This is a genomic window from Blastococcus sp. SYSU D00922, from assembly GCF_054050495.1.
This window is the reverse complement of record NZ_JBJGZL010000008.1, coordinates 1-55814: the sequence shown is the minus strand read 5'-3', so window position 1 is coordinate 55814 and position 55814 is coordinate 1. Positions and strand designations below refer to the sequence as shown.

Below are 55814 nucleotides of genomic sequence, written 5' to 3'. Positions count from 1 at the left end.
CACGGGCGGCGACTACTTCCCTTCGAGCGTCACCTATTGGCAGGCATGACAGGGGAGATTGGGAACGTCGTGGCGCAGCACCGCAGCAGCCAAGGGCCGGACAGTCAGTGGTACCCGGTCGTGGAGTCGGTGACGGACTCCTTCGGTAACGAGATTGTCGGTATGCGGAAGGTGGGTACCCGCCTCACCGTCGGGGCGATCGTTAGCTTTCGCTGTATCGGGCGGGACCCGCAGGATCGCCGCTTGATTTGGACGCTTAGGACCCTCCGCGAAGCCGCGGTGCTCGACGAAGCCGTCGGGGCAGACGTCGAGTTGACGTGGACAGTGCGATCGGCGGACGTGTCAGAGAGCACGACGCTCGGCATATGGATGCGTAGCGACGGCGAGTTCCACCGCCTGGGGGAAATCGACGAGACAGTGTTCTTCGATTACCCCGTTAGCCCGCCCGTCTAAATGCACGTCTACCGGGAAGCGCCGGACGCCGGGAGAGGTCAGGGAGCGTTGTAGTCCTCCGGTTCGCCGTCGCGCCACAAGAGATCCACGCGTGAGCTGTCCAGCCCCCGGCGGCCTCGCTGGCCCTTCCTGACGACAACCGCGTGCAGCGCCGAAGAGAGGAGGGCGCGGCGGGCCTGGACGTCTTCATCGGTGGCCCAGACCTCGGCGATCTTAAGGCCCGTGGGGACGTACTCCAGGCGAGGCGGGGCGGCGGCTTCGGCTCGAAGCTCGCGGACGCGGTCGCGGAGCGCGCGGCGCTGAACGAAGAGCGTCTCCTCCTCGTCGTCGAGGAGGTCCGGGTCACCGAGGCGGGCCGAAACCTCGGCGAGCGCCCGCTCGGCCTCCACAAGGGCCACGGCGGGGGCTTCGACCTCGACCGGCTCCAGAGCTTCCACGCGTCCGAACGTTCCGAGGAAGGCGTCCGCGACGAACTCCTCCAGACGCTCCGCCGTAACGCTCACGCCGCCGCAGGGGCGGCCGTTCGACTTCGCCGAACAGGCGTAGGTGCAAACGCCCGACCCGGTCGTCCGAACGTAGAGCGGGCCGTCGCAGTCGGCGCAAGTGGCGAGGCCCGAAAGGAGCCTTGAGCGAGCGCCTCGGCGGCGCTGACCCGCGGGCCGGCGGGCCTCGCTTCGCGCCTCCAGGGCCGCGCGCACGGAGTGCCAAAGGTCGAGCGGGAGGACTGGCTCCCAGACCTGGAGCGGCAGGCCGTCCTCTCCGCGAAGGACCTGGCCCGAGTGCCGGACACGGCCGACGATCGCCTCGCCTGTGAGGGCCTGCTGAAGGGCGGTGATGCTCCAGGTGGCCGCACGCCGAGGACGGAAGGAGGTCGAGTTCATCCAGGCCGTGACGGCGTAGACGGAGGCGCCCGTGACGATCCGCTCCGCCGCTTCTCTCAGAATTTCTGCCTCGGCGGGGTTCGGTACGAGGACCCGCCCCCGCCCTTCCGGGTTGGGCTCGGAGCGGTAGCCGCTGGGGACGTTGCCGCCGGAGTAGCGGCCGGAGCGGCGAAGCTCGGCGATAGAGGAACGGACCCGGAGTCGCGTGTTCTCCCGCTCCTGCCGAGCGACGCCCGCGAGGACTCCGGCGATGATCTCGAAAGAACTCTCGCCGGAGCGGAGACCGTCTTCCTTCGCGATGAACATGGCAGGGGCGGCGTTGCCGTTGCGCGCGGCCTCCGCGCGCTTGTCCAGGACTTCGAGGAGGCGGGCCACCGCGCCGAGGCCTTGGCGACTCCAGCGGTCGAACTTCCATACCGCCAGGACGTCGGCCTGCCCATCGGCGAGCATGGCGAGGGCGGCGTTCGCCTTGTCGCGTTCCTTCCCGCCTGATTGACCGTCGTCCTTCAGCACCTCGGCCACTTCCCAGCCCTCCCGGGCTGCCAGGGCGCGGAGGTCCTGCTCTTGACGCTGGATGCTGGTCGAGTCCTCCTTCGTGACGGAGAGGCGGCAATAGAGGACGGCCCGAAGTGGCATGCCATCAAGGTACGGCGTCATACGTCATTAGCTGATCCGGCCTGCCGGGCATGTGCACGCTGCACGCCAACGGCGCCCGCGAGGCCGTGGTGAAGATGTGCACCCTGCCCCTGCTCGCGGGAGAAAACATCGGCACGGCCTTCGTCGTCCCGACCGTGGCGGCCAGCATCGACCTCGTCGTGCACGTCGGCACCGACGCGGACGGCCGCCGGCGGGTCCGCGAGATCGTGGCGCTGCCCGGCCGGGCGGAGAACGGCGTCATCGAGACCGCCGACGTCTTCACCACGCGGGACGGGCGGCTCGTGCGGGCCGACGGCTACCCGCCGCACGCCGACCGGTTCGCCGCCGCCGGCTTCGACCTGCCGGCGCTGCTCGGGGACCGGGCGTGACGGAGTCCGGCGCGCTGCTGGGGCTCCTCCTCGGCGTCGGCCTCCTGCTGATCTGGCGCAGCGGTCCGCGGGCACCCCAGCCGAGGACGGCACCCCGGCGCCCCGGCCGCCGGCAGCTGCTGCTGGCCGAGGCGGGTCTGACCGGCATCAACGCGGCGCAGCTCCTGGCCCTGCAGGTCGGACTGGGGCTGCTCGTGCTGGTCGCCGTCCTGCTCACGACGAGCACGGTGACGGTCAGCCTGGTGTTCGGGCTGTTCGGTTTCGCTCTGCCCCACGCCCAGGTGCGCCGGCTCGCCGCCCGCCGGAAGTCCGACCTGCGCGAGGTCTGGCCGGAGGTCGTCGACAACCTGGCCTCCGCCGTGCGCGCGGGCATGTCGCTGCCCGAGGCGCTGGCGGCGCTGTCCAGCCGCGGGCCCGAGGTGCTGCGGCCACCGTTCGCCCGGTTCGCCGCCGAGTACCGGTCCACCGGCCGGTTCAGCGCCTGCCTCGACCGGCTCAAGGACGACCTGGCCGACCCGGTCGGCGACCGCATCGTGGAGACGCTCCGGGTCGCGCGCGAGGTCGGCGGCACCGACCTCGGCCGGGTCCTGCGCACCCTGGCCACGTTCCTGCGCGAGGACGCCCGCGCCCGCGCGGAGCTGGAGACCCGGCAGGGATGGGTGGTCTCCGCCGCCCGCCTCGCGGTGGCCGCCCCGTGGGTCGTCCTGCTCCTGCTCGCCACCCAGTCGACGACGCTCGCCGCCTACGACTCCACGCTCGGCACGGCGATCCTGCTGGTCGGCGGGGGCGTCTGCGTCGTCGCCTACCGGTTGATGCTGCGGATCGGGCGGCTGCCCGAGGACGTGCGGGTGCTGCAGTGAGCGCGGGTCTGACGGGGATGCTGCTCGGGCTGATGGCCGCGGTCGGGCTGGTGCTCGTGGTGAGCTTCGCGCCACCGTTCCGGTCGGTGCGGCTGGTCGACCGCCTCGCGCCCTACGTGCACGACACCCCGCCGCCGTCGCGACTGCTGGGCACCGCGACCGAGCCCGGGCTGCTCACCGCCGTCCGGCGGGTGTTCGGCCCGGTCGTGGGCGACGGCGCGCGGTTGGTGGACCGGCTGCTCGGGGGTCGGGTGGCGGTCCGCCGCCGGCTCGACGCGCTGGCTGCCGAGACGACGGTCGAGGACTTCCGCGTCGAGCAGGTCGTCTGGGGTGGGCTGGGGCTGCTGGGTGCGGCGGTCGTGGCCGCGGTCGGGTCGGTCGCCGCCGGTGGGCTCAACGTGCTGTCGGCCGGGCTGCTCTGCGTCGCCGGCCTGCTGTGCGGCGTCCTGGGTCGGGACTGGTGGCTGACCCAGCAGGTGCAGCGGCGCGAGGAGCTGCTGCTCGCCGAGTTCCCGGTCGTCGCGGAGCTGCTGGCCCTGGCCGTGACGGCGGGGGAGAGCCCGACCGCGGCCATCGCCCGGGTCACGCGCCTCTCGGGTGGCGAGCTGGCACGGGAACTCGATGCGGCACTGGGCCGCGCCCGGTCCGGCGTCCCGCTGGTCGACGCGCTGCAGGAGGTTGCCGACCGCACCTCGCTCGACCCGCTCGCCCGGTTCATCGACGGGCTGCTCGTCGCCATCGAGCGCGGCACCCCGCTGGCCGAGGTGCTGCGCGCCCAGGCCGCGGACGTCCGCGAGGCCGGCAAGCGCCGGCTGCTCGAGGCCGGTGGCCGGAAGGAGATCGCCATGATGGTGCCGGTCGTCTTCCTCGTGCTGCCGGTCACCGTTCTCTTCGCCCTGTTCCCGGGGCTGATCAGCATCGTCTCGCTGGCGCGGTGAGCCCGTGGGACACGAGGAAAGGACGACCATGCGCGTTCTCGCGTACCTGACCGCCGCCAGGGCGGCCTTCGCCGCGCGCGTGCGCGGCGACGATCCCGAGCGGGGCGACGTCCCCGGCTGGGTGATGATCACCGTGATGACGGCGGCCCTCGTGCTGGCCATCCTCATCCCGTTCCGCGAGGCCATCGTGGACGCGGTGACCAACGCCCTCACGTCCGTCACGAGCGGTGGCTAGCCGGCCGGTTCGCGCTGAGGACGACGGCGAGCGGGGCAGCGCCGTCGTCGACTTCGTCATGGTGTCGATGCTGATCGTCGCCCTGCTGCTTGCGGTGCTCCAGGTCGCCGTCTACGTGCACGTGCGCAACGTGGTGACGGCGAGCGCGCAGGCCGGCGCCCGCTATGCGGCGAACGCGGACGTGGACTCGGCAGCCGGCGCGCCCCGGACCGTCGAGGTGGTGGCGCGGGCGACCTCGGAGCAGACCGCCGAGGGGCTGGTGTGCACGTCGGGCGAGGAGACCGACGCCACCGGGCTGACGCTGGTGGTCGTGCGCTGCACCGGCCCGGTGCCTTCGCTGCTGTCGGCGCTGGGGAACCTGCTGCCGCTGGAGGTCACCGGACGCGCGGTCAAGGAGGCCGCGTGACCTGGCTGCGCCGCCGGCCGGCCGGCGACGAGGGCTCGGCGCTCGTGGAGTTCGTCTTCATCGCGCTGGTGGTCTTCGTGCCGCTCATCTACATCGTCGCCGGGTTCTCCGCGGTTCAACGCGGCGTCTTCGCCTCGACCGCGGCCGCGCGGGAGGCCGGGCGCGCGATCGCGACGGCACCGGACCCGGTCACCGGGCAGGAGCGCGCGCTGCGCGCGGCGCAGCTCGCGGTGGAGGACCAGTCGGTGGACGCCACCGACGTACGGCTGGCCTTCGCGCCGGCCGGCGCGGACTGCGCGGCAGCTGGGAGCTACTCGCCGACGCTGGCGCCGGGGGAGGAGTTCTCCGTCTGCGTCACCGTGACCGTGCGGATCCCGCTGCTGCCGGAGTTCGTCGACGCCAACACCGCCACCGGCCAATTCGTGGTCGAGCGCGACCGCTACGTCGACGGCTGAGCCGCCGTCCGGCTGCGAGAATGCGGCGATGGGGAGGTGGAGCACACGCCGCACCGGCGGTGCGCTGCTCGGCCTCCTGGTGCTCGCCGTCCTCGCGGTCGCGCTCGTCGTCGGGGAGCCGTCCGGCGGGGCGGCGGACCGACGGTCCGAGGCGGCCGACGTCGCCACCCGGGACGAGTCCGGCGCCCTGCCGGGCCTGCCGCAGATCGGGTCCACGGCGGAGGAAGAGCCCCCACCCGAGGTCGCCGCCGAATCGCCGTACGCGGGCGTCGGCACCTGGCTGTCCCGGTACCGGATCACGCGCGAGTTCGCCGGGGGTGTGCCACCCGTGACGCCTGCCGACGTCGACGCGATGGCCGACGCCGGCGTCGAGACCCTCTACCTCCAGCCGGCGGCCGACGACCCCCGCTACCCGGGGCTGCTGAGCGAGGACCTCCTCGCGGACTTCCTCCAGCGGGCGCACGCCCGGGACATGCGCGTGGTGGCCTGGTACCTGCCGCGCTTCGGCGACATCGAGGGCGACCTGCGGCGGCTGCAGCAGATCGCCGACTTCCGCGCCGGCGATCGCGGCTTCGACGCCGTCGCGATCGACATCGAGTTCACCGAGGCGGTCGAGCTCGCGCTCCGGAACAGCGCGCTGATCGAGCTGTCCCAGCGGCTCCGGGCTGCGCTGCCCGACGTCGAGCTCGGGGCCGTCGTCCTGCCGCCCGTCGTGACCGACGTGCTGAACACCGCCTACTGGCCCGACTTCCCGTGGCAGGAGCTGGAGGGCCTCTACGACGTCTGGCTGCCCATGGCCTACTGGTCGGACCGCTCGGAGGAGGGGTTCACCGACCCGTACGAGTACGTCAGCCAGAACATCGAGCGGGTGCGCGACCACCTCGGCGACCCGTGCGCGGTGGTCTCGGTGGCGGGCGGTTACGACGCGCAGGAGACGGCCGAGGACTACGCGGCGATGGTGCGCGCGGCGATCGAGCAGCGCGCGATCGGCGTCTCCGTGTGGGACTGGCCGACCACGCCGCCCAGCGTCTGGCCGGCTATGCAGGGGTACGACGTCGAGGGCTGCTGAACCAGCGCCGTTCCCGCTACCTTCGCCTCCTCACCGCCGAGCACGAAGGAGCTCGCCATGGCCTCTCGACTCAACCCCTACCTCGCCTTCGCGGGCAACGCCCGGCAGGCCATGGAGTTCTACCGCGACGTGTTCGGCGGCGAGCTGGCCGTCGACACCTACGGCGCCAGCGGGATGGCTGCGCCCGGAGACGAGGACAAGGTCATGCACGCCCAGCTCGAGACGGCCGCCGGCTACACGCTGATGGCCTCCGACGCCCCGGCCGGCATGGAGACCAGGGGTGGCAGCGACATCTCCGTCAGCCTCAGCGGGGACGACGCCGACCTGCGCGGCTACTTCGAGAAGCTCTCCACCGGTGGGTCGGTCACCATGCCGCTGGAGAAGCAGGTGTGGGGCGACGAGTTCGGCATGTGCGTCGACCCGTTCGGCATCCAGTGGATGGTCAACATCAGCGCGACCGCATGAACCCGGACGTCGCCGCGCTGGTCGCCGCCGGCGAGCCCGGCCCCGACAACCCGGTCACCGTCGCGGCGGTCTTCTGGACGGCGGTGACCGAGCCCGGCGGACCCGACCTCGAGATCCTCGGGCTCGTCGTCACGCCGGAGAGCTGGCGGTGGTGGGGCGCCTTCGACCGCGCGGCCGCGCTCCTCCCCGCGTGCGGCATGGCCCACGAGGTCCTGCCCGCGCTGGACGACCCCGAAGTCGCGTACCTCGGTTTCCGCTCCGAGTCGGACGACGTCGTGGCGACGCTGGTCCGCCGTCCCCGGCTCGGGGGCTGGCGGGTGCACGCGCTGGGAGAGCCGGTACGACCGGAGCACGTCCCGCACGACCGGTGAACGGTGGCCTGGCTCCGCGGCGGCACTTCGGGGCCGAGACGCCCAACGGGAGAGTGGTGGTCGGCGCGCAGGTGTCGGGTCACCTCCGACTCCCGCCTGGCAGCGTGTCCCGCGGAAACGGAAAACGTGGGGGGCAGTAACTACCGGTCATGACTCGACGGTTGCGTTCGCCCGGTCGGGTGACCCGCGTTGGGGGGGCCGTCGCGGCCCCTTACGTTGCGTCCGTGCTCCTCGGCCGGCTGCGCCTGGTGGGCCTGCTGGCGCTCCTGGCGGGTCCCGTGGTCGGCTGTACGGGGTCCTTGGACGAGGGGTCGACGGCTCAGCCGGCGAACGTGGCGGTCCCCTCGTACGAGCCGGCTGAGACCGCTCCCGAGTACTGCAGTTCCCTCGCCGACAGCAGCCACCTCACCGAGGTGCCGGTCGCCATGGGGGTGCTCGCCGGCGAGCGGGGAGACGTGGGGGCCGAGTTGGACCTCACCGGCGCGATCGACGAGCTGCGCACCGTTCAGGAACAGGTCCGGGACGCCGGTGGATCCCTCCGGCTCGAGGCGGCGATCGACGACCTGGTCGAGTCCCTCACCGCCGCCCGCGATCGAGGCGTGACGAGCGCCATGCGCGACGACGTCAGCACCGCGCTGGACGACCTGGGTCGGCTGGTCCAGCCCGCCTGCAGGTTCCCGTCGTGAGGCGGCTGCCGACGCTCGTGTGCGGCGTCCTGGTCCTGGGTGGCGTGTCCGCGTCTCCCGCCGCCGCCGGACCGGCGCCCGAGCTCTGCGCGCTCGACACCGCCCGTGGTGGGGTGCCCGACGAGTTCGTGGTCGACGCCTGTGCCGACGCCGGCGCTCTGACCGTGCGCAACGACCAGGACTTCCCGGTCGTCGCCACACGGAGCGGGGACCTCGGCGCGCCCGTCACCGTGCGCGCCGACGACTCGGCCGCGGCCGAGGTGCTCCGGCGGGTCGCCGGAACGGACACCCTGCTGATGCCGGGTGACGTGGTCCGCTGGCCGCTCGGCGCCGGACCCGCGGAACTCGTCGTCGGCCTGCTGCCGGATGGCGCCACGCCCGCCGTCGTGGAGGCTCTGGACACCTTCCTGGTTGCCGTGTCGAAGAGCGGTGCAGACGGGTCGGACACCGGTGACGACGGGTCGGACGACACCGCCGACGAGTCGGAGACGGACGCGTCGTACGCCGCTTACGCCGAGATTGCGAGCACCACGGCGGCCGGTGTGGGAGAGCGGGCGGACTGCATCGAGAGGAAGAACTTCCTCCGGGTCGCGGCCTGCGACGTCGTCACCTCGATGGCGATCAGCACCGCGGTCTTCTCGCGCCTCCCGCGCAGCACCGCAGCCGACGTCCTCCCGCTGCTCGACGACCCCCGTGACTGGGCCGACTGGCAGGCGGCCGCGAGCGCGGACGCCCAGGTTCTCGAGGGACGTGAGCTGCGGCTGACGCTGACGGCTTTCGGGGTGCCGGGCCCGAACCAGGTGTTCATCGCCCCCTCCGCCTTCTCGACCGGCGGAGGCACAGCGAGATCGCCCTGGTCGACGACGGCAGACGCGGCGGCGGGGCAGCAGGCGGTCCCGGCAGTCGCTCAGTCGGCTCCGGTCAGGGCCGGCTCGCCGGCGGCTCCCACGACCGTTGCGGTGTCGGCGCCGGCGAGGCCGGCTCCCGCGAGACCGGCGCCGGCCCCGCCCACACCCACCCCGGCTCCGGCGCAGCCCGCGCCGACCCCGGCCAAGCCGGCGCCGACTCCGGCGAAGCCCACGCCGACTCCGGCGAAGCCCACGCCGACCCCGGCCAGCCCCACGCCCGCCCCGCCGCGGGACGACGACCGGGGGTACGGGCACGGCGACAACGGCAACGGGCACGGGCACGGCGACAACGGCAACGGGCGCGGCGGCCGCGGGCACCGCTAGCGCGTCAGCTGCTGCCACTCCCGGGGCGAGAGGCCGTACGCGGCCCGGAACCGGCGCGCGAAGTGGCTCGGGTCGGAGAACCCGCATCCGCGTGCCGTGGTCGCGATCGGCCGGCGTCGTCCCGCGGCGGAGGCCAGCTCCGCTCGGGCCAGCTCCAGCCGCTCGGAGATCAGCCATTGCTCGAGGCTGATGCCGGCCTCGGCGCAGGCCTTGTACAGCTGCCGGACCGACACGTTGTGCACCGCGGCGATGCGCTCCGGCCCCAGATCGGTCTCGGTGAGGTGCTCGCGAGCCCAGGCGAGCGCGCGGGTGAGGAGCGTCTCCGCGCGCACCTCGCCGGCCAACCGTTCGTCGTCGGCCGCCGAGACGAGCAGTGCGCGGACCAGCTCGATCGTCGCGGTGCCCAGCGCGGTGGCGCCGGGATCGGTCGCCAGCCGGTCCGCGGCCGAAGCCAGCCGGACCAGGTGGTCCCTGACCAGGTGGTGCAGCGGGCTCGCGGCCAGCCGCGGCGCGGCCCTCCGGACGACGTCCTGGGGAAGCGCCAGGCGCCCGTACGGGATCTGGAAGGCGCGCGAGCCGCCGGTGTCCACCCACGAGAACTCGTACGGCGCGGTCAGGTCGCTGACCATGAGCGACCCCGCGGGGACCAGGGCCTCCGCGTCGAACTGGCGGAACCGGCCCACGCCGCTGGACTGGACGGCCAGCGCCACGACCGGAGGGCTCTCCATGCGCAGGTGCCGGGCGGTGCGCACCAGCCGGAAGCCCGAGGCGTCCGTGCTGAACAGGTTCGCCTGGCCGAAATGCCACAGGTGCATCCGGGAGCGCACGTGGGCGTCGGGTCCGAGGTGCTCGATGCGGCAGGGGACCGAGGCCTGGTCGAAGGCCGCGCGGAAGGCGGCCACGCGGTGCTCGGGCGCGACGGTCGCGGTGTCGAGCAGTTGCATCGGCATCTCCCGCGGAGGTCGTGGCTGCAGGCCCGGCTGAGGTGCGCACAGGGTGGCAGAGCGCGACGGCCCGGGGAACCGGCCGGCTCGTGCACATGTCGTGCACGCAGATACCGGAGGTGTGCGCGCACAGCCGATGCGCCGGCCGTGCGCGATGCCAGGGTCGGCGAATCGGATGGCCCGGCAACTAATCCAGGGTCACGGAGCTGACGAGAGGTACGAGATGACCGACATCCCCACCCCGCGGCCTGCCGACGCGCCCGCGCCCGGTGGACCGGACACGATCGTCCTGGTCCACGGCTTCTGGGTCACGCCCCGCAGCTGGGAGGAGTGGAAGGCCCACTACGAGGCGAAGGGCTACCGGGTCCTCGCGCCCGCCTACCCCGGCTTCGAGGTGGAGGTCGAGGCGCTCAACGCCGACCCGACGCCGATCGCCGAACTCACGCTGACGCCGATCGTCGACACCTACGCGGCGGTCATCGAGCAGCTGGACCAGCCGCCGATCATCATCGGCCACTCCGCCGGGGGCACGATCACGCAGCTCCTGCTCGACCGCGGGCTGGGTGCCGTCGGCGTCGCCCTGTGCTCCGCGCCGACGGAGGGGGTGCGCGTGCTCCCGCTCTCCCAGCTCAAGTCCACGTTCACGGCGTTCAAGAACCCGGCCAACCGGCACCGGGCCGTGCCGCTGAGCGAGGAGCAGTGGCACTACGCCTTCACGAACACGTGGAACGAGGAGGACTCCCGGCGGCTGTACCAGCGCTACCACGTGCCGGCGTCCGGCCGGATCCTGTGGAGCGGGGTGCTGGCCAACTTCATGCCGGGCCCCCAGGAGGCCCACGTGGACTACGCCAAGCCGGACCGCGCGCCGCTGCTGTTCGTCTCGGCCGGCGAGGACCACATCATGCCGCCGAGCGTGCAGAAGTCGAACGCCAAGCACTACACGACGGGCGTCGTCGAGCGGCTGGAGTACCCCGGGTACGCGCACCTCCTGCCCGCCCAGGAGGGCTGGCAGGAGATCGCCGACGTCGTCCTGCGCTGGGCGGTCGACCACGCCGCCGCGCCGCGGGAGGCGGCCGGTCGGCAGTGAAGGGAGTCCGCCTCACCCACGTCGGCGGCCCGACCGTGCTCGTCGAGGTCGGGGGCTGGCGGCTCCTGGTCGACCCCACGTTCGACGCCCCCGGCCGGAGGTACGCCTTCGGCTGGGGGACGTCGTCCCGCAAGGTGACCGGACCGGCGCTCCCAGCCGCCGACGTCCTCCCCGTCGACGTCGTCCTGCTCAGCCACGACCACCACGCCGACAACCTCGACGACGCCGGTCGCGCGCTCCTGCCGTCCGCGGGCGCGGTCGTGACCACCGCGGTCGGTGCCCGCCGGCTGGGCGGCGCGGCACGGGGGCTGCGGGCGTGGGGGACGACGGAGCTCTCCGCGCCGGGGAAGCCGACCATCGAGGTGACCGCCACCCCGGCCCGGCACGGTCCGCCGCTGAGCCGCCCGGTGGCCGGGGCCGTCGTCGGCTTCGCGCTGCGGTGGGACGGCCAGGACGACGGGGTGCTCTGGATCTCGGGGGACACCGTGCTGTTCGCCGGGCTCCGCGAGGTGGCCGAGCGGCTCGAGGTCGACACCGCGCTGCTGCACCTGGGCGGCGTGCGCTTCCCGGTCACCGGGCCGCTGCGCTACTCGATGACCGCGCGCCAGGCGGTCGAGGTGTGCCGGCTGGTCCGGCCGCGCACCGCGATCCCGGTCCACTACGAGGGCTGGTCGCACTTCCGGCAGGGCCGCGACGCGATCGAGCAGGAGTTCGCGCGTGCCCCGGCCGACGTCCGTGACCGGCTGCGCTGGCTGCCGCTGGGGGTCTCCGTGGAGCCGGCGACCTGAACAGGTGGGTGCGCCCGCCGGCGCACCCACCTGCCGTCGGTCAGGCGCCGCGCTCGATCTCGGCCTGCGTGACCCCGCGCAGGGCGGTCAGCAGCGCCTCGTCGGAGGTGTCCCCGCGGTCGAGCGCCTCGCGGGCCGGCGCGGGCAGGAGGTCGAGGTCGACGGTCTCGAGCCAGGCGACGTCCTCACCGTTGCGGCGGCCCACCTGCAGTCCGTCGCCGTCCTGGCGGATGACGTAGTGCTCGCTGTCGATCTGGATCGTCATGTCGTCGCTCATGCCGGGCCCCTACCCGCGCCGGCGGCGCTTGCACGCCCCGGTCCACCAGGATGACGACGTGGACGAGGAGTGCTGCGAGGTCGTGGTCACCGCGGCCGACGCCGAGTGGCTGGCCGGTTTCACCCGGACCCTGGTCGAGGAGCGGCTGGCCGCCTGCGGGCACGTGCTGGGTGCGATCCGGTCGGTGTACCGCTGGCAGGGCGCCGTCCACGACGAGCCGGAGGCCCGCGTCGCGCTGCACACGCGCCGGTCGCTCGTCGACGCCGTCGTCGCCCGGACGGCGGAGCTGCACCCCTACGACGTGCCGTGCGTCATCGCCCTGCCCCTGGTCGGGGGGAGCGCCGCCTACCTCGGCTGGGTGCTCGACCAGACGCGGGACGCCTGACCGCGTCCTCCCTCGAAGGGGGCGGTACGACCTCCCCGGGCTGTGGTCTGGGTCTCGCCTGCCGATGGGAAGAGGGAGAGGGACGCCGACGGGGGCGCCCCGCTGCGATGGGGGGTGACGTGCGCACGGACCACGAAGGCACCACGGACCCTGCCGGCACGCCCTCCGGACGGGACGCCGAGGTCGACGCCGTCCTCGTGCACGCGGTGCTCGACGCGCTGCCCTCGCCCACCGTCCTGCTGGACCCGGGCGGCCTCATCGTCATGACCAACGGCGAGTGGACGCGCGCCGGCAAGGAGCACGGGAACCACATCCTGCCGGGCGCCGACTACTACGCGGCCGCGACGGCCGTGCACGGCGACGCCGAGGGGCGGGCCCTCGTCACCTCGCTGCGCGCGCTGGCCCGCGGCGAGTGCGCTGCCGTGTCGGTGGACCGCCAGGTGCCCAGCCCCAGCGACCAGCGGCCGCGCTGGTACCACATCCAGGCATCCCGGGTGGGCGGCCGCGGTCACGTCGTCGTCACCCACACGGACGTGACGGCCCGCGTGCTGGCCGAGCGGACCTCGGCCTGGCGGGCGCGGCACGACCACCTGACCGACCTGCCCAACCGGGCGTACCTGCACGAGCTCATCGACGAGGAGCTGCAGCGGCCCGACGGTGCGCCGGTCTCGGTCCTGTTCCTCGACGTCGACGGCTTCAAGGACGTCAACGACTCCCTCGGCCACGACGTCGGCGACGACCTGCTGCGTCAGCTGGCGACGCGGCTGTCGGCGTGCTCGCGTACCGGCGACACGGTCGGGCGCCTCGGCGGCGACGAGTTCGTCGTCATCGGCCGGGACTGCGACGCCGACGGCGCCCAGGTGCTCGCCCAGCGGTTCCGGGACACGTTCGCCAGACCCTTCGAGCTCGCCGGCCGCACGGCGCGGCTGACCGCCAGCATCGGCGTCGCCACCGCCGCGGGCCCCGGCTCCGACGTGCGCTCGACCGACCTCGTCCGCGACGCCGACCTGGCGATGTACGCGGCCAAGGCGGCCGGCCGCAACCGCATCGAGGTCTTCACCACCGAGCTGCGCGAGGCGGCGGAGCATCGGGCGACCCTGGCTGCCGAGCTGGTGCGCGCCATCGAGCAGGACGAGCTCGTCCTGCACTACCAGCCCGTCATCTCGCTGCCGTCGCGGAAGTGCACCGGCGTGGAGGCGCTGGTCCGCTGGCAGCACCCCCGGCGCGGGCTGCTGTACCCGGGCGACTTCCTGCCGACGGCGCGGCAGCACGACCTGATGACGCCGCTCGCCCGCTGGGTCCTGGCGGAGGCGGCCCGGCAGAACGCGGCTTGGCGGGACGCCGGCCGGCAGCTCCTGGTCGGCGTGAACATCAACGCCACGCACTTCTCCTCCGGCACCCTCGTCGACGACGTCATGGGTGCCCTCGCCGAGGCGGGCCTGGACGCGGCCCAGCTGGTCGTCGAGCTGACCGAGACCTCCGTGGCCGACGACCCCGAGCGGGCGGCGGCGCAGTTCGCCGAGCTGCGCCTGCGCGGCGTCGAGGTCTCCATCGACGACTTCGGGAGCGGGTACTCGTCGCTCGGCCAGCTGGTCACCATCCCGTGCGGCATCCTCAAGATCGACCGCAGCCTGATCGCCTTCCCGGAGGGCCGCCGCCAGCAGACCGCCGCGGCCATCGCCGCCGTCGTCGCGCTGGGGCAGGCCTGCGGCATCCGCAGCCTCGCCGAGGGCGTGGAGACGGCGGAGCAGCTGGAGCTGGCCGTGGAACTCGGCTGCAGCTACGCGCAGGGCTACCACATCGCGCGACCCATGCCGGCCGCCGAGGTGCTGTCGTGGACGGCCGCATGGGAGGCCTCGCTCCACACGGCCGTCATCAGCGCCTGACCGGCGCCTCAGCCGGGTTCGCCGCGCGCCTTGCGCCGGAGGATCACCACGACGTCGACCACCGCGACGACGCCGAGGACGAGCAGCGCCACCCCCGGCCAGGCCGGCAGGTCCGTCGCCAGCCAGGCGAACCCGCCGCCGAAGCAGACCACGACCCCGAAGAGCGCCAGCACCAGCCGCAGGGTGAGGGCCGAGCGGGCAGGCGACGCCCCACCGATGCCCGCGGTGGGGTCGTGGTAGCCGGGCAGCCCCTGCTCGTACTCCGCCCGGCTGCGCTCGCGGCGTCGTCCCGTCATGCGGTCGGGGTACCCGTGGCGGGGGCGCACTACCCTGGCTAGACGTGGCTGCCGACTTCTCCGTCGTACTCGACGAGCTCAACACGACCCTGAAGTCGATCGAGGCCGTGCTGCGCGTCGACGACATGCGCAACGAGATCGCCGACCTGGAGCAGCAGGCCGCCGCGCCCGACCTCTGGAACGACGTCGAGGCCGCCCAGGCGCTGACCTCGCGCCTGTCCTTCCTGCAGGGCACGCTGCGCCGGGTCGAGGAGCTCCGCAGCCGGCTCGACGACGTCGCCGTCCTCCGGGAGCTGGCCGAGGAGGAGGGCGACGAGGGCACCGTCGCCGAGACCGAGCGCGAGCTCGCCAGCATCCGCACCGTGATCGACGAGCTCGAGGTCCGCACGCTGCTCAACGGCGAGTACGACTCCCGCGAGGCGTTGGTGACCATCCGCTCGGAGGCCGGTGGCGTCGACGCCGCGGACTTCGCCGAGATGCTCATGCGCATGTACCTGCGCTGGGCGGAGCGGCACAAGTACCCGACCGAGGTCTACGACGTCAGCTACGCGGAGGAGGCCGGCATCAAGTCGGCCACCTTCGCCGTCAAGGTCCCGTACGCCTACGGCACGTTGTCGGTGGAGCAGGGCACGCACCGGCTGGTCCGCATCTCGCCGTTCGACAACCAGGGCCGTCGCCAGACGTCGTTCGCCGGCGTCGAGGTGCTGCCGGTGGTCGAGCAGACCGACCACGTGGACATCCCCGAGAACGAGATCCGGGTCGACGTCTTCCGCTCGTCGGGCCCCGGCGGCCAGAGCGTCAACACCACCGACTCCGCCGTCCGGATGACCCACATCCCGACCGGCATCGTGGTGTCCTGCCAGAACGAGAAGAGCCAGATCCAGAACCGCGCCGCCGCCCTGCGGGTGCTCCAGGCCCGGCTCCTCGTCGTCCGCCAGCAGGAGCAGAAGGCGGAGATGGACGCGCTCAAGGGGGAGGGCAGCAGCTGGGGCAACCAGATGCGCTCCTACGTGCTGCACCCGTACCAGATGGTCAAGGACCTGCGGACCGAGCAGGAGACCGGGAACACCGCCTCCGTGCTCGACGGCGACATCGACGCCTTCATCGAGGCGGGCATCCGGTGGCGCCGTCAGCAGGAGACCGTCGACGCCGGCTAGGCCCGCGCGGGGCGGTCGAACGAGTCCCGCGAGTTCCGTGGCGAAGGAGGCATCCGCACAGCCGGGGCAGGTACCGTGGCGCCTCGTGATCGAATTGCAACACGTCACCAAGCTCTACCCGGCCAGCGGCCGGCCGGCCCTCGACGACGTGTCCACCGAGATCGACAAGGGCGAGTTCGTCTTCCTCATCGGGTCCTCCGGTTCGGGGAAGTCGACGTTCCTCCGGCTGCTGCTGAAGGAGGACACCCCGACCTCGGGCACGATCAGCGTGAACGGCAAGGTCCTGAACACGATGAGCAAGTGGCAGGTGCCGAAGCTGCGCCGGACCATGGGCTGCGTCTTCCAGGACTTCCGGCTGCTCCGCGACCGCACCGTGGCCCAGAACGTGGCCTTCGCGCTGGAGGTCATCAACAAGCCCCAGCGCACCATCAAGCGGGTCGTGCCCGAGGTGCTGGAGATGGTCGGCCTCGAGGGCAAGGCCAACCGGCTGCCCAGCGAGCTCTCCGGTGGTGAGCAGCAGCGGGTGGCCATCGCCCGCGCGTTCGTCAACCGGCCCCTGGTGCTGCTGGCCGACGAGCCGACCGGCAACCTCGACCCCGAGACCAGCGAGGGCATCATGCTGCTGCTCGAGCGGATCAACCGGACCGGCACCACGGTGATCATGGCGACGCACGACTACCACATCGTCGACTCGATGCGCCGCCGCGTCATCGAGCTCAACGGGGGAGTCCTGACCCGCGACCAGTCGCGCGGCGTGTACGGCGTCGGCCGCTAGCCCCGCGGCCGCCGAGTCCCGAACCGCCCGACTGCCGAACTCCACGACAGGGAATCCATGCGCGTCAACTTCGTCCTCTCCGAGGTGGCCACCGGGCTTCGTCGCAACCTGACCATGACGGTCGCGATGATCCTGACGACCGCCATCTCCCTCGGACTCATGGGCACCGGGCTGCTGATCGCCGGGATGATCTCCGACATGAAGGAGATCTACTACGACAAGGTGCAGGTCTCCATCTTCCTGGCCGACGACGTGACCGAGGAGCAGCGCGCGGCCATCGAGTCGGAGCTGGACTCCTCGCCCGAGGTGAAGAGCTTCATCTACGAGTCCAAGGAAGAGGCCTTCGAGCGCTTCCAGCAGCAGTTCAGCCAGCAGCCCGAGCTGGTGGAGAACACCCCGGCCGACGCGCTGCCGGAGAGCTTCCGCGTGGAGCTGGTGAACCCCGAGCGCTACTCGGTCATCGCCGCCGAGTTCCCCAGCGGCGAGAACGGGGTGGACCAGGTCCGCGACGAGGGCGACTTCCTCGACCGCCTGTTCAGCCTGCTCAACGGCGCCCGGAACGCGACGATCGCCGTGGCGGTGGTCCAGGCGCTGGCGGCGCTGCTGCTGATCTCGAACACCATCCAGCTGGCCGCGTTCAACCGCCGCAACGAGACCAACATCATGCGGCTGGTGGGCGCCTCGCGCTGGTACACCCAGCTGCCGTTCATCCTCGAGGCCGCGATCGCCGGGCTCATCGGTGGTCTGCTGGCGGCCGGCGGGCTGATCCTCACCAAGGTGCTGTTCGTCGACCGCACCCTGGCCGGGCCGATCAAGGCCGGGATCATCCCGCAGGTGGAGTGGAGCGCGATCATCTCCAACAGCCTGATCATCTCGGGGGTGGGCGTCGGTCTGGCCGCCGTCGCCGCCTACGTGACGCTGCGCCTGTACGTCCGGCTGTAGCCGAGCAGCACCCCTGACGAGATCTGCACACTGGCCCCCATCAGCCCGCTGATGGGGGCCGGTGTGCAGATCTCGCCGTTGCGGGAGAGTCTCCGGGGATAGGGCGGGCGCCGACGAGGGGAGAGCCGCCGTGGCCGCAGGGATGAGCGACATCCGCACCCAGATCCTGGCCGGCGCGGCCGACGTCGACGCCGGCCGCGCCGACGTCCGGCCCGTGCTCCGCGCCCTGGGCGTCACCGGGCTGCTGGCGGACGACGACGGCGAGGCGGACGGCGGCCTGCTCGCCGCGGTGCGCATGGTCCGCCGGATCGCCGCCGACAGCCTCGCCTCGGCATTCGCCGTCTGGTCGCAGCGGATGGTGCTCGAGTACCTCCGGTCCGCCCCACCCTCGGTGGACGTCCGGGCGCTCCAGGACGCGCTGCGGTCGGGCGAGGTCACGGGCGCGACCGCCCTTGCTCCCGCGATCGCCGACCTCGCCGGACGGGGCGAGCTGCCCGTCGTGGCCGAGTCCGACGGGGACGGCTGGCTGCTCTCCGGCACCATCTCCTGGGCCTCGAACCTCTTCGACGACGCCGTCGTGGTCACCCCCGCCCGGACGCCGCAGCAGGGCCGGGTGGTGGTGTCCTTCCGGCTCACCGACGCCGGGGTCGACCTCCGCCCCGCCCCGGAGCTCCTCGGGCTGAACGGGACGGGCACGCGCGGCCTCGAGCTGCACCGGGTCGCCGTCCCGCGCGGAGCCGTGCTCAGCGACGACCTGGCCGACTTCATGGCGCTGTGCCGCCCGCCGATGCTCCTGATGCAGGCGGCGCTGGCCGTCGGGCTGGCCGACGGCTCGCTGGACGCCTCGCGCGCGCACCTGACCGGGGTCGACGCGGTGCTCCGGAGCGACCACGAGGACCTCGGGCGACGACGGGACGACGTCGTCATCGCCCTCGAGGACCAGGCCGGCTCGCGGACCGGCACGGGGCGTGCCCACCTCGCGCGCACCCGCCTGGACGCGATCGCCGTCGCCACGGACGCGGTGGCCCTGGAGACGGCGGTCTGCGGCGGCGCCGGTTACCGGGCCGGCAGCCCGACCGCCCGGCGGGTGCGCGAGGCGGCGTTCCTGCCCGTGCAGGCCCCGACGCTCGGCCAGCTCCGGCACGACGCCGCCGGCTGACCGGATCGTGCGCCGCGGATGACCCCGCGGAGGGTCCCGCGGGTCCACGCTGCACGGCATGAACGGACATGGGGTGCGGCACCACCCGAGCACCGAGGTGGGGCTGCCCGAGGTGGTCGGGTTCGTGATCGGCGCCGGGGCCATGGCGACGGCGATGGCCGCCCTGGAGGCGAGCCTGTCGGGCAGCGACAGGGCGAGGCGGATCGCCCGGGACGGCATCCGCGCCGAGCTGTCCCGGATGGCGGCGGAGCGGGCGTCCACCTCGACGTCGGGGTCGCGGGCGGGCCCGACGGTAACCTGGAGGCATGCCGCGTGAGACCGGGCGCAAGCTCATCGCCCAGAACAAGAAGGCGCGGCACGACTACTCGATCCTCGACACCTACGAGGTCGGCCTCTCGCTGACCGGTACCGAGGTGAAGAGCCTCCGTGCCGGCCGTGCCTCGCTCGTCGACGGGTTCGCCTCGATCGACGACGGCGAGGTGTGGCTGCAGCACGTGCACATCCCGGAGTACGTGCAGGGCACGTGGACCAACCACGCCCCGCGCCGCAAGCGCAAGGTGCTGATGCACCGCGCCGAGATCGACAAGCTGATCGGCAAGATCAAGGAGGGCGGCCTGACCCTGGTGCCGCTCGACCTGTACTTCAAGGACGGCAAGGTCAAGGCCACCCTGGCGCTGGCCAAGGGCAAGAAGTCCTACGACAAGCGCCAGGACCTCGCCGAGCGCGACTCCCGCCGTGAGATGCAGAAGGCGTTCGGCCGGTACGTCAAGGGTCGCCGCTGACCGCACCGCGCAGCGGTCCGACCGCGCGCATACGGTGGCGGTCATGCGCGGCATGGCCTACGACCGGTTCGGCGACGACGACGTCCTGTCCCTCCGGGACGACCTCCCCGACCCGCCGGTGGGGCCCGACACCGTGCTCGTGCGGGTGCACGCCGCGGGCGTGAACCCGGTCGATCTCGGGATCCGCGCCGGCAACCTGCGCAGCTTCTACCCCCACCACTTCCCGATCGTGCCCGGCTGGGACGTCGCCGGCGTCGTCGAGGCGGTGGGCCCGGCCGTGGTCACCTTCTCCCCGGGTGACGAGGTGTTCGGCTCCGTCCGCCGGGACGAGGTCCAGTGGGGGACGGCGGCAGAGCTGGTGCCCGCACCGCAGCGCTGCCTCTGGCACAAGCCGAGCTCGCTGTCGTTCGCCGAGGCCGGTGCCCTGCCGCTGGCCGGGCTGACCGCGTACCAGGCGCTGACCGAGGCCCTCGACGTGAGCGAGGGCGACCGCGTCCTCGTGCACCGCGCGGCGGGCGGGGTCGGCTTCAACGCCGTGCAGATCGCCGTGGCGCTGGGGGCGCACGTCATCGGGACGGCGAGCCCGCGCAACCACGGCTTCCTGCGCGACGCCGGTGCCGCGGAGGTGCTCGACTACTCCGCCGGGCCGATCAGCGAGCAGCTGTCCGAGCCGGTGGACGCCGTCCTGGACCTGGTCGGCGGCGACACCCTGGCCGACGCCCCGAAGCAGGTCCGCGACGTCTCCCGCATCGTGTCCGTGGTCGACCCGTCCGTCAACGACATGGGTGGGCGCTACGTCTTCGTCCGGCCCGAGCAGCACGACCTGGAGGAGCTCGGCCGCATGGCCGACGCCGGCCAGCTGCGGGTGCCGATCGCGAAGGCGTTCCCGCTCGCGGACCTGGTCGCGGCGCACCGCATGGTCGGCGAGGGGCACGTGCGCGGCAAGGTCGTCATCACCCTCCGATGACGACTCCGCCGGTCGACGACGCCGACGTCCCGCGGTACTGGCGGGAGCTGGGTCTGCCGGGGCTGGTGGACGTGCACGTCCACTTCCTGCCCGACCGGGTGCAGGCCAAGGTGTGGGAGTACTTCGAGGCGGCAGGGACGCACTACGGCGCCGAGTGGCCGGTGGCCTACGCGTTGCCCGTGGAGGAGCGGCTGGCGATCCTCGACCGGCTGGGCGTGCGGGCCTTCCCGACCCTGCCGTACCCGCACAAGCCGGGGATGGCCGCCTGGCTGAACGAGTGGTCGGCCGGGTTCGCCGCCGGGCACCCGCAGGTGCTGCAGTCGGCGACCTTCTACCCGGAGCCGGAGGCGACGGCGTACGTCGACGACGCCCTCGGGGCCGGTGCGCGGGTGTTCAAGGTCCACGTGCAGGTGGGCTCGTTCGATCCGCGTGACCCCCTGCTGGACGGCGTGTGGCAGCGGCTGGAGGACACGGGCACGCCGGTGGTCATCCACTGCGGGTCGGGGCCGCTGGCCGGGGAGCACACCGGGCCGGAGCCGATGAGCGGGCTGCTCGAGCGGTTCCCGCGGCTCCGGCTGGTGATCGCGCACCTGGGCATGCCCGAGTACCGCGAGTTCCTCGACCTCGCCGAGCGCTACGAGCGGGTGCACCTGGACACCACGATGTTCGCCACCGACTTCACCGAGCGCCTGATGCCCTTCGACCCGGCCGACCGCCCGCGGCTGGCCGCGCTGCGCGACAAGGTGCTGCTCGGCAGCGACTTCCCGTCGATCCCGTACGCGTACGCGCACCAGCTCCAGGCGCTGCACCGGCTGGAGCTGGGGGAGGAGTGGCTGCGCGCCGTCCTCTGGCAGAACGGCGCCCGCCTGTTCGCCTTGGACGGGCGCTGACCCCTGCCCTCATCAGGTGCGGGCTCGGCGGATCTTCTTCTCGAGGGTCCGCTTCCTCCGGTGGAGCCGCCACCAGGTCCACGTGCCGGAGGCGTGCGTCCTGCCGAGCTGCTCGACGCTCGGCAGGCCCTCGGCAGCGAGTCGCCGGTCGATCTCCGCGGCGTCCTGCTCACGGTGGTCGTGCACCACCGCGCCGGCGGCGCGGATGCGGCGCGATGCCAACGGATGGGCGGAGATGCGCGCCTCGACCTCGCGGAGCTCCTCCTCGAGGTAGCTCACGTCCTTCTTCCGACCGATCACGGCGCCTCCCCGAGACTCTCGCGAGGCCGGCCTGCCTCGTGCGTCAAGGATGGCCGACCACCGCACCCACCCGCGGTGTCCGCGGTGCCGCGGACGGCCGGTCGCGGGTGACCGCGGGTGCGAGCAGGGCGAACGCGGCGACGAGGACCGCCACGCCGACCATCGCGCCGCGCAGGCCGACCACGTCGGCCAGCAGGCCGACGTACACCGGGCCGAGCACGAACCCCAGGTAGGAGGTGGTGGCCACGACGGAGGTCGCCCGGCCCCGCCGGTCCGCCGGGACGTCCCTCGTCGCCCGGCTCAGCAGCGTGGGGTAGAGCACCGACGTCCCGATCGCCGCCAGCGCGAGACCGGCGAGCGCGACCGGCACGGTACGGCCGGCGCTCACGAGCAACGTGCCCACGACCGCCGTCACCGCACCTCCGACGAGCAGCACCCCCGCCGGGACCCGGGTGGAGAAGCCCGCCGCGAACCGCGTGAGGGCCGCGAAGAGGGCGAAGGTGGCGGGGGCGATCGCCGTGATGCCGACCGCGGCGCCGAGCTCGTCGCCGAGGATGATCGCGCTCCAGCTCTGGTGGGCGTTCTCCGCCGCGAAGCCGAGCGCGCCGACCAGGCCGACCGCGACGAACGGCAGCGCCAGCCGGAGGCCGTCTCGCCGGGCGGTCGGAGCGGTGGGGGATGCGGGCCGGGGAGCGTCCCCCCGCACGTAGGCCACCACCCCGGCCACGGTGATCAGGGCGCCCGCCACGCAGAAGACGGTCACGACGTCGGCGCCCCCCGCGCGCAGCGCTCCGGTGCCCAGGCTGCCGATCACCACCGACGACGAGAACACCCCGTGGGCGACGGTGATGACCCGGCCACCGGTGCGCTGCTCGGCGAGACCGGCCAGCGCGTTGGCGGCGACGTCCGCGGCGCCGGAGGACGCTCCGACGAGGGCCATGCCCACGACGAGGCTCGGGAGGTCGCGGGTGAGCACGGCGATGAGCACCCCCGCGGCGGCCAGCGCCACGAGCAGCGGTCCGGCGATGCGGGCGCCGTGGCGGTCGACCGCCCGACCGGTGAGCAGCATGGCGGGGAGGCCGGCCAGGCCGACGAACAGCAGCGCGGTGCCGAGCGCGGCACCGTCGACGTCGGCGGCGTCCCGGAGCCCCGGGAGCGCGGCGCCCCACGTCCCCCAGAAGAGCCCGAAGGCGGCGAACGAGCTGTGGGCGGCGATCGTCGGTCGCATGTGTGTAACGGTACACAAACCCGCTAGGCTGTGCTTGTGAAGGAGCGCGTGACGATGCGCGACGTGGCGGCGGCGGCCGGCGTCGCCGTGATGACGGTCAGCTACACCTACACGCGCCCCGACCGCGTGGCCGCTGCCACCCGCGCCAAGGTGCACGAGGCCGCCGAGCGGCTGGGCTACCGGGGACCCGACCCCGTGGCCCGGTCATTGCGCAGCGGCTCGACCGGGAACCTCGGCGTGGTCCTCGGCGAGCACCTCACCTACGGGTTCGAGGACCCGCAGGCCACGCGGTTCCTGGCCGGCGTCTCGCGCGTGTGCGTCGAGAACCGGCTCGGCCTCGTGCTCATCCCGAGCACCGGGGACCCGGAGGACGTCGACCGCGTGCGCGAGGCGGCGGTCGACGGCTTCGTGCTCTGGACGACGGCGGACGACGACCCCGTGATCGGCGCCGTTGCCGCGACCGGTCGTCCGGCCGCGATCCAGGGCGGGCCGGCCGCGCCGGGCGTGCAGCTGGTCTCGGCGGACGACCGGGCAGCTGCCCGGGCGATGGCCCGCCACATGCTCACCGGGGCGAGCTCCCCGCTGGTGCTGTCCCAGCCCCTGGACCGCGAGCGGTGGTCGGGGCTGGTCCGGGGGCCCGATCCGGACGTCCTGTTCCCGGTGACCCGGACCCGCCTGGCCGGCTACCACGACGCCTTCGAGGACGCCGGGCGGTCGTGGGCGGACGTCCCGGTCGCCGTCGTGGCCCGGCACTCCCGGGCGGCGGGCCGAGAGGCGGTCGCCGCCGTGCTGGCCGACGTCCGCCCGGACGTCGTGATCGCGATGAGCGACCAGCTCGCGGCCGGTGCGCTCGACGCAGCGGGCGGCGCGCTCCGGGTGAGCGGCTGGGACGACAGCGACCTGGCGGCCGAGCTGGGCTTCCCGAGCGTGCGCCAGTCCCTCTTCGACCAGGGCGTCGCCTGCGCGCGCGTCGCCGCCGGCCTGACCGCCACCGTCGAGCCGGTGACCTGGGAGCTCGTTCTCCGCTGACCGAGCCGCCGGCCGGCTGGCGCCGCCGGGTGCTGCCGTCCACGATCGGCGGGTGATCATCCGGCTGACCGCTCCGGTGCTCGGCACCCCCGACCCCCGCGGTCTGGCCCGCTTCTACCGGCGGCTGCTGGGCTGGCCGATCCGCGACGACGAGCCCGAGTGGGCGACGCTGCGGCCGGCCGACGGCAGCACCGGGCTGTCGTTCCAGCTGGAGCGCGACCACGTGCCGCCGGTGTGGCCGCCACGACCGGGCACGCAGCAGATGCAGCAGCACCTCGACCTCGAGGTCGACGACCTCGACGCCGCGTCGGCACTGGCCGAGGACGCCGGTGCCCGGCTGCTGAACGCGTACACGGAGCCGCACGAGAGCGTGCGCACCTACGCGGACCCGGCCGGCCACCCCTTCTGCCTGTTCGTCCGCACCTGAGTGAGGAGCTCGTCGATGTCCCGCTTCACCCTCACCGGCACCGTGCTCGACACCCCCGACCCGAGGGGCCTGGCGCTCTTCTACCAGCGGCTGCTGGGCTGGCCGTTCGGCTCCGACGAGCCGGAGTGGGTGACCCTCCGGCCGGAGGACGGGAGCGCCGGTCTGTCGTTCCAGCTGGAGGAGGAGCACGTCCGGCCGGTCTGGCCGGCCGGGGACGGCGACCCCCGGATGCAGCTGCACCTCGACATCGAGGTCGACGACCTGGACGCCGCCGTCGACGCGGCCGTGGCGGCCGGTGCCACGGTGGCCGCCTTCCAACCGCAGGACGACGTCCGCGTGTGCCTGGATCCCGCCGGCCACCCGTTCTGCCTATGGGTGGACGCCTGAAATCGGTGGCTCGGATCGGCCGGGCTCCTTAGCCTTCGACGACGTGGCCGCTCTCCCCGTTCTCCCTGAAGGCCTGACCGTCCGCCCCCTCGCCGCCGACGACGTGGTGGCCGCCGCCGCGCTGCTCGAGGAGGCGGAGGAGCACGACGACACCGGCGAGCACTGGAGCCCCGACGACCTCACCGAGTGGTGGGTGAACGACCTCTTCGACCTCGAGCGCGACAGCCTCGCCGTCACGTCGCCGGACGGGGAGCTCGTCGCCTGGGCCACCGTCCTGGCCCTGCCGACGTTCCGCGACGCGTTCCGCATCACCCTCGAGGCCCGGGTGCACCCGGCCTGGCGGGAGCGCGGGATCGGCCGCGGGCTGCTGGCGTGGCAGCTCGAGCGGGGACGCGAGGTCCACGCCGAGCGGCACCCGGGCTCGCCGGCCGTCCTGGCGGTCGAGGTCTACACGTCGATGCCCGCACTGGAGAGCCTGGCGCGACGAGCCGGGCTCACCGAGGAGCGCTGGTACTTCGTCATGGAGCGACCGCTCACCGACCTGCCGGCCGTACCCGCGGTGGAGGGTGTCGAGCTCGTGTCGTTCACCTGGGACCGGGACGACGAGATCCGGCGGGCGCACAACGCGGCCTTCACCGAGCACCACGGGTCGGCCGAGCGCGACGAGACCACCTGGCAGACCCTGTTCACCGGCCAGCGGGGGTTCCGGCCGGAGCTGTCGTCGCTCGCCGTGGCCGACGGCGCCGTCGTCGCCTACTCCCTGGCCTACGTCTTCGAGGCCGACACGGCGGCCAAGGGCTACGAGACGGTCGACCTGGGGCAGATCGGCGTCCTGCCCTGGGCGCGCGGTCGCGGGCTGGCCAAGGCCACGATCGCCTCGGTGCTGCACGCCGCCGCGGATCGGGGCTTCCGCGCGGCCGCGCTCCAGGTCGACAGCGAGAACGTCACCGGGGCGCTGAAGCTCTACGAGGGTCTGGGCTTCACCAAGCGCCGGACGCAGATCCAGTGGGCGCTGGAACTGCCTCCGGTCGGGGCCGGCGCCGCTCAGTAGGGTGCGGCGCATGGTCAGCGCCGATCACTTCGACCCCGCCCTCGTCGGGCGCGCCCACCGCGCGGTCGACCCCCTGCACTCGCAGCTGTACTTCGCGCCCGAGCACGACGAGCACCTCAGCGCGATCGGGCTGCGGCCGGGGCGGATGTCGTACTTCGCCGGGCGGGCGGCGCCCATGGGGGCGGTCGGCGCGGGCGTGGTGGCGGCGACGTTCTTCAACTTCTCGCCGTCCCTGGTCGCGCACATGATCCCGCGCGCGTGGACGCTCGCGTCGCCCGAGCAGGTGCTCGCCGCCCGCCTCGACGCCGCCCGCGCATCGCTCACCCGCATGCTCGGGGACGCGGCCGGCTCCGACGAGGTGGCCGAGCTCGGCGGGCTGCTGCGCGAGGCCTGCGCCGGCCTCACCACCGAGGGGCGTCCGCTGTTCGCCGGGCACGCCGACCTCCCGTGGCCCGAGGAGCCGCTGCTGGCGCTGTGGCACGGCGCGACCCTGCTGCGCGAGCACCGCGGCGACGGGCACGTCGCCGTCCTGCTGCACGCCGGGCTCACCGGCCTGGAGGCGCTGATCACCCACTCGGCCACCGGCCGCGGCTTCACCGAGGCGGCCGCGAAGGCCACCCGCGGCTGGAAGGACGACGAGTGGGCCGCCGCCTGCGCGGCGCTGGCCGGCCGCGGGCTCCTGGACGACGCCGGGCTCACCGCCGACGGGGAGCAGCTGCGCGCGCACATCGAGGTGCAGACCGACGCCCTCGCCGCCGACCCGTGGTTGTCCCTGGGGCCGGAGAAGACCGCGCGGGTGGTGGAGCTGGGCAAGGGTCTGTCCCGGCGGCTGGTCGCGGCGGGTGCCTTCGGGCAGGGGATCTTCGGTCGCTGAGTCGCTGACCTGCGCCGACCTCCCTATCGTCGGGGTACATCCCGGCAGTGGGAGGCGTCATGACCGCGACGGAGCGGGCAGCAGGGGAGCAGGTCCAGCGCACGGACGTCGACGCCGCGTTCCGCGGTAGCGCGACCTACCGCAGCCTGGGGGAGCAGGAGCTCAGCCCGGCCGAGGAGCGCTTCGAGAAGGGCCGGCGCACCGTCGGGCTCTTCCTGGCCCCGGCGGTGACGATCGTCTTCGCGCTGCTGCCGATCGACCTGCCCCGCGACCAGCACCTGCTCGCGGCGATCCTGCTGGGCGTCATCGTCCTGTGGATCACCGAGCCGGTGCCGATCCCGGTCGGCGGCCTCATCGGGATCGGTGCCATCGTCGTCCTGGGCGTGGTGCCGGCCGACGACGCCCTGGCGCCGTTCGGGTCGACGACGGTCTTCACCTTCATCGGCGCGTTCATCCTCGCCATGGCGATGCTCAAGCACGGGCTGGCCCGGCGGTTCGCGATGTTCGTGCTGTCGCTGAAGTGGGTGGGGACCTCGACGTACCGCGTGGTGATCGCCTTCGGTGCCATCACCGCGCTGCTGTCGGCGTTCGTGTCGAACACCGCCACCGTCGCGATGCTCCTGCCGACCGCGCTGGGCATCATCTCGGTGATCGCCAAGCTGCTGCAGGACAAGGAGCTGGTGAAGCCCGACTTCGACCCGCTGCGGCTGCGGGTGGGCGTCGCGATCATGCTGATGCTCGCCTACGGCGCGAGCGTCGGCGGCCTGATCACCCCGGTCGGGACGCCGCCGAACCTGATCGGCCGCGGACTGATCGAGGAGGCCACCGGCGAGCGGATCGGCTTCCTCGACTGGATGCTCATGGCGCTGCCGATCTGCGCGCTGATGTTCGTGGCGCTGGCCGCCGTCCTGCTGCTCCTGAACAAGCCCGAGATCCGGCGGATCGAGGGCGTCAGCGAGTACGTGCAGGCCGAGCGGGCGGAGCTCGGGAAGTTCTCGCGCGCGGAGAAGAACACGCTGATCGCGTTCACCTTCACCGTGGCCGCCTGGATCTTCCCGGGCGTCATCGCGCTCACCGCCGGGACGGAGTCGGACCTCTACGCCACGATCAGCGATCGCATGGACGAGGGCATCATCGCCGTCCTCGGCGCCTCGCTGCTGTTCCTGCTGCCCACGGACTGGAAGTCGCGGGAGTTCACGCTGCGCTGGAGCGACGCGGCGAAGATCGACTGGGGCACGATCCTGCTCTTCGGCACCGGCATCATCTTCGGCTCGCTGCTGGCCAGCACCGGTCTGGCCGAGCGCATCGGCGAGGCGTCCGCCGACTCGCTCGGGCTCTCCAGCACGTTCGCGATCACGGTGTTCGCGGTGATCCTCGCGATCATCATCAGCGAGACGACCTCGAACACCGCGTCCGCGGCCGTGGTCGTGCCGATCATCATCCCGGTGGCCATGGCCGCGGGCATCAACCCGTTCGTCCCGGCCCTGGCCGCCACCTTCGCGGCGTCCTTCGGGTTCATGCTGCCGGTGTCCACGCCGCAGAACGCGATCGCCTACGGCTCGGGCGTCGTGCCGATCACCAAGATGATCCGCTCGGGCGCGTCCTTCGACGTGCTCGGCGCGATCCTCATCGTGCTGCTGCTGCCCTTGATGGTCGACCTGGTGCTCGGGTCGGTCGGCTGACCGCCGCCCGCTGTTCACCCGGAGGGGCGACGCGTCCTGGACAGGGCGTGTCACCATGGACGACGGCCTCCCGACGGGCGGAGGTGACCGCAGCGGAGGGAGACGGGCGCATGCGCAGCGAGCCTCCGAGTACCGGTCCCGAGGTCCTCCCCGCCTGAACGACGGCGCGCGAGGACCTCCCGGTGTCCTCCGCAGTCCCCGCCCTACCGGGAGTCCGTCATGACCGAGCGCCGTCTCGCGCCGTTGAGCGCACTCAGCACCCTGACCCGCCGCCCCACCCGCGTGGAGCCGCGTCCGCCGGTGACCCGGGTGGCGCAGCCCGCGCCGGCGGCCGGCCGGTCCCGCGTCGTCGACAACGCCGTCTACTCCGAGGGACGTCGGGTGGCGACGCCTGCCACCGCCGCGGAGAGCCGCGAGGAGCTGGCCGCGGGGGAGGACCGCCTCGCGTGGATGGGGCTGTACCGCCCCGAGCCGCAGGAGCTCGGCGAGCTGGCCGAGCTGTACGACCTGCCCGAGCTGGCGGTCGAGGACGCGATCAAGGCCCACCAGCGGCCGAAGTTCGAGCGCTATGGGGGCACGCTGTTCGTCGTCCTCAAGGCCGCCCGGTACCTGGACGCCGCCGAGGAGGTCGAGTTCGGCGAGCTGCACCTGTTCCTCGGTGCGGACTTCGCGATCACGGTGCGGCACAGCGAGTCGCCGGACCTCTCGCGGGTGCGTCGCCGGCTGGAGAGCGAGCCCGCGCTGCTGGCCAAGGGCAGCGAGGCGGTGCTGTACGCGACCCTCGACGCGGTCGTCGACGGCTACCGCCCGGTCGTCGACGGGCTGGCCAACGACATCGACGAGATCGAGACGCAGGTCTTCGGCGGTGACCCGAGGGTGTCGCGGCGCATCTACGAGCTCTCCCAGGAGGTGCTCGAGTTCCAGCGCGCCGCCGCGCCGCTGACCGGCATCCTCGCCGCCATCACCGCCGGCTTCGACAAGTACGGCGTCGACGAGGAGCTGCGCAGCTACCTGCGCGACGTCGCCGACCACGTCACCCAGGTCATCGAGCGGGTGGAGGCCTTCCGGCTGCAGCTGCGCGACATCCTCACCGTGAACGCGACCCTGGTCGCGCAGCGGCAGAACGAGGAGATCCGCGAGCTGACCGAGGCGTCGATCGCGCAGGGCGAGGAGGTCAAGAAGATCTCCGCGTGGGCGGCCATCCTCTTCGCGCCGACCCTCGTCGGCACCGTCTACGGCATGAACTTCGACTCCATGCCGGAGCTGCACTGGGCGTGGGGCTACCCGCTCGCGCTCCTGCTGATGGCCGGTGTGAGCCTGACGCTGTACGTCGTCTTCAAGCGCCGCGACTGGATCTGAGCCGCAGCGAGGGGCGGCACCCGCAGGTGCCGCCCCTCGATCCCGCGTCAGACCGCCATGGCGGCCTCGGCGGGCAGGTCGTCCCTGCGCGCCGAGATCAGCACCGCGCCGATGACCAGGGCGAGGGCCAGGAACCCGGCGCCCCACAGGAAGGCGACGTGGTAGCCGTGGACGAGGGCGGCGCCAGGTCCTGCCGCGGGGTCGTCGGCCAGCCGGCCGGTGACCGCCGAGGCGAAGAAGGTGTTGAGCAGCGCCAGCCCGAGCGACCCGCCGACCTGCTGGGCGGTGTTGAGCGTCGCCGAGGCGATACCGGCGTCGTGGGCCTCCACGCCTACCAGGGCGGTGCTGGAGGCGGGCACGAAGACCATCGCCATGCCGAAGCTGAGCGCGATCTCCGCCGGCAGGACGTCGGCGAGGTAGTCGCTGGTCTGGCCGATCTGCGTCAGCCACAGCATGCCGACGACGCCCAGCACCAGGCCGCCGACGATCAGCGGCCGCGGGCCGACCCGGGGCAGCAGCTGGGACACCACGCCGGCCCCCAGGATGATCCCGCCGCTGAACGGCAGGAAGGCGAAGCCCGACTCCAGCGGGGTGTACCCCAGCGTGTCCTGGAAGTAGAAGGTCAGGAACAGGAACATCGCGAACAGCCCCGCGCCCACCAGCAGGAACGTCAGGTACGACCCTCCGCGGTTGCGGTCGAGGACCACGCGCAGCGGAAGCAGCGGGGAGCTCGCCCGGCGCTCCCAAAGGACGAACCCGACCAGCAGGACGGCGGCCGCGGCGAGCAGCGTCAGCGTGATCGGGTCGCTCCAGCCGACCCCGGCCTCCGCGGCCTTGCTGAACCCGTAGACGAGGCTCACCAGGCCGGCGGTGGAGAGCAGCACGCCGGGGATGTCGTACCGGCGGTCGCCGGTGGCCCGGCTCTCGGAGATCAGCGCGACGGCGAACCCGGCGGCCACGACCGCGATCGGGACGTTGACGCCGAGGGTCCAGCGCCACGAGGCGTACTCGGTGAGGACGCCGCCGAGGATCAGACCGATCGCCGCGCCGCCGCCGGAGATGGCGCCGAAGACGCCGAACGCGCGGGCCCGCTCCTTCGGGTCGGTGAACGTCACGGCCAGCAGGGACAACGCGGCCGGCGCGAGCAGGGCCGCGAACCCGCCCTGCAGGGCGCGGGCGGCGAACAGCAGCTCCTGGTTGGGGGCCAGGCCACCGAGCGCGGAGGCGCCGGCGAAGCCGAGGAGGCCGACGATGAACGTGCGCTTGCGGCCCGTGAAGTCGGCGATGCGTCCGCCGAGGAGCAGCAGGCCGCCGAAGGCGAGGGTGTAGGCGGTGACGACCCACTGGATGTCGGCGGTGCTGATGCCGAGGTCGGCGCCTGCCTCGGGGATCGCGATGTTCACGATGGAGACGTCGAGCACGACCATCAGCTGGGCGACGGCGATGACCGCCAGGGCCATCCACCGCCTCGGGTCGGGCCCGGACGGAGGCGCTCCGGGTTCGACGTCGGGTGGGGTGGCCAGGCTGTTCGAGGGCATGGCGGAGCCGTCCTTCCTGCGCGGCGCGCAGTGGATGAGGGATTCAGGCGTGCGGGATCACGCGGCCGGCGTCGGTGCGCGGTCGCGGAGAGGTGCGGACGGTCGGCGGGTCAGTGCCGACGACGAGGAGCTGTCAGCTCACGGGATGGGCGAGTCCTGCGCCGGCCCAGCGCAGGCAGTCGCGGACGAGCTGCTGGAAGTGCTCGAAGGAGTCATCGGGGTCCCAGGCCTCGATGGCGGTGGTGAAGGCGGCGAAGGCGGTGTTGAGCACCAGCGCCGTCCGCAGGGGGTCGCCGTCCTGGGCGCGGCGGCTCACCCACTCCTGGAGATCGGGTCCGTAGCCGTCACAGGTGTCCCGCGACGAGTCGCAGAGCTCCGGTGACTGCTGGAACAGCCTCTTCTGCAGCGGCAGCCGCTCGGCGAGCAGCTGCGTGAGGGCGAGGGCGACGTCGGTCAACGCCTCCCACAGCGGCTGGCCGTCCCGGGGGTCGGCCAGGATCTCGCGCCACCGCTGCCGCTCCTCCGGGTCGAGGTCGAAGATCACGGCCTCTTTGCTGGCGAAGTAGCTGAAGAAGGTGGTGCGGGAGACGCCGGCTCCGGCGGCGATGTCCTCGACGCTCACGGCGTCGAAACCGCGCTCGCTGATCAGTCGCAGCGCGGTGGAGCGGATGGTGCGCCAGGCCTCGAGCTTCTTCCGCTCCCGGAGCCCCATGACCACGCCGACGGGACAGCTCGCGGTGCCCGCCGCCTTCGCCGACCTGATCACGTGATCACCGTAGACCCAAAGCTGAACGCAGTACAAGTTTTTACTCCGACAAGTTTTCCCGACGCGCGGCTGACCGCCGGCTGAACCAAGGAGCGGGCAGGATCGCCGCCGTGACGGGGCAGTGGACCGGTGCCGGGGTGGTGCGGCTGCCCGGTGGGGCACTCGTCCGCGGGCGCCGGCTGTCCGACCGCGTCTCGCCCGCCGGCTTCGCGCTGGTGCTGGCGGAGGGGCCGGCGCCGGAGTGGCCGCACCGGCGCATCCGGTGGCCCGACTTCTGGATCCCGCTCGACCGGGACGACGCCCTCGACGCCCTGCGGGAGGCGCATCGGCGGTCGCTGGCGGGGGAGCGGGTGGAGATCGCCTGCCGAGGTGGCGTCGGCCGGACCGGGACGGCGCTCGCCGCTCTCGCGGTGCTGGACGGGCTCGCACCGGACGACGCCGTCGCGTGGGTGCGGCGCGCGTACCACCCGCGCTCCGTCGAGACGCCGTGGCAGCGCCGCTGGCTCCGGCGGGTGCGCTGAGGACACCCACGTCCGGGGGAACACCGGCGGCGCGCCTGCCGTTACGCTGTCTGCACAACTACACAGGGGGTGAATGGTCTCGACTTCGGTCGGGTGACCAGGGGAAGCGAGCCGAGGAAGCCAACGATCATCTCGTTAACGATCCGTTGGAAAACACACAAGCGCCGATTCCAATCAGCGCGACTTCGCTCTCGCTGCCTGATAGCAGCTAGACGAGTCTGTCAGCCCGGGTTCGTCATCGGCCCGGATCCTGGCATCAGCTAGATGACTCACCGCACGTGCCGGTCGCGGGCGCGCGCGGGAAACCCAACAGCGACTGGGCCCGTCACGTCGACTTGTCTGCATGATCGACGGGGTCGAGCAGAGGCAACGCAGACTGCGCTCGGAGAAGCCCTGGTGATGCGTCGAAGGACGCGGGTTCGATTCCCGCCACCTCCACCACCCCTGTTGCGAGAGCCCCGGTCGGGTCACCGACCGGGGCTCTCGTGCACGGAGCCCGGGCGGGGAACCCCGGGTGCTGCCATCCTCTGATCGGTGGTCCGGTGTCGACCATTGGCGCGCCCCGGACGGCGGAGGACAGGGCACAGGAGGGTCGCATGAGCACGACGGTCGGGCGGACCCCGCAGGAAGGCCGCCGCGGCGCCTTCAGCTCGCGGCGGGTCTTCATCCTGGCGGCCATCGGGTCGGCCGTCGGCCTGGGGAACATCTGGCGGTTCCCCTACGTCGCCTACGAGAACGGCGGCGGCGCCTTCGTGCTGCCGTACCTGGTCGCGCTGCTCACCGCGGGGATCCCGTTCCTGCTCCTGGACTACGCGCTGGGCCACCGGAACCGCGGCTCCGCACCGCTGTCGTTCGCCCGGTTGCGCCGCGGCGCGGAGGGTCTCGGCTGGTGGCAGGTCGGCATCTGCTTCGTCATCGCCATCTACTACGCGGCGGTCATCGCGTGGGCGCTGCGCTACACCTTCTTCTCGCTCGACGAGGCGTGGGGCGCCGACCCGGAAGGATTCTTCTTCGGGGAGTTCCTGCAGGTCGGCGACGTCCAGGTGACCGCCGACGTGGTCCCCGGGGTCCTCGTGCCGCTCGTGATCGTCTGGGTGGCCGTCCTGGTGATCATGGCTCTCGGCGTGCAGCGCGGCATCGGCGTCACCTCGCTGGTGTTCATCCCGGTGCTGGTGCTGGCCTTCGCCGCTCTCGTCGTGCAGGCGCTGTTCCTCGACGGCGCGGCCGCCGGCCTCGACGCGCTGTTCACACCCGACTGGTCGGCGCTCGGTTCGGCGTCGGTGTGGGCTGCCGCGTTCGGCCAGATCTTCTTCTCGCTCTCGATCGGCTTCGGCATCATGATCACGTACGCCTCGTACGTGGGCCGTCGCGAGGACATGGTGGGGTCGGGCCTGGTCGTCGGCTTCTCCAACTCCGGTTTCGAGCTGCTGGCCGGCATCGGCGTCTTCGCCGCCCTGGGGTTCATGGCCCAGGCGGGCGGTGTGGCCGTCGGTGACGTGGCCAGCGACGGCATCGGGCTGGCCTTCATCGCCTTCCCGACGATCATCAGCGAGGCCCCGGGCGGTGGGCTCCTGGGCGTGCTCTTCTTCGGCTCGCTCGTCATCGCGGGCATCACCTCGCTGGTCAGCGTCATCGAGGTCGTGATCTCTGCGGTGCGCGACAAGCTCGACACCGGCCGCCTCACCGCGACGCTCGCCGTCGGCATCCCCGCCGCGGTGCTGAGCCTGGCGCTGTTCAGCACGACCAGCGGCATCTACGTGCTCGACGTCGTCGACCACTTCGTCAACCAGTACGGCATCCTCGTCGTGGCGCTGGTGAGCATGCTCGTGGTCGCCTGGGTGCTCCGGGCGCTCACGGGTCTGGGGGAGCACCTCAACGTCCACGGCCGCCCGCGTGTCGGTGCCGGGTGGCGCGTCCTGGTCAGCCTGATCGCCCCGGCAGGACTCGCCCTGGTGCTCGTCTTCGCGTTGCGTGACGACCTCGACGAGCCCTACGAGGGTTACCCCAGCTGGTTGTTGCTCACCTTCGGCTGGCTACTGGTCGTGGTGCTGCCGCTGCTGGGCTTCCTCCTGGCGCGATTGCCCTGGCGCGCCGGGACGCACCTGGAGGGTCCGCCACCCGGGTCCGACCCTGCAGCGCCGGCCGAGCCGGCCCCGTCGGTGGGCACGCCGGCCGCCGCGCGGCCGGTCACCCGGGACGACGAGGGAGGGATCCGATGAGCGCGTCCGCGGTCGTCATGATGCTGGTGGCCATGGCCGTCATCTGGGGCGGCCTGGCCGTGGCCATCGTCAACCTGGTGCGCCACGGTGCCGTCGAGCAGCGTGCCGAGAACCTGCCCCGGGACCGCTGAGCCCGTCCGGTCGTCGTCGCCTCGCGGATGACGGGCGCGGGCGTCACGCGGTGCGGAGGTCCAGGGCGCCCGAGCGGAGCGTGTCCAGCGACCGGTGCATGCCGACGGTGACCGCGCCGAGGGCGAAGAACCCCTCGTCGTCGGCCACGTCCGAGGTGCGCAGCAGCGTCGTCAGCCGGTGCAGGGCCGACTCGGCCTCGCGGATGGCCGACTCGCGCCGGTCGGTGCCGTCGTCGCCGGCCGCCGGGTACGGCGTGCACACGACCCGGGCGAGGCTCTCCAGCGCGTCCGCCAGCACCCACCCGGTCCCGCCGTCGATCCGGTCGATCCCGCGGCGGTGCGGCTGGAACTCCACGACCAGCGTGGTCAGGTCGTCCACCAGGACGGCGACCCGGTCGAGGGCGCGGGACTGCTCCCGGATGCTGGCCGCGCTGTCGCCCCACCGCCGAGCGCGGGGATTGGCGCGCCGGGCACGCTCCACGACGGCCTCGGCGGCCCGCATCCGGTCCAGCGCCGTCTCCAGGTCCCGTCCCCGGCGGGCCCACTCGCCGGGTGTCGGCACCTCGCCGTGGCGGAGCCCGGCTGCGATGTCACGCAGGTGCCCGGCCAGCGCCGCCCGCGTCGTGTCGATCCGGCGCTGGGCGGCGGTGAGCTGCAGCGGCGGGAACAGCACCGTGGTCACCAGGACGCCGATCGCTGCCCCGAGCAGGGTGAGACCGGCGTACGCGACGGCGTACCGCGCGGGGTCCTCGGCGCCGACGGTGAGCATCAGGACCGCCGCGAAGCTCACCCAGCTGGCGTGGTCCTTGAGCACCCGCCACTGCTCGACGCCGACGGCCAGGGCGACGATCAGGGCGATCGTCAGCGCCCCGGGCAGGGGCACGGTGAGCTCGTGGACCGCCACCGCCAGCCCGAATCCGAGCAGGATCGCCAGGACCGTCCGCCAGGCGGCCGCCGCGGAGTCGGCGACCGTGGGGTGGACGGCGATCACCGCGCCCAGCGGGGCGTAGTACGCGTAGTCGGTCAGCGGCGGCGGGAGGGCGATCGCGACCTGCCACGCCAGCGCTGCCGCGAGCGCCGCCCGCACACCGCGTTGCAGCCAGGGCTGGCGGAGCAGTTCCCTCGTCGGTCTCACTCCCTCGGACGTGCAGCGGCGGGCCCGCGCGACCCGGAGTCGCGCGGGCCCGCCGTGGAACGGGTCAGCGTTGCGTGTCGGCCCGGTCGGCCGCGGCGGCCGTGTTGCCGGAGAACTGCACCGGCCGGGCGCCGTCAGCGCGGTCGTCGGCGTCACCGGCGGCCTCCACCACGAGCACGAAGTCGTCCCCGTGCCGGGTGATGCCGTCGACGACCGCCTGCTCGACGGCCTCGGTGGCGTAGGTGCGGCGCAGGACCATGGGGTCCGAGCGGACGTCCTTGGCAAGGGAGACCGCCAGCCCGACCATCACCAGCGCGAACGGCAGGGCGGCGATGATCGTCAGGTTCTGCAGGCCGGTCAGCGCCTCGTCGCCGCCGATCATGAGCATCACCGCGGCTACTCCGCCCATCACGACGCCCCAGAAGATCACCGTGCGGCGGCTCGGGGCGAGCGTGCCCCGCTCCGAGAGCGAGCCCATGACGATCGAGGCGGCGTCGGCGCCGGAGACGAAGAAGATCGCCACGAGGACCATCACGAGGACCGTCATCACCGTGGCCAGCGGGTACTGCTCGAGCACCCCGAACAGCTGGCCCTCCGAGGTGGCCGCCCCGGCGACGTCCGCGCCGCCGCGCTGCGCGGCGATGCCGGCACCGCCGAAGATCGCGAACCACATCAGGGTGACGACGCTCGGCACGAGGAGCACGCCGGCGACGAACTGGCGGATCGTCCGGCCGCGGCTGATCCGGGCGATGAAGAGGCCCACGAAGGGCGTCCACGAGATCCACCACGCCCAGTAGAAGACGGTCCAGCCACGCAGCCACTCGGCCATCGCCTCGCCGCCGCTGGCCTCCGTCCGGCCGGCCATCTGCGCGACGTCGGAGAAGTAGCTGCCGATCGCCCCGGGGACCAGGTTGAGGATCAGCACCGTCGGTCCCGCCACGAAGACGAACAGGGCCAGGACGACGGCCAGCACCATGTTGATGTTGGACAGCCACTGGATGCCCTTGGCGATGCCGGAGACCGCCGAGGCCACGAAGGCAGCCGTCAGGACGGCGATGATCGCCACGACCACGCCGTTGCCGACGTCACCGGCCCAGCCGAGGATCTCCATCCCGCTGCCGATCTGCAGGGCACCGAGCCCCAGCGAGGCAGCCGACCCGAAGAGCGTGGCGAAGATGGCGAGGACGTCGATCAGCTTGCCCGCCGGCCCCTCGGTACGGCGCTTGCCCAGCAGCGGCTCGAACGCGGCGCTGATCAGCTGCCTGCGGCCCCGGCGGAAGGTGCCGTAGGCGATGGCCAGGCCCACCACGGCGTAGATCGCCCAGGGGTGGAGCGTCCAGTGGAACAGGGTGGTCGCCATCGCCGTCTGGATGGCTTCGGGCGTCTCGGCGTCGACGCTGCGGGGCGGCGGGGAGACGTAGTGCGCGAGCGGCTCGGCGACCCCGTAGAACATCAGGCCGATGCCCATGCCGGCGCTGAACATCATGGCGATCCACGAGACGGTCCGGAACTCCGGTGCCTCGTCGTCCCGACCGAGGGGGATGCGCCCGTACTTGCTGGCGGCCAGCCACAGGACGTAGACCACGAAGGCCGAGGCCAGGGTCACGAACAGCCAGCCGAGGTTCTTCTCGATCCAGGTGAGGGCGTCTCCGCTGGCCGAGCCGAGGCCGGACGGGCTCACGAACCCCCAGGCGACGAACGCGACGGCGAGCACGGCCGAGACGGCGAAGACGCCGCGGTCCAGCCGGCCCTTCTCGTCAGCGGTCGCCGCTGGAGGCTCGGCGATCGCCGGGTGGGAGCCGGTGTCGGTGACCGACGCATCGACGGCCGGTCCGGGCTCGCGAGGGCCCGAGGGTGCGGTGGGTGTCATCGTCACAAGCGGGTACCGGCGCCTTCGGGGAGGCGCCCCTCCGTTCGGTGTGCGGCAGCGCGGTGCTCGCGCGGCAGGCGGTCGTGTGCGCGCGGTTTCGGCGCTCTAACGACCCGTCCAGGGTCGTACGGGAGCGCTATCCGCGCAAAGCGAGCAGACGCTCGAGTTCCGGTTGTCCCCGCCCGTGTGCACGGAAACGTGACGTCGCCCGTACGGGGGGCGGCGGGCGGCCGCCATCGTCGACCCGGTACCGCATGGTCATGCACAACCATGCATAATCGTTCTCGTGTCCAAGGTTCTCACGTCCCTGCCCGTCGGCGAACGCGTCGGCATCGCCTTCTCCGGCGGTCTCGACACCTCCGTAGCGGTCGCCTGGATGCGCGACAAGGGCGCGGTGCCCTGCACCTACACCGCGGACATCGGCCAGTACGACGAGCCCGACATCGGCTCGGTGCCCGGCCGGGCCACCGCCTACGGCGCCGAGATCGCCCGGCTGGTCGACTGCCGCGCGGCACTGGTGGAGGAAGGTCTGGCCGCGCTGACCTGCGGCGCCTTCCACATCCGGTCCGGCGGCCGCAGCTACTTCAACACCACCCCGCTGGGCCGCGCGGTGACCGGCACCCTGCTGGTCCGCGCCATGCTCGAGGACGACGTCCAGATCTGGGGCGACGGCTCCACGTTCAAGGGCAACGACATCGAGCGCTTCTACCGGTACGGCCTGCTCGCCAACCCGTCGCTTCGCATCTACAAGCCATGGCTGGACGCCGACTTCGTCAACGAGCTCGGCGGCCGCAAGGAGATGTCGGAGTGGCTGCTCGCGCACGGGCTGCCCTACCGGGACAGCACCGAGAAGGCCTACTCGACCGACGCCAACATCTGGGGCGCCACGCACGAGGCGAAGACGCTCGAGCACCTCGACACCGGCATCGAGACCGTCGACCCGATCATGGGCGTCCGGTTCTGGGACCCGGCGGTGGAGATCGCACCCGAGGACGTGACGATCGGCTTCGCCCAGGGCCGGCCGGTCTCGATCAACGGCAAGGAGTTCGGCTCCGCCGTCGAGCTGGTGCTCGAGGCCAATGCGATCGGCGGCCGGCACGGGCTGGGCATGTCGGACCAGATCGAGAACCGGATCATCGAGGCCAAGAGCCGCGGCATCTACGAGGCCCCGGGCATGGCCCTGCTGCACGCGGCCTACGAGCGCCTGGTCAACGCCATCCACAACGAGGACACCCTCGCGACCTACCACGCCGAGGGCCGGCGGCTCGGCCGGCTGATGTACGAGGGCCGGTGGCTCGACCCCCAGGCGCTCATGCTCCGGGAGTCGCTGCAGCGCTGGGTCGGCATGGCGGTCACCGGCGAGGTGACGCTGCGGCTGCGCCGCGGCGAGGACTACTCGATCCTCGACACCTCCGGGCCGGCGTTCAGCTACCACCCGGACAAGCTGTCGATGGAGCGCACCGAGGACTCCGCGTTCGGTCCGGTCGACCGCATCGGCCAGCTGACCATGCGCAACCTCGACATCGCGGACTCGCGGGCCAAGCTCGAGCAGTACGCCGGGCTGGGCATGGTCGGCGGCGCGACCCCGGCCGCGATCGGCGCGGCCCAGGCGGCCGCGACCGGGCTCATCGGCGCGATGCCCGAGGGTGGGGCCGAGGTCATCGCCTCGCGCGGCCAGGTGTCGCCCGACGACGAGCTGCTCGACCGCGCGGCGATGGAGTTCGGCACCGACTAGCACTCTCCGCTCGCCCGCGGCCGTGACGGTGCGGTGACGGGGACCTAGGACCGTGTCCGGTCGACGGACGCCGTCCTAGGTTCGGCGCCGCCTTCTGCGCACGCGCTCGAGCGGCGGGCGCGTGCGCTCCCGACCGAGGAGCAGCCATGACACAGGCACTGTCGGCCCTGGCCGACCGGGTGAGCGGCGAGGTCGTCCGACCGGGCGGCGAGGGGTACGAGGAGGCCCGGCGGGTCTACAACGCGATGGTGGACGTACGTCCTGCCGCCATCGTCCGGTGCGCCACCGAGGAGGACGTCGTCGAGGTGGTGCGGACTGCCGCCGAGCGCCGGATGGACATCGCGGTGCGCGGCGGCGGGCACAGCGTGCCGGGCTTCGGCACGGGCGAGGGCGCGATCGTCGCCGACCTCTCGCCGATGCAGGCGGTGCAGGTCGACCGGGGGGCGCGCACGGCGACCGCCGGCGGAGGCACCACGTGGGGGCGCTTCAACGACGTGACCTCGGCTCACGGCCTGGCCACCACCGGCGGGATCATCTCCACGACCGGCATCGGCGGGCTGACGCTCGGCGGCGGTATCGGTTACCTGTGCCGGGCCTACGGGCTCTCCTGCGACAACGTCGTCTCCGCGCGCGTGGTCACCGCCGACGGGTCGTCGCTGACCGCGAGCGCGGAGGAGAACCCCGACCTGTTCTGGGCACTGCGCGGCGGCGGAGGGAACTTCGGCGTCGTCACCGAGTTCACCTACCGGCTGCACCCGGTGAGCACGATCTACGGCGGCCCGATGTTCTTCGAGCTGGCCGACGGCGCCGCCGTCCTCCGGTACTTCCGGGACTTCATCAGGACGGCGCCCCGCGAGTACGGCGGCTTCCCGGCCTTCCAGATCGCGCCCCCGCTGCCGTTCGTACCGGCCGACCGGGCCGGCGAGCCGTTCGTCGCCCTCGTGTCCTGCTGGAACGGACCGGCCGAGGACGGGGAGCGGATCATCCAGGGCTTCCGGGACGTCGCCCCGCCGGTCGCCGAGCACATCGGGGAGATGCCGTACGCCGCGCTGAACAGCGCCTTCGACGCGCTGGTCCCGCCCGGCCTGCAGCACTACTGGAAGGCCGCCTACACCGGGGACCTGACCGACGAGGCGATCGCGGCGCACATGGAGCACGGGCCGAAGGTGCCGACGGTGAACTCGACGGTGCACCTGTACCCGATCGACGGCGCCGTCCACGACGTCGGCGCCGACGCCACGGCGTTCGGCCACCGCGACGCCGCCTTCGCCCCCGTCATCGCGGGCATGTGGCCGGACCCGGCGCAGAACGAGGACAACATCCGCTGGGTGCGCGAGTACCACGCCGCCATCGCGCCGCACTCCCAGGCCGGCGGGTACGTCAACTTCGCGTCGCCGGACGACCAGGACAAGGTGGCCGACAACTACGGGGCGAACTACGGCCGCCTGACCGAGGTCAAGCGCCGCTACGACCCCGACAACCTGTTCCACCTCAACCAGAACATCCGCCCGCTGCCCGTGCCGGAGCCGCGCGGCGGCACGGCCTGACCCCGGCCGGCGTCGCCCGGGAGGACACGACCGGGCGACGTCGGCGGCGTCGTGCGGCGCGCGGTCCGCCGAGCCGCGATCATGACCGGGTGATCACGATCGGGTGCCCGGCCGTCACGCAGCGCCCGCGCCCCTCGTTGCGCCCGGCATGAGCACCGGCCGCGACGACGTCCCCGTGCGCCGCGAGGGCGACTGGGCGAACTGGGCGCCCAGCGGGCGGGCCGCCGTCCCGGCCATCGTGCTGCTGGTGATCGTGGCCAACCTGGTCGGGGTCGCGACCGTGATCCTGCTGCTGATCGGGGTCGAGGACCGCGACGGCGACAGCGGTCGCGCGACGGTGCTCTGGGCGGTTGCCGCCTACCTGGTGGTCGCCTTCCCCGTCGGCACGCTCGCCGGGTTCCGGCGTCAGCGGGTGACCAACCGCTGGCTGATGGCCCGGCGCGAGCCGACGACGGAGGAGGCGTCCTACGCCCTCCGGCTGCCGGTGGACACCGCGTTGATCGCCGGGTCGATCTGGCTGGTCGGCGCGGTCCTGGTGGCGGGGGTGTCGGCGGCCGCCTTCCCCGAGCCGCTCGTCGGGCTGCGGACCGGCATCGCCACCCTGCTCGGCGGGATGGCGACCGCCGGGGTCACGTACCTGCTCGTCGCCCGGGCCGCCCGCACGGTGACCGCGATCGCCCTGGCCGCGCACCCGCCGGCCGGTGCGCTGACCCTCGGTGTCCGTCCCCGGCTCCTGCTCATGTGGGGCCTCACCAGCGGCGTCCCGATGCTCGGCGTCGTCCTGCTCTTCCTCGACCCCAGCAACCCCGACGGGCCGGGGGAGGGGGCGGTGGTCTTCCTCGTCGTCGTCGCGCTGCTGGTCGGCGCGCTGGCCACGCTGCTGACCGCGCGGGCCGTGGGGCAGCCGCTGCGCGACCTGCGCAGGGCCGTGCAGGACGTCGGCCGCGGCAACTACGACGTGAGCGTCGTGGTCGACGACGCCGGCGAGATCGGGCTCCTCCAGGAGGGCGTCAACACGATGGCGGCCGGGCTGGCCGAGCGGGAGCGCCTGCGCGACCTGTTCGGCCGGCACGTCGGGACGACGGTCGCCGACCAGGCGCTGACGGCGGGGGTGTCCCTGGGCGGCGAGGAGCGCACGGTGGCCGCGCTGTTCGTCGACATCGCCGGCAGCACCTCGCTGGTGCGTCGCACGGGCCCGGAGGAGATGGTCGGCCTGCTGAACCGGTTCTTCGGCGTCGTCGTCGACACCGTCGAGACCGAGGGCGGGCTGGTCAACAAGTTCGAGGGCGACGCCGCGCTGTGCGTCTTCGGCGCGCCCACCGACCACCCCGATCCGGCGGGCGCAGCGCTCCGGGCCGCCCGCCGGATCAGCGACGCGGTCCGCGAGGCCGGCGAGGTCGACGTCGGCGTGGGCGTCGCCTGCGGCCGCGTCTGGGCCGGGCAGTTGGGCGCCGCGAGCCGCTTGGAGTACACGGTCATCGGCGACCCGGTGAACGAGGCCGCGCGCCTGACCGAGCTGGCGAAGGACCACACCGGGCGGGTCGTCGCGAGCGAGAGCACGGTGCTGGCGGCGGAGCCCGGCGAGCGCGCGCACTGGGTGCGCGACGGCGACGTCGAGCTCCGCGGCCGCGGCGAGAAGACGACCACCTGGGTGCGGAGCTGATCCCGGGCATCGACCCCTTGTGATCGTCGGGGGAGCGGAGGAATCTGTCCGCCGCCGGAGCAGTCCGGCGCTCCGTGCACCGAGCATCCGTGCCGTCGCTGCGCACTCCTCCGGCAACGGGTGGGGAGGGCAGATCCCCGTGAGCACAGAGATCCCGGAGACAGGGACGACCCGCACCACCACCGGCGTCTCGGTCCCGCGGCCGCGGACGTCGTCCGACCGGTACGTGGACGGCGCCCCGCCGTCCGACCCCCCGGGGCAGGTGCCGGGCGGGGACTACCGGCGGACGCCGTTCTGGTGGCTGTTCGACACGGCGTGCGAGCTCGTCGACCGCGTCGTCGGCTGGGACCGGCTGCCCCTTCCCGGAGGGCTCACCGTCCTCGTGGGGCTGCGCAACATCCTGCGCAAGGAGAACCTGCACGACCCCTCGCAGGTGGTTCCCGTCGTCGGTGGCCCCCAGGCGCCCCCGCGGACGCCGGCGCACCTCGTGGCGCGCAGCGTGGACGGTGCGCACAACGACCTCGACCACCCGACGATGGGGATGGCCGGGGCGCGGTTCGGCCGCAACATCCCGCTGGACGCGGTCCTCCCGGTCACCGACGCGGAACTGCTGGAGCCCAGCCCGCGGGAGGTCAGCCGCCGCCTCATGACTCGCACACGGTTCCAGCCGGCCGAGACCGTCAACACGCTGGCCGCCGCCTGGCTGCAGTTCATGATCCGCGACTGGTTCAGCCACGGCGAGGGTGACACCTCGCGCCTGGTGGAGATCCCGCTCGAGCCGACCGACGACTGGTACCAGAGCCCGATGCGGATCCCGCGCATCCACCTCGACCCGAGCCGCCCCGCGGAGGCCGAGGGCCCGGTCACCACGGTCAACGAGGTGACCCACTGGTGGGACGGCTCCTCGCTCTACGGGTCCACCGCCGAGCAGCAGGACCGCGTGCGCGCCCACACCGACGGCAAGCTCCGGCTGACCGCCGACGGCCGGATCCCGGCGCCCGACGACCCGGCGCTCGACCCGACGCGGGTGCCGGGGTGGTGGACGGGGCTCGGGATGCTGGCGACCCTCTTCGTCCGCGAGCACAACGCCGTCTGCGACCGGCTCAGGGCCGAGTACCCGCACTGGGACGACGAGGAGCTCTTCCAGCGCGCCCGGCTGGTGGTGGCCGCCCTCCTGGCCAAGATCCACACCGCGGAGTGGACGCCCGCGATCATCAGCCACCCGACCACCGCGTTCGCGCTGCGGGCCAACTGGTTCGGCGTCGCGGGGGAGCGGATCGCGCGCACGTTCGGCCGGATCAGCGGCAGCGAGGTCATCAGCGGGATCCCGGGTGCGGCGACCGCCCACTACGGGGTGCCCTTCTCCCTGACGGAGGAGTTCACCAGCGTCTACCGCATGCACCCGCTGCTGCCCGACGACTTCGACCTCCGGTCGCTCGACGGGGACCGACCGCTGGCCGAGCTGACCTTCCCGGAGATGGCGGGGCCGCACTCGAAGGACGTCGACGCGCGGTTCGCCCTGGGCGACCTCTACTACTCCTTCGGGACGACGCACCCGGGCGCGATCGTGCTGCGGAACTTCCCGCACTTCCTCCAGGAGTTCACCCGGCCCGACGGCGGGGTGATCGACGTGGCCACCACCGACATCGTGCGGATCCGGGAGCTGGGGGTGCCGCGGTACTGCGCGTTCCGGCGCCAGCTGCACCTGGCCGCGCCGAAGACGTTCGCCGACCTGTCCGACGACGCCGAGCTGGCCGAGGAGATCTCCGACGTCTACGGCGGGGACATCGAGCGGGTCGACCTCATGGTGGGCCTGTTCGCCGAGAAGCGGCCGGCCGGCTTCGCCTTCAGCGACACCGCGTTCCGGATCTTCGTCCTCATGGCGTCCCGTCGGCTCAACAGCGACCGGTTCTTCACGCGGGACTACCGGCCCGAGATCTACTCACCGGCCGGGCTCGCCTGGATCCGGGACAACGACATGCGCACCGTGCTGCTGCGGCACCTGCCCGAACTGCGGCCGGCCCTCCGCGGCGTCGACAACGCCTTCGCGCCGTGGAAGCGCGTGATGGGGGCCTGAGCAGGAGGTCGCCGATGTTCGCCGCTCCCTGCGCGAACACTCCGGGTCGCCCGGAGCTACAGGTGTGGCATGAGGACGCCAGGACCTCGCCCGGACGGTGACCTGCTGCGGGCGGTCGCCGACCGGGACCGCGCGGCCCTGCGCGACCTGTACGACCGGCACGCTCCGTGGCTCCGCGCGCGGCTGTCCCGGCGCTGCAGCGACGCCGGTCTGGTCGAGGAGGTCGTGCAGGACACCTTCCTCGCCGTCTGGAGGAAGCCGGAGGCCTACCGCGGATCGGGGGACGTGACCGCCTGGCTGTGGGGGATCGGCATCCGGCGGCTGCTGGCCGCCGTCCGCCCGCGGCGACCGTTGCCGCTCCGCCTGCTCGTCCAGCCACCCGCGCCCTCGGCCGAGGACGTCGTCCTGCTCGGTGTGGAGCACGGCGACCTGGCTGCTGCCGTCAACGGGCTGTCACCGGAGCTGCGCGCCGTCGTCCGCGCGGTCGCGCTGGACGGTCTGACCAGCCGGGAGGCCGCCCGGCTGCTCGGTGTTCCCGCGGGCACGGTCCGCACGAGGATGGCGCGCGCCCGCGCCCAGCTGCAGGAGGCGCTGGCATGAGCTGGCACGTGGACCCGGTCGACCTCGCGGAGTACCTCGACGGCGCCCTCGCGGACGACGCTGCCTCGTCCGTCGAGGCGCACGTCCTCCGGTGCGCCGACTGCCGGGAGCAGCTGGCGGCGCGGACCGGGCCGGCCGGGCGGAGCACGCACGAGCGCACGTGGGCGGCGCTCACCGACGCCATCGACGTCGCGCCCGTGACGCTCACCGAGCGAGCCCTGGAAGCGGTGCTCCCCTCGTCCGTGGTCCGGCTCATCGCGGCCGCCCCGGCGATGCGCCGCGCCTGGTGGACGGCGGGCACGGGCCTGCTGGTCCTCGCTCTGCTCGCCGCCCAGCTCGGCACGGGGGCGTTCGGGACCGCCGTGTTCCTCGTGTCCGCGCCGCTCCTGCCGCTCGCCGGGGTGGCCCTGGCCTACGAAGGCAGCGACGAGCTGACCGGTGAGGTCGCCGGCACGACGCCGTACCCCAGGTTCCGCATCCTCCTGCTGCGCACCGCGGCCGTCGCCGTCACCACCCTCCCGGTGGCCGCTCTCCTGTCGGCGGCACTGCCCGTCGGCGTCCGGCCGGCATCCCTGTGGCTCATCCCGGCCGCGGCCCTGTGCGCGCTGGCGCTGGCCCTCTCCGCCCGCTTCGACATCCGCCGCGTGGCCGTCGTGCTGACCCTCCTGTGGCTGGGGGCGACCTGGACGACCCTGCGCACGCCGCGCACGCCACCCCCGATCGACGAGCTGCTGGAACGGTCGCTCGTCTTCCGGCCCGCCGGGCAGGCGTTGCTGCTCGCCGTGGCAGTTCTCGCCCTGGCCGTCGCCGTCACGCGCCGCACCACCTTCGAGGACAGGAGAAGGGCATGAACGCGTCAGTGGAGCTCACGGGCGTCCGCAAGAGGTTCCGAGGAGCCGTGGCGCTCGACGACGTCTCGCTCACCCTGGAGCCAGGGGTCACCGGGCTGCTCGGCCCGAACGGAGCCGGCAAGACGACCATGCTGCGGATCGTCGCGACGGCGCTCGGCCAGGACGACGGCGCCGTGCGGGTGCTCGGCCTCGATCCGTCGCAACCGGCCGAGCGGCTGCAGATCCGGCGGCGTCTGGGTTACCTGCCGCAGGACTCCAACGTCTACAGCGGCTTCACCGCGTTCGCGTTCGTCGACTACGTCGCCGTCCTCAAGGAGATGACCGACCGGGACGCCCGTCACGAGGAGGTCCGTCGCGTGCTCGACGCGGTCGGACTCGGTGACCGGGCGCACCAGCGGATCCGCGCCCTGTCGGGCGGGATGCGGCGCCGGGTCGGCCTGGCCCAGGCGCTGCTCGGTCGGCCGCGGCTGCTCGTCCTGGACGAGCCGACCGTAGGCCTGGACCCGGAGCAGCGGCTGCGGTTCCGCGAGGTGCTCGCGGGGCTCGCGCCGGACACCACGGTCCTGCTGTCGACCCACCTGACGGAGGACGTCGCCGCCCTGTGCTCCCGCGTGGTCGTGCTCGACAGGGGGCGCGTCCGCTTCGAGGGCTGGACGTCGGAGCTCGCGGCCGTCGCCACCGGACGCGTCTGGGACGCCGACCGCCCCTCGGCGGACGCCGCTGTCGCCTGGCGCACCCCCGAGGGGCGATTCCGCAACGTCGGCAACCCACCGGCGGGCGCAGACCTGGTCCCCGCCGGGCCGGAGCACGGCTACCTGCTGCTCACCGGTTCCCACTCGCTCGAGGAGGTGGCGCCATGAGCGCCGCAACCGCCGTCGCCGGATCCTCCGCGGTCGTCGACCGGCGAACGATCGCCGAGCTGGCCCGTGCCGAGAGCCGCTATCTGCTGCGCAGCCCCCTCCTGTGGCTCGGTACCGCGGTCTACCTCGGCACCGCCGTGCTCCCGGTCTTCACCGGGCAGGGCGCCACCGACACTGCCAGCGACCTGTACCTGACGTACCAGTTCTCCTCCTCGGCGCTCGCCCTCGCAGCCTTCCTGGTGGGCGTGTGGGCGGCGGCTCGGGAACGGCCCGCGACCACCGCCGAGCTGTTCGGCAACACACCGGCGCGGCGCTGGGACCGGACGGTCGGACTGCTCGCTGCCGTGGTCGTCCCGTTCGCCATGGCGCTGGTCGTCGGGTGCGTCCAACTGGTCGTCATCGCGGTGCTGGGTGGGATCCCGGTCGGTGACGAGCCGTGGCGGGCCGACCTCGTCCCGACGCCCCTGGAACTGCTCGGTGCGCCGCTGGCCGTGGCGTGCTCGTTCGTCGCGGGTGTGGCCGTCGTGCGCCTCGTGCGGTCGAGGGCCGTGGCCGCCGTGCTGGGGGTCGTCGGCGCCGCGTTCCTCTTCCTCTTCTTCTGGATCTGGTATGTGGTGCCCTTCGCTCTGGTCGCCGTGTACCGCACCGCGCTGACCTCGCACGAGATCCCCGGTGAACCGACACGTGCCGAGGTGGAGCAGTTCGTCGCCTTCGGCGCCCCGGACCAGCACCAGACCTACTTCACCGGCATCGACCGCGACCTCGCCTTCTACGGGCTGCACCTCCTGTTCGTCGTCGGGCTGACCGCCACTCTGGCCGGTGTCGCGCTCCTCCGCAGCGGTCCCGATCGCCGGTCGGTGCGCGTTCTGGCAGCCGGACTGCTGGTCGTGGTCGCCGCTGTCGGGGCCCAGGTGCTGTGGGTCGACGGCGCGACCGACTGGATGGGCTTCCTGTGAGGCCCTCCTGGGGGCTCGTCCTGGCTGCCTCGGTGCCCGCGGTCGCGTGGCCCGCGGTGCTCGGGGCGGTCGGGGCCGCCCTGACCGTCACCGCCACGCTGGGAGTGCTGCCCCCCATCGGCGACGGACTCATCCCCGTCCTCGCCGTCCTGGTCCTGGCCTGCGGCGTGGCGGCGGCCGCCGAGGACGGGACGGCGGCGCTGACGGTGACGACTCCGGTCGCCCCGCGTCGTCGCCTGGTCGCCCGGGCGCTCCTCGTCGTTCCGCTCGCGGCAGCGGGGATGATCGGCGTTCTCGGGGTCGCCGCCCTCGCCGGCGCCGCCCCGGACCAGGACCTCGTGCTGCTGTGGGCCGCCCTCAGCACCGTGGCGCTGGCTGTCGGGGTGGTGGCGCGCCGTACCGCGGCGGAAGTTCCGGGGCCTGCCGCGGCAGCGGTGATCCTGCTGACCGGCTACGTGCTGGTGACCCGGCTGCCGTCGTGGGTCCTCGACATGCCGGTCTGGGATTCCTGGGCCGAGCGGATCGGGATCCTCGTCGTGCTGTCGGCCGTGCTGCTCGCCCGGGCCACCCGGGACCCCGCGGCGTCGTGACGCGGCCGGCGCCGCGGGTCCGGGCGGATCAGTGGTGCGAGCGGACCACCACGAGGACGTCCTCCGGCTGGAGGGTTCCGATCAGCGGGTCGTCGAAGCGCAGCGTCCGGCCGCCGCGCGTCACCGACAGCACCACGTCGCGCAGCGAGCGCGGGCCCAGCCCCACCTCGCTCGAGCTGACGGTGCGCTGGTGCAGGTCCAGCCCCTGGCCGCCGGTGACGAGGTCCTCCACGACGGCGACCACGCGCGGGGCATCGGTCGACAGGCCGAGCAGGCGCCCGGACGTGGCCGAGGTGGTGATCACGGTGTCGGCACCGGACTGGCGCAGGAGGTTGGCGTTCTCCTCCTCGCGCACCGAGGTGGTGATGGGCACGCTCGGGTTGAGCTGGCGCACGGTGAGCGTGATGAGCACGGCGGCGTCGTCCCGGTTGGCCGCGACGATGACCGCACGGGCCCGCTCGACCGACGCCCGCCGCAGCACCTCGGTGCGGCCGGCGTCGCCGATGATCCCGGTGAGACCCAGGGAGTTGGCCTCGTCGATGGCCCGCGGCTCCGGGTCGACGACGACGATCTTGTCCGGCGTGGTGCCGTTGGCGATCAGCGACCGGATGGCGCTGCGGCCCTTGGTGCCGTAACCGCACACGATGACGTGCTGGCGCACGCGGGACCTCCAGCGACGGATGCGGAACTCCTCGCGCGAGCGCGTGGTGAGCGCCTCGAGGGTCGTTCCGATGAGGACGATGAGGAACAGCACGCGCAGTGGCGTGATGACGATGAAGTTGATCAGGCGGGCCTGGTCGGTGACCGGCGTGATGTCGCCGTAGCCGGTGGTCGAGAGGGTGACCGTCGCGTAGTACGCCGCGTCGAGCAGCGTGACGCCGCCCGGCTCGTTGTCGAGGTCCCGGTACCCCTCGCGGTCGACGTAGACCAGGACGACGGTGAGGACGAAGACGAACAGCGCGAAGATGAGCCGCGCGGCCACCTGCCGGATCGGCGACGGCTCGACGTGCGCGATGCGGACGCCGGTGTGCTCGGTGCCGGCTCCCTCTGGCTGCGTCACTCGGGGCACGATAGTGACGCCCGCGCCCCGCCGCGCGGCGCCGCACCCGAAAGGGCACGGCGCCGCACCCGAACGGGTCAGCCGCCGGCGACCTTCTCGCGCTCCTTGGCGGCCAGCTCGCGCTTGAGCACCTTGCCCGCCGCGGACACCGGGATGGCGTCGATGAACACGACGTCCCGGAGCCGCTTGTACGGCGTGACCTTGTCGTTGACCGCCGCCATGACCGACTCCGCGGTCAGCGCCGCGCCGTCGTCGTCCGCCTTGCGGACGACGTAGGCGACCGGGAGCTCGCCGACCTGCTCGTCAGGGCGGCCGACGACGGCGGCGCCGGCCACGCCCGGCACGGCGAACAAGATCTCCTCCAGTTCGCGCGGGAAGACGTTGTAGCCGTTGTAGAGCAGCATGTCCTTGGTGCGGTCGACGATCGCGAGGTAGCCGTCCTCGTCGAGGATGCCGACGTCGCCGGTGTGGAACCAGCCGTCCGGGTCGATCGACTCCGCCGTCGCCTCGGGGCGGTGCGCGTAGCCCCGCATCACCTGCGGGCCGCGGATGCACACCTCGCCGCGCTCGCCGACCGGGAGCGGGTCGCCCCCGCCGAGCGGCCGGATGCTGATCTCGGTGTCGAAGACCGGGACGCCGACGGTGCCGGCCTTGCGGACGCCGGACCGGAACGAGGGGTTGCCGGTCGCCTGCATGGTCACCTCGGTGAGCCCGTAGCCCTCCCCGATGACGGCGTTGGGCAGCAGGGCCTGCAGCTTCTCGATCAGCGTGACCGGCAGCGGTGCCGCGCCGCTGGAGACGCCGCGGATCCGCGACCAGTCGTGGTCGGCGAAGCCGGGGACCTGGAGGAGGGCGACGAAGACCGGCGGTGCCCCGCCGATCGCGGTGACGTCGTACTTCTCCATGTCCTCGACGTACTTCACCGGGTCGAAGCGCATGTGGATCACGGTCGTCGTGCCGCCCATGACCATGCCGTTGAGGTAGCCGATGGCGCCCATGGCGTGGAACCACGGGGTGAGGTTGATGATCCGGGCGGTGCCCAGGCGGGTGGGGTACTCGTCCTCGCCGACCACCTGGCGGACGGTGACGTCGCCGGCCTCGTCCAGCTCGGGCAGCGACCCCGACGTCCAGCACGCCGACTGCAGCACGTTGGTGACGACGTTGCGGTGCGGCAGCTCGACGCCCTTGCTCACGCCGGTCGTGCCGCCGGTGTAGGCCAGGTGGGCGAGGTCGGCGGCCACGTCGACGTCCCCGTCGAGGTGCCGGTCGGAGGTGTCGCCGGCGAGCAGGTCGGCCAGGTCGACGTCGCCGTCCTCGAGCGGCAGCCGGGCCGCGAAGTCGGTGATGTGGGCCTCGCCCGTGACGACGACCGTCTGCACCGGGGTCTGGGCGAGAGCGCCGCGGACGAAGGGCAGCACCTGGTCCCAGGTGATCAGCATCTTCGCGCCCGCGTCGGTGAGCTGGGCGGCGAGGTCGGCGGCCGGCAGCAGCGGGTTCGTGGGGGAGAAGGTGGCCCCGGCCAGCATGATCCCGTAGTAGACCGGCGGGTACTGGCGGCAGTTCGGGATGTGCACGGCGACCACGTCGCCCCGCCCGATGCCGTGGTCGGCCAGCCACCCAGCGACCGCGTGCGCCCGGGCCCCCATCTCCTCGAACGTCAGCTCGACGTCGTGGTCGATGAAGGCGGGGCGGTCGCCCCACCGGCGGACTGCCGCGCGCAGGATCGACCCGACCGGAACCTCCGGGTAGTCGAGCGAGCGCGGGAGTCCCGGGGGCCAGCTGGCGGTGGTGGCTTCCCCGGACTGCGTGGCGGTCATGCGCTTCCTCTCGTCGTGAGCGTCGGCACACAGCGTGGCTCAGCTCACACGCCCTGTCGAGGTCCCGTTCGCGGTCTGTGAGGATGGCGCCCATGAGCGACCAGCGCACCGCCCTCGTCCTCGGTGGCGGCGGCATCACCGGCATCGCCTGGGAGATCGGCATGCTGGCCGGTCTGGCCGAGGCCGGCGTCGACCTCACCGGCGCCGACCTTGTCGTGGGCACGTCGGCGGGCTCCGTGGTGGGCGCGCAGGTCGCCTGCGGGGTCGACGTCGAGGAGATGTACGGCCGCCAGCTGGCGCCCGCGACGGGCGAGAAGGTGGCCCGGCTCAACCGCGCCACCCTGGCGCAGTTCGGCTGGGCCATGCTCCGCAGCCGCGGGCGGGACGTGGAGTTCCGCCGCCGCATCGGCGCGCTCGCCCTGGCGGCGGAGAAGGCGGGTCTGACGCCGTCCGAGCAGGAGCGCCTGGACGTGATCGGCGCCCGGCTGGGTGGCAAGGAGTGGCCCGAGCGCGCCCTCACCATCACCGCCGTCGACGCGGAGACCGGCGAGTTCACGCCGTTCGACAAGTCGTCCGGAGTGCCGCTGCTGCACGCGGTGGCCGCCAGCTGCGCCGTCCCGGGCGTCTACCCGCCGGTGACGATCGACGGTCGCCGGTACGTAGACGGCGGGATGCGGTCGGCGGCCAACGCCGACCTCGCCCAGGGCTACGACCGGCTGGTCGTCCTCGCCCCCATCCCGCGGGGCGTCGGGCCGATGGCCAGCGTCGACGCGCAGGTGACCGGCATGGTGTCGCGCGTCGCCGTCGTCGCGCCGGACAAGGACAGCCGGACGGCGATCGGCCGCAACGTGCTCGACCCGGCGGCCCGGGCACCTTCGGCGAAGGCCGGGCGCGCCCAGGCGGCGTCGGTCGCGGCGAAGATCGCCGACGTCTGGACCGGCTGACCGTCCGACGGTGTGCGCAGATGCGCCGTTCCACCGGCCATCTCGGCGCATCCGCGCACACTGACGCCGACACGAATGGTCGTCACGGGTGCTCCTCGACGTCGACGCGCGGGTGAGGAGCGGGCGGTCAGCCGTGACCGTCGAGGTCCAGCATCCGGGCGGCGAGCCGCTTCCAGAGCCCGAGGTGCGGGTCGGTCGCGGCGGGGCGGTCCTCGAAGGCGTACACGAGCGCGACGCCGCGCATGCTGGTGAACAGCAGCTCGGTGAGGTCGCCGTACAGCGGGGCCCGCGCGATCTCCGGGCCCCAGATGCCGTCGGCGACGGCGGCGATCGCCGCGCGCAGCCGGCGCTCCTCCCCGCGCAGCGCCCCGCGCAGGGCGGGATCGGTGCGGGCCGCCGTCCACAGCTCCATCGCCGCCCAGAACGGCGGCTCCTGGAAGGTCGCCCACATCAGGTCGATGGCCCGGTCGACCCGCTCCTGACCGGTCGGCCCGTCGTCCATGAGCGCGGCGGCGCGCTGCCGGACCTCCTCCAGCCGGGTGGTGGCCACGTGCTCGGCGGCGGCGACGAGGAGCTCGGCCCGCGAGGGGAAGTGGTGCAGGAGGCGGCCGCGGGACACCCCCGCCCGCGCCTGGACCGCCAGGGTCGAGGCCCCGGCGTAACCCTCCTCGACCAGGCAGGCGACCGCGGCGTCGAGGATCAGCAGCCGGCTGTCGGCGGTCCGCTCGGACCGTGAGCGCGTCACCGGCGCGGCGTCGGAGTGCAGCGGCTCGGCGGTCATCGGGCGAAGCGTAGGCCCGAACCGGCGCGCACAACAGTCACCGTTGACCGTTACGGGTGACGGCTGTCACGCTGCGGCCGACCCCGCTCATCGACCGAGAGGCGCCCGCCCGTGGACTTCGACGACAGCCCCGACGAGGCGGCCTACCGGGCGCGGGTGCGTGAGCTCCTGGTGGAGCACGCCGGCGAGCTGCTCACGCTGGCCCCGGGTCAGGAGGGCATCGACGCGCGGACCCACGAGGCCGAGATGCGGCGGACCCAGCGGGTCCTCGCCGACGCGGGCCTGGTCGGCGTCACCTGGCCTCGCGAGTACGGCGGGCAGGGCGGCACCCTCGTCCAGCAGTCGATCGTCGCCCAGGAGCTGGCCCGGGCGCGGGTGCCTGCCCTCATCAACCACATCGGCATCGGGATGTGCGGGCCGACGGTCATCACCCACGGCAACCAGGACCAGCGCGACCGCTACCTCGCCCGCCTCCTGCGCGCCGACGACGTCTGGTGCCAGCTGTTCAGCGAGCCGGCGTCCGGCTCCGACCTCGCCGCCCTGCGCACCACCGCGGTGCGCGACGGCGACGACTGGGTCGTCAACGGCCAGAAGGTCTGGACGACGCTCGCCCACGTCTCCGACTACGGCATCCTGCTCACCCGCACCGACCCCGACCGGCCCAAGCACGCCGGGCTGACGATGTTCGTCGTCGACATGCACGCCCCCGGCGTCACGGTGCGGCCGCTGCGCCAGATGGGTGGCCAGTCGGACTTCAACGAGGTGTTCTTCGACGACGTCCGGATCCCCGACAGCGAGCGGCTGGGAGAGCCCGGGGAGGGCTGGCGGGTCGCCCTCACCACCCTGATGAACGAGCGGGTGGCCATCGGCGGGGCCGGCGGCAGCATCGGCCAGTCCGTGGAGACCTTCGTGCAGCACGCGCGCGACCGGCTGCCCGCCCTCCCCCCCGAGCGCCAGGTGCTGGCCCGCAAGGCCGTCGGCCGGGCCGTGGTGGCCGCGCTGGGCGCCCGCTACACCGGCTACCGCCGGCTGACCGTGCTCAGCCAGGGCGGCATCCCCGGGCCCGAGGCCAGCGCCGGCAAGCTCGCCGGTACCGAGGCCGCCCGGCTGATCGCCGACGCCGGGGTCCGGCTGCTGGGCGACGACGCGGTCTACGCCGCGACGGCGGACGGCGACGACCGCTGGCAGCGCACGCAGTCGTGGATCCCCGGCATCGCGATCGCCGGCGGCACCGACCAGGTGCTGCGCAACATCCTCGGCGAGCGGGTGCTGGGGCTGCCGCCCGAGCCGCGCAACGACAAGACGGCTCCGTTCTCGGGAGGAGCACGGTGAACTTCGACCTCGACGACGACCAGCGCGACATCGCCACTGGCGCCAAGAACTTCTTCCGGGGCTCCGCCTCTCCCGCGGCGGCCCGCACCGCGCTGGAGGGCGGCGGGCTCGAGCCCGGGCGCAAGGCGCTGGCCGACATCGGCTTCCTCGGCATCACCGTGCCCGAGCCGGCCGGGGGCGCCGGCCGGACGCTGCTCGACCTCGCGGTCGTCGCCGAGCAGGCCGGGGCGGTCCTCGCCGGGCCCTCCCTCGTCACGGCGGCCCGGGCGGCGGTCCTGCTGCAGGGGGAGCCCGAGCTGGCCGCGCAGCTCGCCGACGGCTCGACCGCGTTCGCGGTCCTCGACGGCTCGGGGCCCTCGATCGACGCCGCCGACGCGACCGCCTTCCTCGCCCTGGTGGACGGCGACCTCGTGCTGGGCGGGGGCGAGGCGGTGCCCGGCCGGCCGATGGACGCCACCCGCGGGCTGGCCTCGGTCCGGCTGACGTCGCGGCGGGTGCTGGTCCCGGACGCCGCGGAGCTGTGGACCCGCGCGCGGCAGGTGGCCGCGGTCGCGATGGCGGCCGAGGACCTCGGGGGCGCCGACCGGTGCGTGCAGCTCGGCGTGGCCTACGCCCAGGAACGCGAGGCGTTCGGCCGGCGGATCGGCTCGTACCAGGCCGTCAAGCACATGCTCGTCGACGCCTGGGTCGGGGTGGAGCAGCTGCGGTCGCTCGTCTGGTGGGCCGCCTGGGCCGCCGACGCCAACCCCGCCGAGCTGCCGCTGGCCGCGTCCGCCGCCAAGGCGTGCGCCGCCGCGGTGTTCGACCAGGCGGCGGGGACGCTGATCCAGGTGCACGGCGGCATCGGCTTCACCTGGGAGCACGACGCGCACCTGTACTGGCGGCGGGCGAAGGTCGACCGGCTGCTGCTCGGTGACGAGGCCGAGCACCTCGACGCCGTTGCCCGCCTCGCTGTCGCCGGCGCCCTGGGCACCTGACCGTGGGGGGGGGGGGGGGGGGCCGGCGGGGGGGGCGGGGGGGGGCCGCGCCGCGCGCCGCCCCGCCCGGGCCGCCCCCCCCGCCGGTGTGCCGCC

At 73.3% G+C, this 55814-nt stretch carries 59 protein-coding genes and 1 other RNA gene (1 of these 60 running past the window's edge); 47 read left to right on the top strand and 13 right to left on the bottom strand.

The genetic code is table 11. The features are described from left to right. Positions 1–453, top strand: the 3' portion of a protein-coding gene (locus ACI78T_RS13150) for a hypothetical protein (RefSeq protein WP_456558549.1). Its footprint begins 417 nt before the window's first position; 453 of the gene's 870 nt are visible here — the last part of the coding sequence; its start codon lies beyond the left edge, outside the window; it ends in the stop codon at positions 451–453. Positions 454–491: 38 nt separating this feature from the next. Here the strand turns inward: ACI78T_RS13150 and ACI78T_RS13145 are convergent, their stop codons facing one another. Continuing rightward, positions 492–1970 carry a recombinase family protein gene (locus ACI78T_RS13145; RefSeq protein ID WP_456558548.1) on the bottom strand — a complete coding sequence of 493 codons (1479 nt, stop codon included), beginning with the start codon at positions 1968–1970 and terminating at the stop codon, positions 492–494. A 50-nt stretch (positions 1971–2020) separates the two neighbouring features. Here ACI78T_RS13145 and ACI78T_RS13140 point away from each other — a divergent pair, with 50 nt between their 5' ends. The 11 genes from ACI78T_RS13140 to ACI78T_RS13090 all read left to right on the top strand — a co-directional run bounded on the left by ACI78T_RS13140 (position 2021) and on the right by ACI78T_RS13090 (position 9076). Further along, a complete protein-coding gene (locus ACI78T_RS13140; protein ID WP_456558547.1) occupies positions 2021–2359 on the top strand; it encodes a hypothetical protein in 339 nt (112 codons plus the stop codon). Continuing rightward, entirely contained in the window at positions 2356–3219 is an 864-nt protein-coding gene (locus ACI78T_RS13135) for a type II secretion system F family protein (RefSeq protein WP_456558546.1), read from the top strand. The genes ACI78T_RS13140 and ACI78T_RS13135 overlap by 4 nt, the downstream gene beginning before the upstream one ends. Then, positions 3216–4157 (top strand): type II secretion system F family protein, encoded by a 942-nt coding sequence (locus tag ACI78T_RS13130; protein ID WP_456558545.1) that lies wholly within the window; start codon positions 3216–3218, stop codon positions 4155–4157. The genes ACI78T_RS13135 and ACI78T_RS13130 overlap by 4 nt, the downstream gene beginning before the upstream one ends. 28 nt (positions 4158–4185) lie before the next feature. Continuing rightward, positions 4186–4392, top strand: coding sequence for a hypothetical protein (locus tag ACI78T_RS13125; RefSeq protein ID WP_456558544.1), 207 nt, complete (start codon positions 4186–4188; stop codon positions 4390–4392). Next, entirely contained in the window at positions 4385–4798 is a 414-nt protein-coding gene (locus ACI78T_RS13120; RefSeq protein WP_456558543.1) for a TadE/TadG family type IV pilus assembly protein, read from the top strand. Before ACI78T_RS13125 ends, ACI78T_RS13120 begins: the two co-directional genes overlap by 8 nt. Continuing rightward, positions 4795–5253 (top strand): hypothetical protein, encoded by a 459-nt coding sequence (locus tag ACI78T_RS13115; RefSeq protein ID WP_456558542.1) that lies wholly within the window; start codon positions 4795–4797, stop codon positions 5251–5253. The genes ACI78T_RS13120 and ACI78T_RS13115 overlap by 4 nt, the downstream gene beginning before the upstream one ends. A gap of 28 nt (positions 5254–5281) precedes the next feature. Continuing rightward, complete coding sequence (locus tag ACI78T_RS13110) at positions 5282–6322, top strand: hypothetical protein (protein ID WP_456558541.1); 1041 nt, start codon at positions 5282–5284, stop codon at positions 6320–6322. 57 nt (positions 6323–6379) lie between these two features. After that, positions 6380–6787 (top strand): VOC family protein, encoded by a 408-nt coding sequence (locus ACI78T_RS13105; protein ID WP_456558540.1) that lies wholly within the window; start codon positions 6380–6382, stop codon positions 6785–6787. Next, positions 6784–7158: a hypothetical protein gene (locus tag ACI78T_RS13100; RefSeq protein ID WP_456558539.1), complete on the top strand. Its 375-nt coding sequence runs from the start codon at positions 6784–6786 to the stop codon at positions 7156–7158. The genes ACI78T_RS13105 and ACI78T_RS13100 overlap by 4 nt, the downstream gene beginning before the upstream one ends. Positions 7159–7382: 224 nt before the next feature. After that, entirely contained in the window at positions 7383–7844 is a 462-nt protein-coding gene (locus ACI78T_RS13095) for a hypothetical protein (protein WP_456558538.1), read from the top strand. Further along, a complete protein-coding gene (locus ACI78T_RS13090; protein ID WP_456558537.1) occupies positions 7841–9076 on the top strand; it encodes a hypothetical protein in 1236 nt (411 codons plus the stop codon). Before ACI78T_RS13095 ends, ACI78T_RS13090 begins: the two co-directional genes overlap by 4 nt. Here the strand turns inward: ACI78T_RS13090 and ACI78T_RS13085 are convergent. Continuing rightward, positions 9073–10020 (bottom strand): helix-turn-helix domain-containing protein, encoded by a 948-nt coding sequence (locus tag ACI78T_RS13085; RefSeq protein ID WP_456558536.1) that lies wholly within the window; start codon positions 10018–10020, stop codon positions 9073–9075. The two genes, ACI78T_RS13090 and ACI78T_RS13085, sit on opposite strands and share 4 nt — an antisense overlap. Positions 10021–10243: 223 nt before the next feature. Between ACI78T_RS13085 and ACI78T_RS13080 the strand changes: the two genes are divergently transcribed. Both ACI78T_RS13080 and ACI78T_RS13075 read left to right on the top strand, forming a co-directional pair. Next, positions 10244–11107, top strand: coding sequence for an alpha/beta hydrolase (locus tag ACI78T_RS13080; RefSeq protein WP_456558535.1), 864 nt, complete (start codon positions 10244–10246; stop codon positions 11105–11107). Continuing rightward, the gene (locus ACI78T_RS13075; protein ID WP_456558534.1) at positions 11104–11895 is read left to right on the top strand and encodes an MBL fold metallo-hydrolase; all 792 of its coding nucleotides are present in this window, start codon (positions 11104–11106) and stop codon (positions 11893–11895) included. The genes ACI78T_RS13080 and ACI78T_RS13075 overlap by 4 nt, the downstream gene beginning before the upstream one ends. Positions 11896–11935: 40 nt before the next feature. Here the strand turns inward: ACI78T_RS13075 and ACI78T_RS13070 are convergent, their stop codons facing one another. Next, positions 11936–12172: a hypothetical protein gene (locus tag ACI78T_RS13070; RefSeq protein WP_456558533.1), complete on the bottom strand. Its 237-nt coding sequence runs from the start codon at positions 12170–12172 to the stop codon at positions 11936–11938. A 58-nt stretch (positions 12173–12230) separates the two neighbouring features. Between ACI78T_RS13070 and cutA the strand changes: the two genes are divergently transcribed. Beyond that, positions 12231–12557, top strand: a complete 327-nt coding sequence (cutA, locus tag ACI78T_RS13065; protein ID WP_456558532.1) for a divalent-cation tolerance protein CutA — start codon at positions 12231–12233, stop codon at positions 12555–12557. A 119-nt stretch (positions 12558–12676) separates the two neighbouring features. Next, positions 12677–14443, top strand: coding sequence for a putative bifunctional diguanylate cyclase/phosphodiesterase (locus ACI78T_RS13060; protein ID WP_456558531.1), 1767 nt, complete (start codon positions 12677–12679; stop codon positions 14441–14443). 8 nt (positions 14444–14451) lie between these two features. Here the strand turns inward: ACI78T_RS13060 and ACI78T_RS13055 are convergent, their stop codons facing one another. Then, positions 14452–14739 carry a DUF6343 family protein gene (locus ACI78T_RS13055; protein WP_456558530.1) on the bottom strand — a complete coding sequence of 96 codons (288 nt, stop codon included), beginning with the start codon at positions 14737–14739 and terminating at the stop codon, positions 14452–14454. A gap of 44 nt (positions 14740–14783) precedes the next feature. Between ACI78T_RS13055 and prfB the strand changes: the two genes are divergently transcribed. The 8 genes from prfB (at position 14784) to ACI78T_RS13015 (ending at position 21411) form a co-directional block, all read left to right on the top strand. Continuing rightward, a complete protein-coding gene (gene prfB, locus ACI78T_RS13050) occupies positions 14784–15896 on the top strand; it encodes a peptide chain release factor 2 (protein ID WP_456558529.1) in 1113 nt (370 codons plus the stop codon). An 85-nt stretch (positions 15897–15981) separates the two neighbouring features. After that, on the top strand, positions 15982–16671 hold the full coding sequence (gene ftsE, locus ACI78T_RS13045) for a cell division ATP-binding protein FtsE (RefSeq protein ID WP_456558528.1): 690 nt from the start codon (positions 15982–15984) through the stop codon (positions 16669–16671). A gap of 57 nt (positions 16672–16728) precedes the next feature. Next, positions 16729–17613, top strand: a complete 885-nt coding sequence (ftsX, locus tag ACI78T_RS13040; protein WP_456558527.1) for a permease-like cell division protein FtsX — start codon at positions 16729–16731, stop codon at positions 17611–17613. A 130-nt stretch (positions 17614–17743) separates the two neighbouring features. Further along, positions 17744–18772, top strand: a complete 1029-nt coding sequence (locus ACI78T_RS13035) for a hypothetical protein (protein ID WP_456558526.1) — start codon at positions 17744–17746, stop codon at positions 18770–18772. A gap of 58 nt (positions 18773–18830) precedes the next feature. Then, complete coding sequence (locus ACI78T_RS13030; protein WP_456558525.1) at positions 18831–19088, top strand: hypothetical protein; 258 nt, start codon at positions 18831–18833, stop codon at positions 19086–19088. Continuing rightward, complete coding sequence (smpB, locus tag ACI78T_RS13025; protein WP_456558524.1) at positions 19078–19554, top strand: SsrA-binding protein SmpB; 477 nt, start codon at positions 19078–19080, stop codon at positions 19552–19554. Before ACI78T_RS13030 ends, smpB begins: the two co-directional genes overlap by 11 nt. 43 nt (positions 19555–19597) lie before the next feature. After that, entirely contained in the window at positions 19598–20521 is a 924-nt protein-coding gene (locus ACI78T_RS13020; protein ID WP_456558523.1) for an NADP-dependent oxidoreductase, read from the top strand. Next, on the top strand, positions 20518–21411 hold the full coding sequence (locus ACI78T_RS13015) for an amidohydrolase family protein (RefSeq protein ID WP_456558522.1): 894 nt from the start codon (positions 20518–20520) through the stop codon (positions 21409–21411). The genes ACI78T_RS13020 and ACI78T_RS13015 overlap by 4 nt, the downstream gene beginning before the upstream one ends. A gap of 12 nt (positions 21412–21423) precedes the next feature. Here ACI78T_RS13015 and ACI78T_RS13010 read toward each other — a convergent pair whose 3' ends face one another. Beyond that, positions 21424–21711: a hypothetical protein gene (locus tag ACI78T_RS13010; protein WP_456558521.1), complete on the bottom strand. Its 288-nt coding sequence runs from the start codon at positions 21709–21711 to the stop codon at positions 21424–21426. Positions 21712–21754: 43 nt separating this feature from the next. Then, a complete protein-coding gene (locus ACI78T_RS13005) occupies positions 21755–22939 on the bottom strand; it encodes an MFS transporter (RefSeq protein ID WP_456558520.1) in 1185 nt (394 codons plus the stop codon). 36 nt (positions 22940–22975) lie between these two features. On the opposite strand from ACI78T_RS13005, the gene ACI78T_RS13000 reads away from it, so the two are divergent. The 7 genes from ACI78T_RS13000 to ACI78T_RS12970 all read left to right on the top strand — a co-directional run bounded on the left by ACI78T_RS13000 (position 22976) and on the right by ACI78T_RS12970 (position 29748). Then, complete coding sequence (locus tag ACI78T_RS13000; protein ID WP_456558519.1) at positions 22976–23968, top strand: LacI family DNA-binding transcriptional regulator; 993 nt, start codon at positions 22976–22978, stop codon at positions 23966–23968. Between the two features lie 52 nt (positions 23969–24020). Then, on the top strand, positions 24021–24395 hold the full coding sequence (locus ACI78T_RS12995) for a VOC family protein (protein ID WP_456558518.1): 375 nt from the start codon (positions 24021–24023) through the stop codon (positions 24393–24395). A 15-nt stretch (positions 24396–24410) separates the two neighbouring features. After that, positions 24411–24782: a VOC family protein gene (locus tag ACI78T_RS12990; protein WP_456558517.1), complete on the top strand. Its 372-nt coding sequence runs from the start codon at positions 24411–24413 to the stop codon at positions 24780–24782. A gap of 43 nt (positions 24783–24825) precedes the next feature. Continuing rightward, complete coding sequence (locus ACI78T_RS12985; RefSeq protein ID WP_456558516.1) at positions 24826–25833, top strand: GNAT family N-acetyltransferase; 1008 nt, start codon at positions 24826–24828, stop codon at positions 25831–25833. A 10-nt stretch (positions 25834–25843) separates the two neighbouring features. Next, positions 25844–26707, top strand: coding sequence for an SCO6745 family protein (locus tag ACI78T_RS12980; RefSeq protein WP_456558515.1), 864 nt, complete (start codon positions 25844–25846; stop codon positions 26705–26707). A 59-nt stretch (positions 26708–26766) separates the two neighbouring features. Then, on the top strand, positions 26767–28389 hold the full coding sequence (locus ACI78T_RS12975; RefSeq protein WP_456558514.1) for an SLC13 family permease: 1623 nt from the start codon (positions 26767–26769) through the stop codon (positions 28387–28389). A gap of 219 nt (positions 28390–28608) precedes the next feature. Beyond that, positions 28609–29748, top strand: coding sequence for a magnesium and cobalt transport protein CorA (locus tag ACI78T_RS12970; RefSeq protein WP_456558513.1), 1140 nt, complete (start codon positions 28609–28611; stop codon positions 29746–29748). Between the two features lie 47 nt (positions 29749–29795). On the opposite strand, the gene ACI78T_RS12965 is transcribed toward ACI78T_RS12970, so the two are convergent. After that, positions 29796–31286, bottom strand: coding sequence for an MFS transporter (locus ACI78T_RS12965; RefSeq protein WP_456558512.1), 1491 nt, complete (start codon positions 31284–31286; stop codon positions 29796–29798). Between the two features lie 133 nt (positions 31287–31419). Beyond that, a complete protein-coding gene (locus ACI78T_RS12960; protein ID WP_456558511.1) occupies positions 31420–32052 on the bottom strand; it encodes a TetR family transcriptional regulator in 633 nt (210 codons plus the stop codon). Positions 32053–32162: 110 nt separating this feature from the next. Between ACI78T_RS12960 and ACI78T_RS12955 the strand changes: the two genes are divergently transcribed. From ACI78T_RS12955 to ACI78T_RS12940, 4 genes are all read left to right on the top strand, one after another. After that, positions 32163–32573 (top strand): protein-tyrosine phosphatase family protein, encoded by a 411-nt coding sequence (locus ACI78T_RS12955; protein WP_456558510.1) that lies wholly within the window; start codon positions 32163–32165, stop codon positions 32571–32573. A gap of 65 nt (positions 32574–32638) precedes the next feature. Further along, positions 32639–33014: a transfer-messenger RNA gene (ssrA, locus tag ACI78T_RS12950) on the top strand. A 155-nt stretch (positions 33015–33169) separates the two neighbouring features. Next, complete coding sequence (locus ACI78T_RS12945) at positions 33170–34792, top strand: sodium-dependent transporter (RefSeq protein ID WP_456558509.1); 1623 nt, start codon at positions 33170–33172, stop codon at positions 34790–34792. Further along, positions 34789–34923, top strand: a complete 135-nt coding sequence (locus tag ACI78T_RS12940) for a methionine/alanine import family NSS transporter small subunit (protein WP_456558508.1) — start codon at positions 34789–34791, stop codon at positions 34921–34923. The genes ACI78T_RS12945 and ACI78T_RS12940 overlap by 4 nt, the downstream gene beginning before the upstream one ends. 43 nt (positions 34924–34966) lie before the next feature. Here the strand turns inward: ACI78T_RS12940 and ACI78T_RS12935 are convergent, their stop codons facing one another. Beyond that, entirely contained in the window at positions 34967–36058 is a 1092-nt protein-coding gene (locus ACI78T_RS12935) for an FUSC family protein (RefSeq protein ID WP_456558507.1), read from the bottom strand. 64 nt (positions 36059–36122) lie between these two features. After that, a complete protein-coding gene (locus ACI78T_RS12930) occupies positions 36123–37928 on the bottom strand; it encodes a BCCT family transporter (protein ID WP_456558506.1) in 1806 nt (601 codons plus the stop codon). A 286-nt stretch (positions 37929–38214) separates the two neighbouring features. Here ACI78T_RS12930 and argG point away from each other — a divergent pair, with 286 nt between their 5' ends. The 9 genes from argG (at position 38215) to ACI78T_RS12885 (ending at position 48807) form a co-directional block, all read left to right on the top strand. After that, a complete protein-coding gene (argG, locus tag ACI78T_RS12925) occupies positions 38215–39663 on the top strand; it encodes an argininosuccinate synthase (protein ID WP_456558505.1) in 1449 nt (482 codons plus the stop codon). Between the two features lie 146 nt (positions 39664–39809). Continuing rightward, positions 39810–41210: an FAD-binding oxidoreductase gene (locus ACI78T_RS12920; protein ID WP_456558504.1), complete on the top strand. Its 1401-nt coding sequence runs from the start codon at positions 39810–39812 to the stop codon at positions 41208–41210. Positions 41211–41358: 148 nt separating this feature from the next. Further along, positions 41359–42873, top strand: a complete 1515-nt coding sequence (locus tag ACI78T_RS12915; RefSeq protein WP_456558503.1) for an adenylate/guanylate cyclase domain-containing protein — start codon at positions 41359–41361, stop codon at positions 42871–42873. 139 nt (positions 42874–43012) lie between these two features. Then, positions 43013–44950 (top strand): peroxidase family protein, encoded by a 1938-nt coding sequence (locus ACI78T_RS12910; protein ID WP_456558502.1) that lies wholly within the window; start codon positions 43013–43015, stop codon positions 44948–44950. Between the two features lie 69 nt (positions 44951–45019). Further along, positions 45020–45550 carry an RNA polymerase sigma factor gene (locus tag ACI78T_RS12905; protein WP_456558501.1) on the top strand — a complete coding sequence of 177 codons (531 nt, stop codon included), beginning with the start codon at positions 45020–45022 and terminating at the stop codon, positions 45548–45550. Further along, a complete protein-coding gene (locus ACI78T_RS12900; protein WP_456558500.1) occupies positions 45547–46401 on the top strand; it encodes a zf-HC2 domain-containing protein in 855 nt (284 codons plus the stop codon). The genes ACI78T_RS12905 and ACI78T_RS12900 overlap by 4 nt, the downstream gene beginning before the upstream one ends. Continuing rightward, the gene (locus ACI78T_RS12895) at positions 46398–47261 is read left to right on the top strand and encodes an ABC transporter ATP-binding protein (RefSeq protein ID WP_456558499.1); all 864 of its coding nucleotides are present in this window, start codon (positions 46398–46400) and stop codon (positions 47259–47261) included. Before ACI78T_RS12900 ends, ACI78T_RS12895 begins: the two co-directional genes overlap by 4 nt. Beyond that, entirely contained in the window at positions 47258–48217 is a 960-nt protein-coding gene (locus tag ACI78T_RS12890) for a hypothetical protein (RefSeq protein ID WP_456558498.1), read from the top strand. Before ACI78T_RS12895 ends, ACI78T_RS12890 begins: the two co-directional genes overlap by 4 nt. A gap of 32 nt (positions 48218–48249) precedes the next feature. After that, positions 48250–48807, top strand: a complete 558-nt coding sequence (locus tag ACI78T_RS12885; RefSeq protein ID WP_456558497.1) for a hypothetical protein — start codon at positions 48250–48252, stop codon at positions 48805–48807. A 28-nt stretch (positions 48808–48835) separates the two neighbouring features. On the opposite strand, the gene ACI78T_RS12880 is transcribed toward ACI78T_RS12885, so the two are convergent. Then, complete coding sequence (locus ACI78T_RS12880; RefSeq protein ID WP_456558496.1) at positions 48836–49867, bottom strand: potassium channel family protein; 1032 nt, start codon at positions 49865–49867, stop codon at positions 48836–48838. 77 nt (positions 49868–49944) lie between these two features. Next, positions 49945–51684, bottom strand: a complete 1740-nt coding sequence (locus tag ACI78T_RS12875; protein ID WP_456558495.1) for a class I adenylate-forming enzyme family protein — start codon at positions 51682–51684, stop codon at positions 49945–49947. Positions 51685–51776: 92 nt separating this feature from the next. Between ACI78T_RS12875 and ACI78T_RS12870 the strand changes: the two genes are divergently transcribed. Beyond that, on the top strand, positions 51777–52628 hold the full coding sequence (locus tag ACI78T_RS12870; RefSeq protein WP_456558494.1) for a patatin-like phospholipase family protein: 852 nt from the start codon (positions 51777–51779) through the stop codon (positions 52626–52628). A 127-nt stretch (positions 52629–52755) separates the two neighbouring features. On the opposite strand, the gene ACI78T_RS12865 is transcribed toward ACI78T_RS12870, so the two are convergent. After that, complete coding sequence (locus ACI78T_RS12865) at positions 52756–53409, bottom strand: TetR/AcrR family transcriptional regulator (RefSeq protein WP_456558493.1); 654 nt, start codon at positions 53407–53409, stop codon at positions 52756–52758. A gap of 111 nt (positions 53410–53520) precedes the next feature. On the opposite strand from ACI78T_RS12865, the gene ACI78T_RS12860 reads away from it, so the two are divergent. Together ACI78T_RS12860 and ACI78T_RS12855 are read left to right on the top strand one after the other, a co-directional pair. Beyond that, a complete protein-coding gene (locus ACI78T_RS12860; protein ID WP_456558492.1) occupies positions 53521–54741 on the top strand; it encodes an acyl-CoA dehydrogenase family protein in 1221 nt (406 codons plus the stop codon). Next, positions 54738–55718, top strand: coding sequence for an acyl-CoA dehydrogenase family protein (locus ACI78T_RS12855; RefSeq protein ID WP_456558491.1), 981 nt, complete (start codon positions 54738–54740; stop codon positions 55716–55718). Before ACI78T_RS12860 ends, ACI78T_RS12855 begins: the two co-directional genes overlap by 4 nt. The last annotated feature ends 96 nt before the right edge of the window (positions 55719–55814 follow it).

Excerpts from the sequence above, each read along its gene's own strand:
- ACI78T_RS13140 (WP_456558547.1), top strand. The coding sequence starts at position 2,021 with ATGTGCACGCTGCACGCCAACGGCGCCCGCGAGGCCGTGGTGAAGATG.
- ACI78T_RS12990 (WP_456558517.1), top strand. The coding sequence starts at position 24,411 with ATGTCCCGCTTCACCCTCACCGGCACCGTGCTCGACACCCCCGACCCG.
- ACI78T_RS13105 (WP_456558540.1), top strand. The coding sequence starts at position 6,380 with ATGGCCTCTCGACTCAACCCCTACCTCGCCTTCGCGGGCAACGCCCGG.
- ACI78T_RS12865 (WP_456558493.1), bottom strand. The coding sequence starts at position 53,409 with ATGACCGCCGAGCCGCTGCACTCCGACGCCGCGCCGGTGACGCGCTCA.
- ACI78T_RS12920 (WP_456558504.1), top strand. The coding sequence starts at position 39,810 with ATGACACAGGCACTGTCGGCCCTGGCCGACCGGGTGAGCGGCGAGGTC.
- ACI78T_RS12895 (WP_456558499.1), top strand. The coding sequence starts at position 46,398 with ATGAACGCGTCAGTGGAGCTCACGGGCGTCCGCAAGAGGTTCCGAGGA.
- ACI78T_RS13055 (WP_456558530.1), bottom strand. The coding sequence starts at position 14,739 with ATGACGGGACGACGCCGCGAGCGCAGCCGGGCGGAGTACGAGCAGGGG.
- ACI78T_RS12940 (WP_456558508.1), top strand. The coding sequence starts at position 34,789 with ATGAGCGCGTCCGCGGTCGTCATGATGCTGGTGGCCATGGCCGTCATC.
- ACI78T_RS13015 (WP_456558522.1), top strand. The coding sequence starts at position 20,518 with ATGACGACTCCGCCGGTCGACGACGCCGACGTCCCGCGGTACTGGCGG.
- ACI78T_RS12905 (WP_456558501.1), top strand. The coding sequence starts at position 45,020 with ATGAGGACGCCAGGACCTCGCCCGGACGGTGACCTGCTGCGGGCGGTC.
- ACI78T_RS12945 (WP_456558509.1), top strand. The coding sequence starts at position 33,170 with ATGAGCACGACGGTCGGGCGGACCCCGCAGGAAGGCCGCCGCGGCGCC.
- ACI78T_RS12915 (WP_456558503.1), top strand. The coding sequence starts at position 41,359 with ATGAGCACCGGCCGCGACGACGTCCCCGTGCGCCGCGAGGGCGACTGG.
- ACI78T_RS12980 (WP_456558515.1), top strand. The coding sequence starts at position 25,844 with ATGGTCAGCGCCGATCACTTCGACCCCGCCCTCGTCGGGCGCGCCCAC.
- ACI78T_RS13020 (WP_456558523.1), top strand. The coding sequence starts at position 19,598 with ATGCGCGGCATGGCCTACGACCGGTTCGGCGACGACGACGTCCTGTCC.
- ACI78T_RS13125 (WP_456558544.1), top strand. The coding sequence starts at position 4,186 with ATGCGCGTTCTCGCGTACCTGACCGCCGCCAGGGCGGCCTTCGCCGCG.
- ACI78T_RS12875 (WP_456558495.1), bottom strand. The coding sequence starts at position 51,684 with ATGACCGCCACGCAGTCCGGGGAAGCCACCACCGCCAGCTGGCCCCCG.
- ACI78T_RS12965 (WP_456558512.1), bottom strand. The coding sequence starts at position 31,286 with ATGCCCTCGAACAGCCTGGCCACCCCACCCGACGTCGAACCCGGAGCG.
- ACI78T_RS13005 (WP_456558520.1), bottom strand. The coding sequence starts at position 22,939 with ATGCGACCGACGATCGCCGCCCACAGCTCGTTCGCCGCCTTCGGGCTC.
- ACI78T_RS12890 (WP_456558498.1), top strand. The coding sequence starts at position 47,258 with ATGAGCGCCGCAACCGCCGTCGCCGGATCCTCCGCGGTCGTCGACCGG.
- smpB (WP_456558524.1), top strand. The coding sequence starts at position 19,078 with ATGCCGCGTGAGACCGGGCGCAAGCTCATCGCCCAGAACAAGAAGGCG.
- ACI78T_RS13070 (WP_456558533.1), bottom strand. The coding sequence starts at position 12,172 with ATGAGCGACGACATGACGATCCAGATCGACAGCGAGCACTACGTCATC.
- ACI78T_RS13100 (WP_456558539.1), top strand. The coding sequence starts at position 6,784 with ATGAACCCGGACGTCGCCGCGCTGGTCGCCGCCGGCGAGCCCGGCCCC.
- ACI78T_RS12930 (WP_456558506.1), bottom strand. The coding sequence starts at position 37,928 with ATGACACCCACCGCACCCTCGGGCCCTCGCGAGCCCGGACCGGCCGTC.
- ACI78T_RS13085 (WP_456558536.1), bottom strand. The coding sequence starts at position 10,020 with ATGCAACTGCTCGACACCGCGACCGTCGCGCCCGAGCACCGCGTGGCC.
- ACI78T_RS12970 (WP_456558513.1), top strand. The coding sequence starts at position 28,609 with ATGACCGAGCGCCGTCTCGCGCCGTTGAGCGCACTCAGCACCCTGACC.
- ftsX (WP_456558527.1), top strand. The coding sequence starts at position 16,729 with ATGCGCGTCAACTTCGTCCTCTCCGAGGTGGCCACCGGGCTTCGTCGC.
- ACI78T_RS12870 (WP_456558494.1), top strand. The coding sequence starts at position 51,777 with ATGAGCGACCAGCGCACCGCCCTCGTCCTCGGTGGCGGCGGCATCACC.
- ACI78T_RS13110 (WP_456558541.1), top strand. The coding sequence starts at position 5,282 with ATGGGGAGGTGGAGCACACGCCGCACCGGCGGTGCGCTGCTCGGCCTC.
- ACI78T_RS13080 (WP_456558535.1), top strand. The coding sequence starts at position 10,244 with ATGACCGACATCCCCACCCCGCGGCCTGCCGACGCGCCCGCGCCCGGT.
- ACI78T_RS13145 (WP_456558548.1), bottom strand. The coding sequence starts at position 1,970 with ATGCCACTTCGGGCCGTCCTCTATTGCCGCCTCTCCGTCACGAAGGAG.
- ACI78T_RS13030 (WP_456558525.1), top strand. The coding sequence starts at position 18,831 with ATGAACGGACATGGGGTGCGGCACCACCCGAGCACCGAGGTGGGGCTG.
- ACI78T_RS12900 (WP_456558500.1), top strand. The coding sequence starts at position 45,547 with ATGAGCTGGCACGTGGACCCGGTCGACCTCGCGGAGTACCTCGACGGC.
- ACI78T_RS12975 (WP_456558514.1), top strand. The coding sequence starts at position 26,767 with ATGACCGCGACGGAGCGGGCAGCAGGGGAGCAGGTCCAGCGCACGGAC.